Source organism: Nonomuraea sp. NPDC048881 (assembly GCF_040649795.1).
In the GTDB taxonomy this organism is placed as follows: domain Bacteria; phylum Actinomycetota; class Actinomycetes; order Streptosporangiales; family Streptosporangiaceae; genus Nonomuraea.
Genome location: NZ_JBEZGC010000006.1, coordinates 272634 through 328027 on the forward strand (window position 1 = coordinate 272634; position 55394 = coordinate 328027).

51 protein-coding genes, 1 tRNA gene and 1 other RNA gene (1 of these 53 only partly in view) are annotated in these 55394 nt (G+C 71.3%); 29 read left to right on the top strand and 24 right to left on the bottom strand.

Features of this window, described 5'->3' with window-relative positions; genetic code table 11:
* The 3 genes from AB0C33_RS23375 to AB0C33_RS23385 all read left to right on the top strand — a co-directional run.
* A partial coding sequence (locus AB0C33_RS23375; RefSeq protein ID WP_358291291.1) for a hypothetical protein occupies positions 1 to 403 on the top strand: 403 nt, incomplete at its 5' end.
* A 232-nt stretch (positions 404 to 635) separates the two neighbouring features.
* The gene (locus AB0C33_RS23380; protein WP_358291293.1) at positions 636 to 1946 is read left to right on the top strand and encodes a hypothetical protein; all 1311 of its coding nucleotides are present in this window, start codon (positions 636 to 638) and stop codon (positions 1944 to 1946) included.
* A 652-nt stretch (positions 1947 to 2598) separates the two neighbouring features.
* Positions 2599 to 3027, top strand: a complete 429-nt coding sequence (locus tag AB0C33_RS23385) for a tyrosine-type recombinase/integrase (RefSeq protein ID WP_358291295.1) — start codon at positions 2599 to 2601, stop codon at positions 3025 to 3027.
* Between the two features lie 52 nt (positions 3028 to 3079).
* Here the strand turns inward: AB0C33_RS23385 and AB0C33_RS23390 are convergent.
* Positions 3080 to 3167: transfer RNA gene (locus AB0C33_RS23390), tRNA-Ser, on the bottom strand.
* A 106-nt stretch (positions 3168 to 3273) separates the two neighbouring features.
* Between AB0C33_RS23390 and ffs the strand changes: the two genes are divergently transcribed.
* Positions 3274 to 3369: signal recognition particle sRNA small type (ffs, locus tag AB0C33_RS23395), an RNA gene on the top strand.
* Positions 3370 to 3400: 31 nt separating this feature from the next.
* Entirely contained in the window at positions 3401 to 5755 is a 2355-nt protein-coding gene (locus tag AB0C33_RS23400) for a DNA polymerase III subunit gamma and tau (RefSeq protein ID WP_358291297.1), read from the top strand.
* A 43-nt stretch (positions 5756 to 5798) separates the two neighbouring features.
* On the opposite strand, the gene AB0C33_RS23405 is transcribed toward AB0C33_RS23400, so the two are convergent.
* Positions 5799 to 7055 (bottom strand): GAF domain-containing protein, encoded by a 1257-nt coding sequence (locus AB0C33_RS23405; protein WP_358291299.1) that lies wholly within the window; start codon positions 7053 to 7055, stop codon positions 5799 to 5801.
* 494 nt (positions 7056 to 7549) lie between these two features.
* On the opposite strand from AB0C33_RS23405, the gene AB0C33_RS23410 reads away from it, so the two are divergent.
* From AB0C33_RS23410 to AB0C33_RS23430, 5 genes are all read left to right on the top strand, one after another.
* Positions 7550 to 7900 (top strand): YbaB/EbfC family nucleoid-associated protein, encoded by a 351-nt coding sequence (locus tag AB0C33_RS23410; protein ID WP_125640519.1) that lies wholly within the window; start codon positions 7550 to 7552, stop codon positions 7898 to 7900.
* 2 nt (positions 7901 to 7902) lie between these two features.
* The gene (recR, locus tag AB0C33_RS23415; protein WP_125640516.1) at positions 7903 to 8502 is read left to right on the top strand and encodes a recombination mediator RecR; all 600 of its coding nucleotides are present in this window, start codon (positions 7903 to 7905) and stop codon (positions 8500 to 8502) included.
* The gene (locus tag AB0C33_RS23420; protein WP_352362187.1) at positions 8495 to 9025 is read left to right on the top strand and encodes a DUF5063 domain-containing protein; all 531 of its coding nucleotides are present in this window, start codon (positions 8495 to 8497) and stop codon (positions 9023 to 9025) included. Before recR ends, AB0C33_RS23420 begins: the two co-directional genes overlap by 8 nt.
* A gap of 87 nt (positions 9026 to 9112) precedes the next feature.
* On the top strand, positions 9113 to 10387 hold the full coding sequence (locus AB0C33_RS23425) for an aspartate kinase (protein WP_352318411.1): 1275 nt from the start codon (positions 9113 to 9115) through the stop codon (positions 10385 to 10387).
* Positions 10384 to 11442 (top strand): aspartate-semialdehyde dehydrogenase, encoded by a 1059-nt coding sequence (locus AB0C33_RS23430; RefSeq protein ID WP_352362183.1) that lies wholly within the window; start codon positions 10384 to 10386, stop codon positions 11440 to 11442. The genes AB0C33_RS23425 and AB0C33_RS23430 overlap by 4 nt, the downstream gene beginning before the upstream one ends.
* Before the next feature lie 140 nt (positions 11443 to 11582).
* Here the strand turns inward: AB0C33_RS23430 and AB0C33_RS23435 are convergent, their stop codons facing one another.
* Positions 11583 to 12332, bottom strand: coding sequence for a hypothetical protein (locus tag AB0C33_RS23435; protein ID WP_358291302.1), 750 nt, complete (start codon positions 12330 to 12332; stop codon positions 11583 to 11585).
* Between the two features lie 319 nt (positions 12333 to 12651).
* Here AB0C33_RS23435 and AB0C33_RS23440 point away from each other — a divergent pair, with 319 nt between their 5' ends.
* The 4 genes from AB0C33_RS23440 (at position 12652) to AB0C33_RS23455 (ending at position 16186) form a co-directional block, all read left to right on the top strand.
* Positions 12652 to 13320: a TetR family transcriptional regulator gene (locus AB0C33_RS23440; protein ID WP_352318405.1), complete on the top strand. Its 669-nt coding sequence runs from the start codon at positions 12652 to 12654 to the stop codon at positions 13318 to 13320.
* 66 nt (positions 13321 to 13386) lie between these two features.
* Positions 13387 to 14352 carry an LLM class F420-dependent oxidoreductase gene (locus tag AB0C33_RS23445; RefSeq protein ID WP_358291304.1) on the top strand — a complete coding sequence of 322 codons (966 nt, stop codon included), beginning with the start codon at positions 13387 to 13389 and terminating at the stop codon, positions 14350 to 14352.
* Complete coding sequence (locus AB0C33_RS23450; protein WP_358291306.1) at positions 14352 to 15770, top strand: amidase; 1419 nt, start codon at positions 14352 to 14354, stop codon at positions 15768 to 15770. The genes AB0C33_RS23445 and AB0C33_RS23450 overlap by 1 nt, the downstream gene beginning before the upstream one ends.
* Positions 15771 to 15835: 65 nt before the next feature.
* Positions 15836 to 16186 (top strand): YkvA family protein, encoded by a 351-nt coding sequence (locus AB0C33_RS23455; RefSeq protein WP_358291308.1) that lies wholly within the window; start codon positions 15836 to 15838, stop codon positions 16184 to 16186.
* Here the strand turns inward: AB0C33_RS23455 and AB0C33_RS23460 are convergent.
* From AB0C33_RS23460 to AB0C33_RS23475, 4 genes are all read right to left on the bottom strand, one after another.
* The gene (locus tag AB0C33_RS23460) at positions 16183 to 17379 is read right to left on the bottom strand and encodes an amidohydrolase family protein (RefSeq protein WP_352362172.1); all 1197 of its coding nucleotides are present in this window, start codon (positions 17377 to 17379) and stop codon (positions 16183 to 16185) included. The genes AB0C33_RS23455 and AB0C33_RS23460 overlap by 4 nt on opposite strands.
* A 158-nt stretch (positions 17380 to 17537) precedes the next feature.
* Positions 17538 to 18281: a tyrosine-protein phosphatase gene (locus AB0C33_RS23465; protein ID WP_358291310.1), complete on the bottom strand. Its 744-nt coding sequence runs from the start codon at positions 18279 to 18281 to the stop codon at positions 17538 to 17540.
* Between the two features lie 10 nt (positions 18282 to 18291).
* The gene (locus tag AB0C33_RS23470) at positions 18292 to 19113 is read right to left on the bottom strand and encodes an SURF1 family protein (protein ID WP_358291312.1); all 822 of its coding nucleotides are present in this window, start codon (positions 19111 to 19113) and stop codon (positions 18292 to 18294) included.
* Positions 19114 to 19145: 32 nt separating this feature from the next.
* Positions 19146 to 19625, bottom strand: coding sequence for a helix-turn-helix domain-containing protein (locus AB0C33_RS23475; RefSeq protein ID WP_358291314.1), 480 nt, complete (start codon positions 19623 to 19625; stop codon positions 19146 to 19148).
* 58 nt (positions 19626 to 19683) lie between these two features.
* On the opposite strand from AB0C33_RS23475, the gene AB0C33_RS23480 reads away from it, so the two are divergent.
* From AB0C33_RS23480 to AB0C33_RS23490, 3 genes are read left to right on the top strand one after another with little or no spacing between them, the layout of a single operon-like run.
* Positions 19684 to 20196: a GNAT family N-acetyltransferase gene (locus AB0C33_RS23480; protein WP_358291316.1), complete on the top strand. Its 513-nt coding sequence runs from the start codon at positions 19684 to 19686 to the stop codon at positions 20194 to 20196.
* Positions 20193 to 20792 carry a TetR/AcrR family transcriptional regulator gene (locus AB0C33_RS23485; RefSeq protein WP_352318387.1) on the top strand — a complete coding sequence of 200 codons (600 nt, stop codon included), beginning with the start codon at positions 20193 to 20195 and terminating at the stop codon, positions 20790 to 20792. The genes AB0C33_RS23480 and AB0C33_RS23485 overlap by 4 nt, the downstream gene beginning before the upstream one ends.
* Positions 20793 to 20825: 33 nt before the next feature.
* The gene (locus AB0C33_RS23490) at positions 20826 to 21803 is read left to right on the top strand and encodes an NAD(P)-dependent oxidoreductase (RefSeq protein ID WP_358291318.1); all 978 of its coding nucleotides are present in this window, start codon (positions 20826 to 20828) and stop codon (positions 21801 to 21803) included.
* On the opposite strand, the gene AB0C33_RS23495 is transcribed toward AB0C33_RS23490, so the two are convergent.
* The gene (locus tag AB0C33_RS23495; RefSeq protein ID WP_352318383.1) at positions 21775 to 22077 is read right to left on the bottom strand and encodes a hypothetical protein; all 303 of its coding nucleotides are present in this window, start codon (positions 22075 to 22077) and stop codon (positions 21775 to 21777) included. The two genes, AB0C33_RS23490 and AB0C33_RS23495, sit on opposite strands and share 29 nt — an antisense overlap.
* Positions 22078 to 22201: 124 nt before the next feature.
* Here AB0C33_RS23495 and AB0C33_RS23500 point away from each other — a divergent pair, with 124 nt between their 5' ends.
* On the top strand, positions 22202 to 23614 hold the full coding sequence (locus tag AB0C33_RS23500; protein WP_358291320.1) for a methyltransferase: 1413 nt from the start codon (positions 22202 to 22204) through the stop codon (positions 23612 to 23614).
* 255 nt (positions 23615 to 23869) lie between these two features.
* Here AB0C33_RS23500 and AB0C33_RS23505 read toward each other — a convergent pair whose 3' ends face one another.
* The 3 genes from AB0C33_RS23505 to AB0C33_RS23515 all read right to left on the bottom strand — a co-directional run bounded on the left by AB0C33_RS23505 (position 23870) and on the right by AB0C33_RS23515 (position 29218).
* Entirely contained in the window at positions 23870 to 26890 is a 3021-nt protein-coding gene (locus tag AB0C33_RS23505; RefSeq protein WP_358291322.1) for a BTAD domain-containing putative transcriptional regulator, read from the bottom strand.
* Positions 26891 to 27145: 255 nt separating this feature from the next.
* Positions 27146 to 27790 (bottom strand): GNAT family protein, encoded by a 645-nt coding sequence (locus AB0C33_RS23510; protein ID WP_352318377.1) that lies wholly within the window; start codon positions 27788 to 27790, stop codon positions 27146 to 27148.
* A gap of 141 nt (positions 27791 to 27931) precedes the next feature.
* Positions 27932 to 29218, bottom strand: a complete 1287-nt coding sequence (locus tag AB0C33_RS23515) for a pyridoxal phosphate-dependent aminotransferase (protein WP_358291324.1) — start codon at positions 29216 to 29218, stop codon at positions 27932 to 27934.
* A 79-nt stretch (positions 29219 to 29297) separates the two neighbouring features.
* Between AB0C33_RS23515 and AB0C33_RS23520 the strand changes: the two genes are divergently transcribed.
* From AB0C33_RS23520 to AB0C33_RS23530, 3 genes are read left to right on the top strand one after another with little or no spacing between them, the layout of a single operon-like run.
* Complete coding sequence (locus tag AB0C33_RS23520; RefSeq protein WP_352362154.1) at positions 29298 to 30233, top strand: LysR family transcriptional regulator; 936 nt, start codon at positions 29298 to 29300, stop codon at positions 30231 to 30233.
* A 9-nt stretch (positions 30234 to 30242) separates the two neighbouring features.
* Entirely contained in the window at positions 30243 to 30914 is a 672-nt protein-coding gene (locus AB0C33_RS23525) for a ribonuclease HII (RefSeq protein ID WP_358291326.1), read from the top strand.
* A gap of 17 nt (positions 30915 to 30931) precedes the next feature.
* Complete coding sequence (locus AB0C33_RS23530; RefSeq protein ID WP_358291375.1) at positions 30932 to 31912, top strand: LLM class flavin-dependent oxidoreductase; 981 nt, start codon at positions 30932 to 30934, stop codon at positions 31910 to 31912.
* A 35-nt stretch (positions 31913 to 31947) separates the two neighbouring features.
* Here AB0C33_RS23530 and AB0C33_RS23535 read toward each other — a convergent pair whose 3' ends face one another.
* The 3 genes from AB0C33_RS23535 to AB0C33_RS23545 all read right to left on the bottom strand — a co-directional run bounded on the left by AB0C33_RS23535 (position 31948) and on the right by AB0C33_RS23545 (position 34819).
* Positions 31948 to 32334: an SCO5389 family protein gene (locus AB0C33_RS23535; RefSeq protein WP_358291377.1), complete on the bottom strand. Its 387-nt coding sequence runs from the start codon at positions 32332 to 32334 to the stop codon at positions 31948 to 31950.
* Between the two features lie 77 nt (positions 32335 to 32411).
* Entirely contained in the window at positions 32412 to 33341 is a 930-nt protein-coding gene (locus tag AB0C33_RS23540; protein WP_352362146.1) for an ATP-binding protein, read from the bottom strand.
* A gap of 98 nt (positions 33342 to 33439) precedes the next feature.
* The gene (locus tag AB0C33_RS23545; protein WP_358291379.1) at positions 33440 to 34819 is read right to left on the bottom strand and encodes an LCP family protein; all 1380 of its coding nucleotides are present in this window, start codon (positions 34817 to 34819) and stop codon (positions 33440 to 33442) included.
* 127 nt (positions 34820 to 34946) lie between these two features.
* Between AB0C33_RS23545 and AB0C33_RS23550 the strand changes: the two genes are divergently transcribed.
* On the top strand, positions 34947 to 35675 hold the full coding sequence (locus AB0C33_RS23550; protein WP_358291381.1) for a class I SAM-dependent methyltransferase: 729 nt from the start codon (positions 34947 to 34949) through the stop codon (positions 35673 to 35675).
* Between the two features lie 41 nt (positions 35676 to 35716).
* The gene (locus tag AB0C33_RS23555) at positions 35717 to 37147 is read left to right on the top strand and encodes an MFS transporter (protein ID WP_358291383.1); all 1431 of its coding nucleotides are present in this window, start codon (positions 35717 to 35719) and stop codon (positions 37145 to 37147) included.
* On the opposite strand, the gene AB0C33_RS23560 is transcribed toward AB0C33_RS23555, so the two are convergent.
* The 3 genes from AB0C33_RS23560 to AB0C33_RS23570 all read right to left on the bottom strand — a co-directional run bounded on the left by AB0C33_RS23560 (position 37125) and on the right by AB0C33_RS23570 (position 39476).
* On the bottom strand, positions 37125 to 37685 hold the full coding sequence (locus AB0C33_RS23560; protein ID WP_358291385.1) for a hypothetical protein: 561 nt from the start codon (positions 37683 to 37685) through the stop codon (positions 37125 to 37127). The genes AB0C33_RS23555 and AB0C33_RS23560 overlap by 23 nt on opposite strands.
* 48 nt (positions 37686 to 37733) lie before the next feature.
* Positions 37734 to 38408 (bottom strand): hypothetical protein, encoded by a 675-nt coding sequence (locus tag AB0C33_RS23565; protein ID WP_358291387.1) that lies wholly within the window; start codon positions 38406 to 38408, stop codon positions 37734 to 37736.
* 84 nt (positions 38409 to 38492) lie between these two features.
* Positions 38493 to 39476 carry a polyprenyl synthetase family protein gene (locus AB0C33_RS23570; RefSeq protein WP_358291389.1) on the bottom strand — a complete coding sequence of 328 codons (984 nt, stop codon included), beginning with the start codon at positions 39474 to 39476 and terminating at the stop codon, positions 38493 to 38495.
* 124 nt (positions 39477 to 39600) lie between these two features.
* Between AB0C33_RS23570 and AB0C33_RS23575 the strand changes: the two genes are divergently transcribed.
* Complete coding sequence (locus tag AB0C33_RS23575) at positions 39601 to 40551, top strand: serine hydrolase (protein WP_358291391.1); 951 nt, start codon at positions 39601 to 39603, stop codon at positions 40549 to 40551.
* A gap of 5 nt (positions 40552 to 40556) precedes the next feature.
* Here the strand turns inward: AB0C33_RS23575 and AB0C33_RS23580 are convergent, their stop codons facing one another.
* A complete protein-coding gene (locus AB0C33_RS23580) occupies positions 40557 to 41510 on the bottom strand; it encodes a zinc-binding dehydrogenase (protein WP_358291393.1) in 954 nt (317 codons plus the stop codon).
* 86 nt (positions 41511 to 41596) lie between these two features.
* Between AB0C33_RS23580 and AB0C33_RS23585 the strand changes: the two genes are divergently transcribed.
* Complete coding sequence (locus tag AB0C33_RS23585; RefSeq protein ID WP_358291395.1) at positions 41597 to 42184, top strand: helix-turn-helix domain-containing protein; 588 nt, start codon at positions 41597 to 41599, stop codon at positions 42182 to 42184.
* A gap of 31 nt (positions 42185 to 42215) precedes the next feature.
* Here the strand turns inward: AB0C33_RS23585 and AB0C33_RS23590 are convergent, their stop codons facing one another.
* On the bottom strand, positions 42216 to 43085 hold the full coding sequence (locus tag AB0C33_RS23590; RefSeq protein ID WP_358291397.1) for a LysR family transcriptional regulator: 870 nt from the start codon (positions 43083 to 43085) through the stop codon (positions 42216 to 42218).
* 71 nt (positions 43086 to 43156) lie between these two features.
* Here AB0C33_RS23590 and AB0C33_RS23595 point away from each other — a divergent pair, with 71 nt between their 5' ends.
* Positions 43157 to 44035, top strand: coding sequence for a 4-hydroxy-tetrahydrodipicolinate synthase (locus tag AB0C33_RS23595; RefSeq protein WP_358291399.1), 879 nt, complete (start codon positions 43157 to 43159; stop codon positions 44033 to 44035).
* Positions 44036 to 44073: 38 nt separating this feature from the next.
* Here the strand turns inward: AB0C33_RS23595 and AB0C33_RS23600 are convergent, their stop codons facing one another.
* On the bottom strand, positions 44074 to 44196 hold the full coding sequence (locus tag AB0C33_RS23600; protein ID WP_358291401.1) for a hypothetical protein: 123 nt from the start codon (positions 44194 to 44196) through the stop codon (positions 44074 to 44076).
* 84 nt (positions 44197 to 44280) lie between these two features.
* Between AB0C33_RS23600 and AB0C33_RS23605 the strand changes: the two genes are divergently transcribed.
* Together AB0C33_RS23605 and AB0C33_RS23610 are read left to right on the top strand one after the other, a co-directional pair.
* Entirely contained in the window at positions 44281 to 44721 is a 441-nt protein-coding gene (locus tag AB0C33_RS23605) for a MarR family transcriptional regulator (protein ID WP_358291403.1), read from the top strand.
* A gap of 158 nt (positions 44722 to 44879) precedes the next feature.
* Positions 44880 to 46547, top strand: a complete 1668-nt coding sequence (locus AB0C33_RS23610; protein ID WP_358291405.1) for an ABC-F family ATP-binding cassette domain-containing protein — start codon at positions 44880 to 44882, stop codon at positions 46545 to 46547.
* Between the two features lie 44 nt (positions 46548 to 46591).
* Here AB0C33_RS23610 and AB0C33_RS23615 read toward each other — a convergent pair whose 3' ends face one another.
* The 3 genes from AB0C33_RS23615 to AB0C33_RS23625 are packed head-to-tail and all read right to left on the bottom strand — an operon-like array spanning position 46592 to position 54079.
* The gene (locus tag AB0C33_RS23615) at positions 46592 to 51430 is read right to left on the bottom strand and encodes a DNA repair ATPase (protein ID WP_358291407.1); all 4839 of its coding nucleotides are present in this window, start codon (positions 51428 to 51430) and stop codon (positions 46592 to 46594) included.
* A gap of 1 nt (position 51431) precedes the next feature.
* Positions 51432 to 53528 carry a flotillin family protein gene (locus tag AB0C33_RS23620; RefSeq protein WP_358291408.1) on the bottom strand — a complete coding sequence of 699 codons (2097 nt, stop codon included), beginning with the start codon at positions 53526 to 53528 and terminating at the stop codon, positions 51432 to 51434.
* Positions 53528 to 54079, bottom strand: a complete 552-nt coding sequence (locus AB0C33_RS23625; protein WP_358291410.1) for a hypothetical protein — start codon at positions 54077 to 54079, stop codon at positions 53528 to 53530. The genes AB0C33_RS23620 and AB0C33_RS23625 overlap by 1 nt, the downstream gene beginning before the upstream one ends.
* A gap of 155 nt (positions 54080 to 54234) precedes the next feature.
* Here AB0C33_RS23625 and AB0C33_RS23630 point away from each other — a divergent pair, with 155 nt between their 5' ends.
* Positions 54235 to 55149, top strand: a complete 915-nt coding sequence (locus tag AB0C33_RS23630; protein WP_358291820.1) for an NADP-dependent oxidoreductase — start codon at positions 54235 to 54237, stop codon at positions 55147 to 55149.
* Positions 55150 to 55232: 83 nt separating this feature from the next.
* Here AB0C33_RS23630 and AB0C33_RS23635 read toward each other — a convergent pair whose 3' ends face one another.
* Positions 55233 to 55394, bottom strand: partial view of a CGNR zinc finger domain-containing protein gene (locus AB0C33_RS23635; protein ID WP_358291412.1) — the 3' portion only. It continues 360 nt past the right edge of the window; only the last 162 of its 522 coding nucleotides appear in the window; the start codon falls outside the window, past its right edge; it ends in the stop codon at positions 55233 to 55235.

Genomic DNA, 55394 nt, shown 5'->3' on the forward strand with positions numbered 1-55394 from the left:
CTGCGACGAGGTGCCGTGCCACTCGGAGTTCTCGTACGACCATGGGCACCATGAGTTCTGCGACGAGGTGCCGTGCCACTCGGAGTTCTCGTACGACCATGGGCACCATGAGTTCTGCGACGAGGTGCCGTGCCACTCGGAGTTCTCGTACGACGACAGGCACCGCGAGGTCTGCTCCAAGGGCCAGTGCCACTCGGAGTTCTCGTACGACCATGGGCACCACGAGACCTGCTTCAAGGCGCCCTGCCACCCAGAATCCTGTGACAAGGACGACGCCCATGAGCCCTGCTACGAGAAGCCCTGCTTCGGGGAGGCCCAATACCGCATGGCCTCCGGCGCTCTAAGGCTTGCTCTGGCACCTGCTCCTACGGTGGTCAGGAAGAACCTCCGAGTGACCGGCTGACGCTCCATCCCGCCGGTCAGGCTTGCGAATCATGAGGCGGCCGACCATTGGATCCCAGGAATCCAGTGGTCGGCCGCCTCATGGCATGCCGAATCCAAAGGACATGCTCGTGATGATGACGGGCCGTGTCTTTGGCTCTCTCTTGGATGGCAACTCGTCATGGTCTTGAAGGGTGAGCATCAGAGTCGCTGAGCGACCCACCGTCCATGTGCCTCCCGAGGACGACAATCGCGTGACCGCCAGGGTCGAGACGGGCATGATCGTCGCAGGGTTCGCCGGCATGCTTTTTCTCCTGCCCCGCCTGGATTGGGGCGACGGCTCGGTCCGCTATTTCCAGTTGACGGCCCTGCTCACGCAAGGCACGGTCCCGGACGGGAAATACTCGATGGTCGGGCCGCTGCTCTCGGCCCCGCTCTGGCTGATCGGGAAGCTCGTAGGATCGCCGGAGTGGTGGACACTGCGCTACAACACCCTTCTGCTCATGGGCGGACTGGCATTTGTCTGGTTCACCCTGCGGAACCGGCTGCCTCGGCGGCTCCTACGGCGGTTCATCCTGCTGCTGATCTTTGCGTCGATGTTCGCCCACCATCAGCTGGGATACAACGGCGAGACCTTCACCGCCATCCTCGTTCTCACAGGGACTGTCGGGCTGGTCGCAGGCAAGGTCCGGCCAGGATGGCTGGCGATAGCCGTTGGGGTCGCCAGCACGCCCGCTGCCCTGCCCGCCATGGCGCTGATGACCACCAAGTGGATCTGGGACGTCCGGAGACTGCGCTGGGCACTGGCGGTTTGCTCAGCGGTTGCGCTGGTGATGGTGGAGGCGTGGCTCCGGCGTGGCAGTCCATTCGCGACTGGCTACGAGGCGGATGACCGTGGGAATCGCACGATCATGCCCTACTCCGGCCTGCCGGGTTTCAGCTATCCGATCTTCTTCGGGATTCTGTCGCTGGTCTTCTCCTTCGGCAAAGGCCTGCTGTTCTTCGCCCCCGGGTTGTTCCTGCCCGTACGAGAGCGGCTGCGTGACCTAGCCGCCGGACGGCGGCTTTACGACCTGTGGTTGGCATTCGTGATCGGGCTGCTGTTGCTGTACGCGACGTATTGGTCATGGAGCGGCTCGTCGTTCTGGGGGCCGCGGTATTTGCTGTTCGCGGCAGTGCCCGCCGCGTTCGCGCTGGCCGTAAGGTGCCATCGGCCGGGTGACTCGGCTGTGGCCGACTTCATCACAGTCTTGGCACTCGGCCTGTCGGTTTGGGCTGGGCTCAACGGTGCGGTGTTCGGGGACGTCGACGTTCCCAAGGTGTGCTGGCCCGACGGGGGCGGCCAGTACGAGGCGCCGATCTGCTTCTACACGCCGGAGTTCAGCGCGCTGTGGTATCCGTTCGTGGTGGGAGGCAAGCCCCTGAGTGCGGGTCAGTGGATATACCTTGCCTACGGCCTCGCTGTGGGCGCTTATCTGCTGGCGGGGCCGCTGCTGCGGCTGGCCGGACATCTACGCACCTGGGCGGACCCGATGATGGCCCGAATCGCGACCGTTCGATGGTAGGGGTGAACATAGATGATCAACGTTGTCGTGCACGGCGCGGCCGAGTGGCCGGCCAGCCGGGTGCTGGCCGCGCCCGGAATGAGGGAGATGTCCAGCCAGTACGGCCAGGCGTGATCGGCCCATGGGGACAGAACTGATCGCCGCCCTGCCCGGGGGAAACGACTTTCTGTGAACCGGCTTCCGAAGCCTTGATCCGGGAGTGCCGCTCAGCAAGTACCTCTTCAGCTGTCATGAGTGCCAGGTCCGAGCCTTGGCGGTTGGGAAGCGCCGGGATCGCACGCCCGCCGCCGTCTCCGCGAACACCGGCCATCCCTCACCGGAACACGGGACAGCCTGCCGGAAAGTCCATCCGGGTCCCCGCCACCACGTGCGCCGGCATGGCAGCAGGGCAGCGCCGTGACGGCTCCACCGTCATCGGCTACGGCGATGACTCCGGCAACGTGTCGGTCTGGGATCTGGACACCGGAAGGGCGGTAGGAGAGTCCTTCACCACTCATTCCAGCACGATCTTCACTGTGACGCTGGGCAAGCGCAGCGACGGGACCCTGTCCTGGCCACCGGTGGCCGGGACAAGGCGATACGAGGCTGGAAGCCTGGCTACTGTCCCGAGCGCAAGCACGTGAGAACCGAGACCGCTGATACCAAGTCTCGCATGGGCCACCGCACCATCGGACTTCCGGCTCAGCTCATCGCTCTACTGCGCAAGCACCAAGGCGAACAGCAAGCGGAGCGCGCCAAGGCGCGCCAGCACTGGGAAGAGGGGGACTGGGTCTTCGCCACTGCTACCGGTCGTCCCGTCAGCCCTTACAGCGACTACCACGAGTGGAAAGACCTGCTCGCTTCCGCCGGACTCAGGGACAGTCGGCTCCACGACGCCCGGCACACCGCCGCGACCGTCCTACTGATCCTGGGAGTTCCCGAGCGAACGGTCATGGGCGTCATGGGGTGGTCCGGCAGCGGCATGGCGCGCCGGTGCTGGCACGTCACCGACGGCATCCGGAACACGGTCGCCAAGCAGGGCGATGGCATGCTCGGGGAGTCGAGCGAGGAGGGGGAAGAGCCCTCTCAAGAGGCCAACTGAGACTGGAAAGCCAGAAGGGGTGCACCGTGATCACGGTGCACCCCTTCTGAGCTGGCGGAGGATAGGGGATTTGAACCCCTGATAGGTTGCCCTATACACGCTTTCCAAGCGTGCGCCCTCGGCCACTAGGCGAATCCTCCGCCGACGAGCTTACCGGACTTCCGGCACTGCGGTGACCGCGATTTTTCCAGGACATGCTCAACCCGAACCGTGGAGCGAGCACTGCTGAGGCCGGTTAGACTGTCCAGGGACCCCTCGCGCGGCGTCATCCTGTGAACCTCCCCAGGGCCGGAAGGCAGCAAGGATAAGCGGGCTCTGGCGGGTGTGCGGGGGGTCTCTTCGTTGAGAGCCCCCTCGCAGGCGGGATGGTCGCATGAGCCTTGCGCTTTACCGCAAGTACCGACCCGGGACCTTCGCCGAGGTCAAGGGTCAGGAACACGTCACAGATCCACTGCGACAGGCGTTGCGTACGGGCCGCATCAACCACGCGTACCTGTTCAGCGGTCCCCGCGGATGTGGCAAGACCTCCAGCGCGCGCATTCTCGCCCGCTCTCTCAACTGCGAGCAGGGCCCGACGCCCGACCCCTGCGGCGCCTGCGAGTCGTGTGTGGCGCTCGCCCCGACCGGCCCCGGCCACCTCGACGTCATCGAGATCGACGCGGCCTCCCACGGCGGTGTCGACGACGCGCGTGACCTGCGTGAACGCGCCTTCTTCGCGCCCGTGTCGGCGCGCTACAAGATCTACATCATCGACGAGGCGCACATGGTGACCCGCGAGGGTTTCAACGCGCTGCTCAAGCTCGTCGAGGAGCCTCCGCCGCACCTGAAGTTCATCTTCGCGACGACCGAGCCGGAAAAGGTCATCGGCACCATCAAGTCGCGTACGCACCACTACCCGTTCAGGCTGATGCCGCCGGCGACGCTCAAGGCGCTGATGGAGGAGATCCTCACCTCCGAGAGTGTGCCCTTCGAGCCGCCCGCCCTGCCGCTGGTCGTCCGCGCGGGCGCCGGCTCGGCCCGTGACTCGCTCTCCATCCTCGACCAGCTCCTCGCCGGGGCCGAGGACGACGGCATCACCTACGCCAAGGCCGTCTCCCTGCTCGGCTACACCGACGGCGACCTGCTCGACGAGGTCGTCAACGCGTTCGCAGCGCGCGACGGCGGCCAGGTGTTCCAGGCGGTCAACCGGGTGATCGAGGGCGGCCACGACCCGCGCCGCTTCGCCTCCGACCTGCTGGAGCGCTTCCGCGACCTGGTGATCCTGGCCAACGTGCCCGAGGCGGCGTCCAGCGGGCTGCTCGACCGTCCCGCCGACGAGCTGGAGCGGCTGGTGGGGCAGGCGTCCTCGATGGGGCCGGCCGAGCTCACCCGTGCGGCCGAGATCTTCAACGCGGGGCTCACCGAGATGCGCGGCGCCACCTCGCCGCGGCTGCTGCTCGAACTGATGTGCGCGCGCGTGCTGCTGCCGGGCGCCTCGCAGGGCGAGGCGTCCCTGCTCGCCCGGCTCGAACGTCTGGAGCGCGGCGGCACGGTCGCCCAGATGGCCTCCAGGGCGGGCGCGGTGACGATCCCGCGTCCGGCCGCCCCGGGCGGCGGCCACGACGTGCACGTTCCCGTCGCGCCCCCGGCTGTCTCCGTCGGTACGACGGCGCCGGTCGGCGGCGACGCGGCGGTTCCGGAGCCTGCGACGCCCGCGGGGAGCAACGGTTCCGCCGGTGGTCAGGGGCCGGTGGGCGGCGGGGCCGACGACTGGCCCGAGCCCGTGCGTCCCGGTTCGGCGGCGGCTCCGGTCTCCGACGCGCCCGCACCCGTCGCTCAGGCGCCTGTCGCTCAGGCGCCCGCGGCGGCGGGCCCGGTCGCGGGCGGGGCGGGCGGCATGCAGCAGCAGTGGCCCGCCGTGCTGGCCGCGCTCAAGCAGCGCAGCATCGTGGTCTGGGCCAACGTCAGTACGAACGCCCAGGTCGTGGGCGTCGAAGGCAACCTGGTCACACTCGGGTTCAGCCAGGTCGGCGCGATGAAGAACTTCACGGGCGGCGGCAAGGACGCCGTCGTGGCGACCGCGCTCGGCGACGTGCTCGGCGGCACCTGGCGGGTCGAGGCGGTGGTCGGCGGCTCTCCGGCGCCCCAGGCCACCCGCGGCCCCGCACGTCAGCAGCCGCCGTCGGGCGGCCACGGCGCCCCGGCTCCCCAGGCGGCCCCGGCCGCGAGCCAGGCGACGACCAGCCCGCAGGGCGGGACGGGCGTCCAGGCGACCTCCCAGGGGCGGTCCGGCTCGCACGGCGGCTCCCAGGACGATCAGGGCTCCCAGGACCCGGGCCAACCTCCGGCCACCGCGTCAGCGCGCCCGACCACCGAGTCCGCGCGCCCGACCACCGACGAGTCGTGGCCCGACGCGCCCGACGACCTCAGCCCCGGTTCCCCGCCGAGCCCCGACCCCACCCAGACCGTGACCGCCCGGCAGCCCGCCGCCGCGCCGGTCGGAGCGGGGCTGGCCGCCGCGCGGTCGGCCGCCAAGGCGGCCGCTCAGGCGGGTCCGCGCACCCCGGCCTCACGCGCGGGTGGCACGGCGGCGTGGCCGAGCGCGATCCCGGGCCGCGACAAGGCCGCCGACGCCGACGACGTCGACCCGCTGAACGACGCGGACGCCGACGTCGACGCCGTCTCCGGCATGGCCCTGCTGCAACGCGAGCTCGGCGCCCAGGTCATCGGCGAGATCGACCACACCTGACCGAAGTCCCCCTCCACCCGCCCGGGACGAGTCCGAGCTGCGGTCAGGGGAAGAGGCGGGCGCGGGCGGCGGCCGAGCGGGGGTCCGTCGGCGGAAGGGCCGACAGGCGTTCCAGGATCTGGTAGTCGTCGCGGCCGTTGGGCGTCTGGGCGTAGGTCCACAGGTCGTCGGGCGAGCCGTGGCGCAGGAGGCACGCGCGTACCTGGGCTTCGAGCTCCTCGCGTTCGCGCCGGATGTCCGGCGACTCCGAGCGCGGCAGGAGCGGCCCGGGGTAGGCGCGGGCCAGCGCGGCGGTGTCGCCCGAGTCGAGCAGCCGGCGAACGCCGAGGAAGTCCGCCTCGACCGGGCAGACCAGCCGGTACGGCTTCGCCGCCAGCACCTCCCCGAGCTGACCGCGCAGCCGGTGGATCTCGGCCCGGATGGTCACCGGGTTGCCGTCGTCGCCGTAGAGGTGGAACGAGAGCTGGTCGGCCGACAGGCCCTGCGGGTGCAGGGCGAGCAGAGCGAGGATCTCGGCGTGGCGCAGTGAGAGCGGGCGCGGGCGCTCGCCCAGGTCGGCCGTCGGGGTGCCCTCGCCCAGGCAGGTCAGGCGCAGGGTGGGCGGCGTCGCGGACGGCGTGTCGCGCAGCAGGTAGCCGTCGCAGAAGGGTTCGAGGAAGGCGACGCTGCCGTCACGCAGGATCATGCGCTGGCCGGACAGGGGGAGGCGGGCGCCGAGGCGGCCCATGGGATCGCCCGAGATGACCCGGCCAGTGGGCGACAGCAGGATGCCGCCCCGGTTGCGCAGCGACTCGTAGCGGCGGCGCAGGCGTTCGTCGCGCTCGTGCATCCGTACGGCGAGCTGCGACTCGGCGAGCCTGGCCGTCGCGCCGACCAGGGCGACGGTCGCCGGATGCAGGGACCGCGCGATGCCGCTGACGTCGACGCAGCCGATGACGTCGCCCGACTCCGGATCGCTGATCGGCGCCGCGCTGCACGACCAGACGTGCAGCACCCGCATCAGGTGTTCCTCGGAGTAGACGTGCACCGGCCGGCCGGTGGCGAGCGCGGTGCCGATGCCGTTGGTGCCGGCCATGCACTCGCCCCAGTGATGGCCGTCGGCCAGGCCCACCTGGTCCGCGTCGCGCAGGATGCCGCCTTTGCCGTCACGCCAGAGCACTCGCCCGTCACGGTCTGTGACGATCATGACGTGCTCGGCCTCGTCGGCCAGGCCGGAGAGCGTCTGGGCGAGCAGGGGCAGCAGCGGCCGCAGCGGATGAGCCTCGCGGATCTCGACGACGTCGGAGGACTCGCAGACCAATGGGGCGCTCCGGCCATCCGGGTCGATTCCCGCCGCGAGCGATCGCCGCCACGAGGCCGTGATCAGGGTGCGGGGCGAATCGGGCGAGCTCTGCCCGGTAGCCGCCGCTTCGTGTGCTCCGCGTAGAAGGCGGGAGTACGCATCGAGATGGCCGTAACTCATCGGTCACTCCAAGTAGTCAACAACGAGCATCCGTCCTGGCGGCGATATGCGCAAGCCGTTCAGGGGGATTGCGTAGGGTGATTGAATGAACGCAACGTGTGTGCAACGTTGGGCGCACTACCGTTCCGAAACACGCGTCGGCGTGGTGCGGCCGCTCCGTCCGACGTGATGGCCGGGTCTCGGACACTGGAGGGGGGCCGAGATCCGGCCATGACAAAGGTCCGTGACGAATGTCTGGAGGGAAACATGGGGAGCCCTCCCAGTACATGACGCCGCCCAAACACCGTAGGCTCGTGGCAGTCAAGAACCGGAGCCACGAGGAGCGCACGACGGTGAACCCAGGGGATGTCAACCTGCAGCAGCTGCTGGAGCAGGCTCAGCTCATGCAGCAGCAGCTTGTGAGCGCCCAGCAGGAGCTCAACGACGCGCAGATCGAGGGCTCGTCGGGCGGCGGCATGGTCACTGCCGTCGTCAACGGCTCAGGTGAGCTGCTCGAACTCAAGATCGACCCGAGCGTGATCGACGCGGCCGACCCGCAGGACACCGCCGACACGATCGCCGACCTGGTGATCGCGGCCGTCCGCGACGCGGTGCGCGCCGCCGCCGACCTGCAGCAGGAGAAGCTCGGCCCGCTCGCCCAAGGTCTGGGCGGCGGCGGACTCGGACAGCTGCCAGGGTTCTAGGCATGTACGAAGGGGTCGTCCAGAACCTGATCGACGAGCTCGGCATGCTGCCCGGGGTCGGTCCCAAGAGCGCGCAGCGCATCGCGTTCCACCTGCTGGCGGCCGACCCGGCCGACGTCAAGCGGCTGGCGCACGCGCTGCTCGAAGTCAAGGACAAGGTGCGCTTCTGCCGGGTGTGCGGCAACGTGGCCTCCGAGGAGGAGTGCCGCATCTGCCGTGACCCGCGGCGCGACACGCACGTCATCTGCGTGGTCGAGGAGTCGAAGGACGTCGTGGCGATCGAGAAGACGCGCGAGTACCGCGGCACGTACCACGTGCTCGGCGGCGCGATCAGCCCGATCGACGGCATCGGCCCCGACGACCTGCGCATCCGCGAGCTCATGACGCGCCTGGCCGACGGGCGGGTCACCGAGCTCATCCTCGCCACCGACCCCAACCTCGAAGGCGAGGCGACCGCTACCTACCTCGCCCGTCTGGTCAAGCCGATGGGCATCAAAGTGACACGACTCGCCAGCGGCCTGCCGGTGGGCGGTGACCTCGAGTACGCCGACGAGGTGACCCTGGGCCGTGCTTTCGAAGGACGGAGGCTCCTGGATGTCTGATATGTGGGATGTGCTGGCCGAAGAGATCGCCGCGCACGCGCAGAACTACGTCGACGGCCTGACCAGGGTCGCCGGCGGCGAGGGCGGCGACGCGATCTGGTCGCTGCTCCTGGTGGAGGTCGCGCAGGTGAGCCTGGCCGGCGCCAAGCTCGGCGCCAACCGCGACGTGATCCTGTCGGGCAACTACGAGCCGCCGATGAGCGAGGACCCCGACATCGACGGCGTGCGCACGGCGCTGGCCGAGCGGCTGGAGGCGGTCGACGACTACGCCGAGGTGTTCGACCCGTACAAGGACACGTCGGTCACGCCGTACCGGCTGTCGGACGACCTGACCGCGGTGGCCGCCGACCTCATCCACGGGCTGCGTCACTTCCACGCGGGCCGTCCGCACGAGGCGCTGTGGTGGTGGCAGTACTCCTACTTCAACACCTGGGGCAACCACGCGGGCGCGGCGATGCGCGCGCTGCAGGCCCTCGCCGCGCACTCGCGGCTCGACGTGGCGGAGGAAGCCACCACCGTGTGATGATCATCCACATAGTGGTATGAACCATCAGGCCCATGAGAGGCCCCCAGTAGACTGGCAGTTCACAGTCCAGACCGGGAGACTCTCGTGGCGCTCGTTGTGCAAAAGTACGGTGGTTCGTCCGTCGCCGACGCGTCCTGCATCAAGCGGGTCGCGCAGCGGATCGTCGCGACGAAAAAAACCGGCAACGACGTGGTCGTGATCGTCTCCGCGATGGGCGACACGACGGATGAGCTGCTCGACCTGGCCGAGCAGGTGTCGCCGCTGCCTCCGGGCCGCGAGCTCGACATGTTGCTGACCTCCGGAGAGCGCATCTCGATGGCCCTGCTGGCCATGGCGATCGCCAACCTCGGTCACGAGGCGCGCTCGTTCACCGGCTCGCAGGCCGGCGTGATCACCGACTCCACCCACGGCAAGGCGCGCATCATCGACGTGACGCCGGGCCGCATCCGCGAGGCGCTCGACCAGGGGCACATCGCGATCGTGGCCGGGTTCCAGGGCGTCTCGCAGGACACCAAGGACATCACCACGCTGGGCCGCGGCGGCTCCGACACCACCGCGGTCGCGCTCGCGGCGGCCCTGGAGGCCGACGTCTGCGAGATCTACACCGACGTCGACGGCATCTTCACGGCCGACCCCCGCATCGTGCCCGTCGCCCGCAAGATCCCCAAGATCTCGTACGACGAGATGATGGAGATGGCGGCCTGCGGCGCGAAGATCCTGCATCTGCGCTGCGTCGAGTACGCTCGGCGGTTCGACCTGCCGATCCACGTACGCAGCTCGTTCAGCACCACGGAAGGCACGTGGGTCGTCTCCGACCCTTACACCGAAGGAACCGAGATGGAGCAGCCGATCATCTCCGGCGTCGCGCACGACCGGAGCGAGGCCAAGATCACTGTTGTCGGGGTCCCCGACAAGGTCGGCGAGGCTGCCTCGATCTTCAAAACGCTGGCCGACGCCGAGATCAACATCGACATGATCGTCCAGAACGTCTCGGCCGCGGCCACGGGCCGCACGGACATCTCCTTCACGCTGCCCACGGCCGACAGCCAGGTGGCGCTGACCGCGCTGAAGAAGATCCAGGGCCGCATCGGCTACGAGTCGCTGCTCTTCGACGACCAGATCGGGAAGGTGTCGCTGATCGGCGCGGGCATGCGCTCGCACCCCGGCGTCACGGCGACGTTCTTCGCGGCCCTCGCCGACGCGGGGGTCAACATCGAGATGATCTCCACCTCGGAGATCCGCATCTCGGTGATCGTCGAGCAGGATGGTGTCGACGCGGCCGTGGCGGCCGCCCACCGTGCCTTCGATCTCGACGCCGACCAGGTCGAAGCTGTGGTTTACGGAGGTAGCGGACGATGAGCAGGCCCAATCTCGCCCTGATCGGCGCCACCGGCGCCGTGGGCACCGTCATGCGGGACATCGTGTCCAGCCGGGAGGACATCTGGGGCGAGATCCGTCTCGTCGCCTCCCCGCGCTCGGCGGGCAAGGTGCTGAGCGTGCGCGGCGAGGACGTCGTGGTCCAGGCGCTCGCGCCCGAGGTCTTCGACGGCATCGACATCGCCATCTTCGACGTGCCCGACGAGGTGTCGGCCGTGTGGGTGCCGATCGCGGCCGAGCGCGGCGCGATCGCGATCGACAAGTCCGGCACGTTCCGCATGGAGCCCGACGTGCCGCTGGTGGTGCCCGAGGTCAACCCGCTCGACGCGCGGCAGCGGCCCAGGAACATCATCTCGACCCCCAACTGCACCACGCTGTCGATGATGGCGGCCATGGGCGCGCTGCACGCCGAGTACGTGCTCAAGGAGCTCGTCGTCGCCTCCTACCAGGCGGTGTCGGGCGCGGGCGTGGCCGGCTCGGCCCGGCTCTACGACGAGGTCGAGGCCCTGGCCGGCGACCGTTCGCTCGGGCAGACGGCCGGCGACGTGCGCAAGGCGCTGGCCGGCAAGCTGCCCGACGAGTCGCCGTTCCCGGCGCCGATCGCGTTCAACGTGGTGCCGTGGGCGGGCTCGTACAAGGACGGCGGCTGGGCGTCCGAGGAGCTCAAGCTGCGCAACGAGTCGCGCAAGATCCTCGGCATCCCCGACCTGAAGGTCTCGGCGACCTGCGTCCGCGTGCCGGTGATCACCACCCACTCGCTGGCCGTGCACGCCCGCTTCGAGCGTGAGATCACGGTCGAGGACGCCCACCGCGTGCTCTCGGCGGCGCCGACGGTGGTGCTGATGGACGACCCGGCCAACGGCGTCTTCCCGACGCCGCTCGAAGTGGTCGGCAACGACCCGACCTACGTGGGCCGCGTCCGCCAGGCGATCGACTTCCCGAACACGCTCGACCTGTTCGTCTGCGGCGACAACCTGCGCAAGGGCGCCGCGCTCAACGCGGCTGAGATCGCCGAGCTGGTGGCCTCCGAGCTGTAGCCTGGCCCGACTCCGTGGGGACGCCGTGTGGGTGTGCGGCGTCCTTCGCGTTTTCCCAGAGAGTTCTGTCGTCCCGGAAGAGTCGCGTTCCCGGCGATTCGTGCTTCCGAGGGAGTCGTGTTCTCCCGCGGGCGGGCCTGTCACCGGAAGAGGATGTCCCAGTGGCTGCTCTCGTTGGCGAAGACGGTTCCGGTGGCGGAGCGGTAGAGCGCGGCGCCGTCGCCGCGGACCCCCGTCTTGCGGTGGTGCCTGGTGATGTAGCGGTCGATGCACGCGTTGTGCGTGATGTCGAGCTTGTAGCCGTTTCCGTGGCTGTACTGGCCGGGCGCGTGACCCGCCTCGGTGCCGCCGGTCACCATGACCGGGCAGCCGCTGTCATGCTTGAGGTCGATGATCCGGGCGATCGTGCCGGCCCTTACGGAGTCGAGCGAGGTGCAGTGGTGCATGTGGCGGCTCGTACAGTGGCCCGACGACTTCGTGCGCAGGCCCGAGCTCTTGAGCCAGCGGGCGGCCAGGGCGTGGGTCATGTGCATGGCGGCCTGCCTGGGCAGCACACGCGCCAGATCAAGCTGAGATCGCTTCTGCGACCTCTGCGGCCGACTCTGAGGCGCCACCGCCTCCTCGACGCTCGCGGGCCTCGTGACGGCTTCTGAGCGCTCGGCGTGGTCCTGCAGGTCCGACTGCGCGGCGAACGCGTCCTCGGCCTCGGCCCAGGCGTCCTCCGTCTCCTCGGAGTCCTCCTTCGACAGCTGTGACTTGGCGGACGCGGGGTCCGCCTGGTGCTGCTCGACCTGGTATGTCTCCGCCAGGGCCGCCTCGACGGCGGCCTGCCGGATGTTCGTCCACGGTCCGTCGATCCCCTCCGGGAACCACAGGGACAGGTCGAGCATCCCCCCGGTCTCGTCAGGACGGTTGAACGGTGTTGGCGCCTGAACCCGCTCTCCACCTGATGGGTGGGAGGCGGCGGAAGCGGCCGACGCCAGCGCGATTATGGTGATCTGAATGCCGAGGAGCGCCACCACGAAGGTGCGCGCTGTTCCACGTATCCACATGTCGATGCCTTTTCGCGGAAAAGAGCCCTTCCGCCTGAAACGACAATCCCACCATTCCCAGGAGATAACTCATGTCTCATAGTCATCTTTGCCCTGTGGCGGCGATCACCGTGCCACTCCATGACCCACCGCGCTTTCAAGACGTAAAGTGACGAACGTGTCCGAAGCCCGAAACAGAGGATCGGAGAGCACCCGAGAGGTCATCGTCGAGACGGCCTTGCGACTGTTCCGTGAGCGTGGCTTCGACGCGACGACCATGCGCGCCATCGCCGCCGAGGCAGGGGTGTCAGTGGGCAACGCCTACTACTACTTCGAGAGCAAGGAGGCGCTGATCCAGGCCTACTACGACCGTGCGCAGGCCGAGCACGAGCAGGCCTGCCGGGAGTTCCTGGCCACGGAGAGGTCGTTCGCCGCGCGGCTGAGCGGGGTGCTGCGCGAGTGGGTGCGCGTGTCGGAGCCGTACCACGAGTTCGCGGTGAAGTTCTTCAAGCACGCGGCCGAGCCGACGAACCCGCTGAGCCCGTTCAGCGCGCAGTCGTCGCCGGCGCGGGAGGCGTCCATCGGGATCTACCGCGAGGTGGTCGAGGGGTCGAAGGACCGGATGAACGCCGAGCTGCGGGCGGAGCTGCCCGAGCTGCTGTGGTTGTTGTCGATGGGCATGGTGCTGTTCTGGGTGCACGACACCTCGCCGGGGTGCGTGCGGACGTACCGGCTGATCGAGGTCACGGTGCCGCTGGTGGACCGCCTGGTCGGGCTGTCGCATCTGCCCGGGTTGCAGGGGATAACGAAGGACTTCATCGCCGCGGTGCACGAATTGCGCGCCTAGGGGGCTCCTTCTGGCGACATACCGCTTGGTATGGTCGGCTCACCGTCGCCGAACCGGAGGCCATGAATGACGCCGAACTGGGGCATGACCATCCCCTTCTACGACCGTTCCCTGGCCAGGTCGCAGGAGCTGATCGCGGAGCTGCCTGGCCTCGGCTACACCGACGCCTGGTCGGCCGAGGTCAACGGGAACGACGGGTTCGTCCCGCTGGCGATGGCCACGCAGTGGGCTCCGGGGATGAGGCTCGGGAGCGCGATCGTCCCGGTCTCCACGCGGGGGCCGGGGCTGCTGGCGATGTCCGCGGCCACCCTGGCCGACCTGGCCCCGGGCCGGTTCGTGCTCGGCATCGGCTCCTCCTCGCCGGCGATCGTCGAGCGGTGGAACGCCGTGGAGTTCGCCAAGCCGTACGCCCGCACCCGCGACACGCTGCGCTTTCTGCGGAGGGCGCTGGCGGGGGAGAAGGTCTCCGAGCGGTACGAGACGTTCGAGATCAAGGGCTTCAAGCTGGAACGGGCGCCGAAGACCGCTCCCAAGATCGTGCTGGCCGCCCTGCGGCCCCGGATGTTGCGCCTGGCCGCCGAGGAGGCCGACGGCGCGATCACCAACTGGCTCGCCCCCGAGGACGTGCCCAAGGTGCGCGCCGAGATCGGCCCGGACACCGAGCTGATCGCCCGCCTGTTCGTCTGCGTGAGCGAGGACGCCGACAAGGTGCGCGAGATGGCCAGGTGGATGCTGGCGAGCTACCTGACCGTGCCCGCCTACGCCGCCTTCCACGACTGGCTGGGCCGGGGCGAGGTGCTGCGTCCCATGCACGAGGCGTGGGCGGCGGGCGACCGCCAGGCCGCGCTCAAGGCCATCCCCGACGAGGTGGTCGACGCCCTCGTCGTGCACGGCGACGCCGCCACCTGCCGGGCCAGGATCCGCCAGTACGTCGACAACGGGCTCGACACGCCGGTGCTCGCGCCCATCCCCGGCGGCGAGGTGCCGATCGAGCAGGCCGTGCGCGACCTGGCCCCGGTCCAGGAGGGCTGATGGACGACGTGCTGCGGCTCGACGCCGTCGGCCAGGCCCAGGCGGTCAGGGACGGGCAGGTGTCGGCCCGCGAGCTGGCCGAGGCCGCCATCGCCGCCGTCGAGGCGCAGGACGGCGAGCTCAACGCCGTCGTCCACCGGCGGTTCGAGCGGGCGCTGGCCGAGGTCGACGGCCTCCCGGCGGACGCGCCCTTCCGCGGCGTGCCGATCCTGCTGAAGGACCTGGGCTGGCGGCAGGCCGGCGAGCCGTACGCCGCGGGCTCGCGGGTGCGCGACGACCTGGACGCCGCCGAGGACGGCCATGGCGTGGTCCGCCTGCGCCAGGCCGGTTTCGTGCTGCTGGGCCGGACGAACACCCCCGAGTTCGGCAGCACGGTCACGACCGAGCCGGTGGCGTACGGCCCCACCCGCAACCCCTACGACCCGGCGTACTCGGCGGGCGGGTCGAGCGGCGGTTCGGCGGCGGCGGTGGCCGCGGGCATGGTCGCGCTGGCCACGGCGAGCGACGGCGGCGGCTCGATCCGCGTCCCGGCCTCGCTGTGCGGCCTGGTGGGGCTCAAGCCGACGCGCGGGCGGCTGAGCATGGGCCCGTCCATGGGCGAGGGCTGGAGCGGCTTCTCCTGCCCCGGCTTCGTGAGCAGGACCGTGCGCGACACGGCGGCCGCGCTCGACGCGGTCTCCGGCTACGAGCCGGGCGACCCCTACGACGCCCCCGCGCTGCCCGGCCCCCTGACCGCCGAACTGCACGCCGACCCGGGACGGCTGCGCATCGGCTTCCTGACCGCCCACCCGAGGCCGGACGTGCCCGCCGACCCCGACCTGGCCGAGGCCGTCACCCGGGCGGCGGCGCTGCTGGAGAGCCTCGGTCACGACGTGACCCCCGGCGGCCCGCCGGCGCTCGCCGAGCCGGAGTTCGCCCGGCACTTCGGCGCCATCGTCGCCAACAACCTCGCCGCGCACGTCGTGAGCCTGGGCGCGGCCCGCGGCAGGCCGGTGGAGCTGCACGAGCTCGAACCGCGCAACGCGGCCATGGTCACCGCCGCCCGCGCCAACAGCGCGGCCGACCACATCCTGGCCACCCAGTGGGTGGACGGCTTCCGCCGCCGCATGGCCTCCTGGTGGGCCGGGGGCAACGACCTGCTGCTGATGCCGTCGTCGGGGGCGGCGCCGTTCCGGCTCGGCTGGATCCCGCCTGCCGATCTCAGCACCGCCTTCGGCAGGACCGCGCAGGTGGTGGCCTACACCTCGCCGATCAACGCGACCGGCCAGCCCGCCGTCTCGCTGCCGCTGCACAGGGACGCGGTGGGCATGCCGGTCGGCGTGCAGCTCGTGGCGGCGGCCGGACGGGAGGATCTGCTGATCCGGGTGGCCGCGCAGATCGAGCAGGTCAGGCCGTTCGAGCACGCCGCCATGCGCTGATCGTCAGGAACCCCTCACCCGGCTGACGCGTTATGTCGTGAGAAGCCGGGGGTAGGAGGATCCTCATGATGGCGAAGGCAGCACGGGCAGCGGCGGCGTGGCGGACGTACCGCGAGGTGACCAAGCCTGGCACGCCGGGGATGTTGACCAGGGTGCGGGCGATCCCGCGCATGATCGGCGCGGTCACCCGCGGCCGCTACGACGGCATGGGCAAGGGCAGGCTCGCCCTGATGGCGCTCGGCGTGGTCTACATCCTGTCGCCGGTCGACGTCATCCCCGACTTCCTGGTGCTCATCGGGGTGGCCGACGACTTCGGCGTGTTCCTGTGGCTGATCGCCTCGCTGCTCGGCGAGAGCGGTCGCTACGTCGAGCACGAGCGCAGGATCATCCAGGGCAGGCTGGCGGAGGAGGGTTAGATCTCCTCCATCCGCAACCAGGCGCGCGAGGGCAGCGGGTGCCCGAACAGGCGGGCGGCGTTGCCGTAGGCGACCCTGGCGATGTCGGCGGGCGGCAGCGCGCCGAGGTTCGCGGCCACGGCCTTCTGGGTGTCGGGCCAGGTCGAGTCGGAGTGCGGGTAACCGCTCTCCTGGAGCACGTGGTCGAGGCCGACCGCGAGCCGCACGCCGGACAGCGCGTGGTCGTCGAGCGTGCCGAAGAAGAAGTTGCGGCGCAGCACCTCGCTGGGCTTGAGCCCGCCGTCCCAGGCGGCCTCGCCCGCGACCGGGTGGTCGAGCGCGTAGTCGGCGCGCTCGGCCAGCATCGGCAGCCAGCCGACGCCGCCCTCGACGATGAGGATGCGCAGCCCGGGGAAACGCAGCGGCAGGCCCGACCAGAGCCAGTCGGCGCAGGCGAACATGGCGCTGGTGGGCATCAGCGTGGTGATCGCCTCGATGGGCGTGTCGGGCGAGGGCACGGGCGACCAGGAGGAGTCGCCGGTGTGCAGGGCCACGACCGTGCCGGTCTCCTCGCAGGCGGCGAAGAACGGGTCCCAGTGGCCGGTGTGGATCGACGGCAGCCTGAGCCTGGTCGGGAACTCGGGGAAGACCACGGCCTTGAAACCGCGGGCGGCGTTGGCCCTGATCTCCTTGGCGGCGATGTCGGGATCGGGGAGCCAGGGCAGTTGCAGGCCGATGATCCGCTCGGGGTAGGTGCCGGCCCAGACGTCGATGTGCCAGTCGTTCCACGCCTTGACCAGGGCGAGGCCGAGCTCCTGGTCGCGGGTGCGGGCGAACGGCATGCCCGCCTGGCCGGCCAGCATGCCGGGGAAGCACAGCGCAGCCCAGATGCCGGCGACGTCCATGTCCTGGACGCGGGCCTCGATGTCGTGGCAGCCGGGACGCATCTGCTCGAACCTGACCGGATCCAGGGTCCACTGCTCGCGCGGCAGCCCGGCGCCCACGTCGATGCCCGCGCACGGGTACGTGGCCCCGCCGTAGCGCCAGACCTGGTGACCGGCGTCCGTCTCCACGACCTTGGGCGCGACGTCGGCGTATTTCTCCGGGAGCCTGTCCTCGAAGAGGTCAGGAGGCTCGATCAGGTGATCGTCGGCAGAGATGATCACATAGTCGCGCCGCCGGGGGTCAGGGTCGGGGAGCAGCGGCGTAGTCACGCAGGTAACCGTACGACGGCGGCATAACGTCGAACAAGCTGCGACGTATCCGTTGGGTATCCATGCATTCGTACCCGGGACCGCCTGGAGGGGGATGGGGGCGATCCCGGGCTTGCGGGGTCCTTGAGGATGCTGCCCCTTGCGGACCCCGGCGCCTTCTACCCGCGGGAGATCGAATCAGTCAGGAGATTTTCGCGAAGTTCGGCGATGGTGGCCCGGTCGACCTGGAGCACGCCGGTGACGTAGCCCTCGACGGAGCCGTGCCGGTCGATCAGGTCGTCCAGGAACAGGCGCATGGCCTGGGCGGGGGCCCGGCCGAAGCCCGGCCACAGCAGGGCGTCCGGGTGCCTGGTGCGCTGGTCGGCGATGAAGCGCTCGGTCGCCAGGCCGGTCAGGGCGTAGTCGGCGACGATGTCGTCCTCGGCGACGCCGACGAGCGAGAGGATCAGCGCGGTGAGCAGGCCGGTGCGGTCCTTGCCCACCGCGCAGTGGATGACGACCGGCGCGTTGTCCGCGACGGCGACCGTCTCCACGGCGGCGCGCAGGTTCTCCACGCCGTCCTCGGTCACCTCCAGGTACCGGTCGGCGAGGTAGCGCTCGACGCCGATCTCCTCGCTGAACCGGGCGATGTCCCAGGGACGGCCCTCGATCGGCAGGTTGCGGTAGTGCAACCCCTCGGTCTCCGGCACCCGGCCGGCCCGCTCGACCTCGGCGGGATGCCTCAGGTCGATCACGGTGCGCACGCGCAGCGCGTGGAAGGCCCGCAGGTCGTCGCCGGCCAGCCAGCCCAGGGAGTCGGCCCGGTAGAGCCGCTGCCACCGGACGGTGCGCCCGTCCTCGGTGGCATATCCACCTACGTCACGAAAGTTGCGGAGATTGGTGAACTCAATGTGGCGGATCACCCTTCACACCTTAGTTGGCGGCGGTTTCCGCTTCCTGGGTCGCCGCCGTCTCACCGGCGGGTTTCCCGGACTTCCGCTCGGCCACCTCGCGCCGGATCAGCAGGATCCAGCCGCCGATCGCGATGCCGATGAACAGCCACCATTGGACCCCGTAGGCCAGGTTGAGGCCGCCGCCGGAACCGACGTCGGGGGCGGGCACCAGAGCGGGCGCGGCGGCGGCCTGCGGCTGCTGCCCGGTGAGCTCGACATAGCCGCCCACCAGCCGGTACGGCATGCGCTGCCCGATCTTGGCCGCGTCGATCAGCAGCACCTGGCCGTCCGGCAGCCCGGACCGCTCGCGGATGCCGGTGGAGTCTTCGGTCTCGCTTTGACGTAGCCGCCCGGTGACAGTTACCTGTCCGGTGGGCGGGGCGGGGACCTCGGGAGCCGCGTCGGCGCTGGCGGCGGCCGGGATCCAGCCGCGGTTGACGATCACGGCGCTGCCGTCGCCGGTGACGAGCGGGGTCAGGACGTAGAAGCCGTTGCGGCCCTCCTGCGGGCGGCGGCGGACGAGCAGGCCGTGGGAGGTGTCGTACGTGCCGGACGCGACGACCGTGCGGTAACGGTCGCCCTCGCCGACCTGCCGGCCGGGAGCCGCGAGCCGGTCGAGCGGGACGGCGGCGGCCTCGATGTTGGCGGTCACCCTGTCCTTGTTGTCGGACCGCTCCTCGAAACGCCCGAACTGCCACCTGCCCAGGAACACGAAGGCGGGGATGACCAGCAGCACCACGACGTGGAGCGCCAGCCACCGGGGCGTCAGCAGGAACCGGTACACGCCTTCAAGGTTAGGCACCGGGGCGGGTGCTCCCTCACGCGGCTCGCCCGCTAGACGCTCCGCACCCCGGGGCCCGGCCCGGGGACCGGCGTGACCTCGCGCGGCCCGGCCACCTCGTGGCCCTCGGCGCAGCGGAAGTGCAGCTCGATGGGGGCGCCGCAGTCGCGGTGGGTGAGCAGCACCGGCGGGCCCTCCTCGTCGGCCAGGTATTTGTCACCCCAGTGCATGAGCGCGACGAGCAGCGGATAGAGGTCGCGGCCCTTGTCGGTCAGCCGGTATTCGTCGCGCTGGCGCTGGCCGGGCTCGCGGTAGGGCACCTTGCGCAGCAGGCCCTCGTCGACCAGCCGGGCCAGGCGCGCGCTGAGCACCTGGCGGGGTGCGCCGGTGACCGCCTGCATGTCGGCGAACCTGCGCACGCCGCTGAACGCCTCGCGCAGCACCAGGAAGGTCCACTTCTCCCCGACGATGTCCAGGGTGCGCTCGATCGAGCAGTTGTCCACCCGGAAGCCCAATCGGAACGGCACGTTCATCTCGGCATTATATCTGAGTTCAATTGACAGACTCAGCTTCGAGGAGCAGGCTGAGTCTATGCACGGAACTCAGATCCGCCCGGTCCGCCCGGACGACGAGGAACGGATCAGACGCTTCCTGACGGGGTTGTCGCTGCACACCCAGACGCTGCGCTTCTTCACCGGCGTGACCGTCCCGGCCGCCCACCTCGTGCGCACTCTGCTGACCCTGGACGAACGCCGCGACGCGCTCGTCGTCACGGCCGGGGACGAGATCGTCGGGCACGCCATGAGCTACCGGGGCGGCTGCGCCGACGTCGAGGTGGCCGTCGTCGTGGCCGATCGCTGGCAGGGGAACGGGCTCGGCCCGCGACTCGTCGACACCTTGCTGCTCAGGGCCGCCGTGCGGGGGGCGCGTACGGTCGGGATGGACGTGCTGGGCGAGAACCGGCGGGTGCTCAGGCTGGTCCGCAGGCTGTGGCCGGACGCCGAGATGAAGGTCGCGTCCGGTACGGTCGAGGTGACCGCTATGATCGATCTGGCCGGAGTATTTGCGGAACAACGTTCTGGTAGCACACCATTGACAGTGTGAAGAGTGTCAAGAACGGACGCGACGGCCGCACCCGCATCATCGAGGGCGCCCTCCGCCGCTTCAGCCAGGACGGTGTCTCGGCCACCACGCTGGCCAGTCTGCGCGAGGAGAGCGGTGTAAGCGTCGGCAGCTTCTACCACCACTTCGCCAGCAAAGAGCACGTCTACGGCGTCCTGTACGCCGAGATCCTCGACGCCTACCAGCAGGAGTTCCTCGCCGAACTCGTCCGGCACGACGACGCCCGCGCCGGCATCGAGGCCGTCGTCGCCTTCCACATGCGCTGGGCCGGCGAGCACCCCGAGCGGGCCAGGATCCTGGTCAGCGAGCGCCCGCCGCGCAAGCACGAGCCGGGCGGCGCCGAGGTGGCCGAGGCCAGGCGCGCGTTCTTCCGCCAGGTCTCCGACTGGTGGAAGCCGCACATGAAGAACGGGCAGCTCCAGCCCGTCCACGCCACCATGTGCTATGTCCTGTGGCTCGGGCCGGCGCAGGAGATGTGCCGCCTGTGGTTCGCCGGGGCGCACACCCCGACCGAGGAAGAGATCAAGGGCCTGGGCGAGGCGGCCTGGCAGAGTCTCCGCCAGCGCGGGGAGCAATGATCTGAGTACCGTCTGTGGTGTTATTGTCCAAATGTGAGAAGACCTCGGGCGCTCGTGCTGCCCGACCTGCCGGAGAGCGCGCTCGCCCGTCTGGGCGAGGTCGCCGACGTGGCCGAGGCTCCTCCCCGGCCGAGCGTCGGCTTCACCGACGAGCAGCTCGCCGACCTGGTCATCGAGACCGGCGCAAACGTGCTCATCACCGACGGCGACCAGGTTCGCACCTCGGTGCTCGGACTCCACATCGACATCGTGGCCAGCCTCGGCGCCCCCACGGGGGTCGATCTGCGCCTGGCCGCCGAACGCGGGGTCACCGTCCTGCACGCCCCCGACCGCGACCCCGAGGCGGTGGCCGAGCTGACGCTCGCGCTGCTGTTCGCGGTCAGCAGGAACATCGTCACCGCCGACCGTGAGGTGCGCAGAGGCCGCGCCCATCGCGGCAGGGTGCCCCCCGCCCAGCGCCACCGCGGCAGACGGCTCACCGGACGCACGTTCGGCATCGTCGGCCTCGGCCGGGTGGGCCGGGCCATGCGCTGGCGCTGCCAGGGGCTGGGCATGCGGGTGGTCACCTGCGACCCGTACGTCGCCGAGGCCACGCACACCCTGCCCGCGCTGCTGGCGGAGGCCGACGTGGTGTCGCTGCACGTGCCCCTGACCGCGGACACGCGGGGCCTGTTCGGCTACAGCGAATTCGGCGCGATGCGCCAGGGCGCGATCTACCTCAACACCTCGCGCGGCGCCCTGCACGACCTGACCGCCCTGGTGGACGCGCTGCGCCAGGGCCAGGTGGGCGGCGCCGGGCTCGACCACTTCGAGGGCGAATGGCTCGATCCGGCCCACCCGTTGACCAGGCTGCCGAACGTGGTGCTCACGCCCAGGCTCGGCGAGGCCACCGGGGAGAGCCTGGAGGAGCTGGCGGAGGCGCTGGTGGAGGACATCGCGCGGCTGCTGCGCGGCGAGCCGCCCGCGTACGCGTGCGCGCCGGTCAGGCCGGTTGCCGGATCCGCGTCCTGACCTGCCAGCGGGAGCGGTCGAGGGAGATGTCCAGCCGCAGGTCGCCGCGCTGCCTGCGCAGGCCGGGCACGCGCAGCCGGTCATGCACGTCGAACCTGCCGCGCGAGGGGTAGCCGAACCCCAGCTCGCCGGGCAGCACCCGCAGGTCGTCGCGGTTGCCGCAGCGCGGGCAGGTCCACGAGACCAGGTCCAGGCCCCGGTTGTAGTCGGAGCAGGCGTTGAAGTACTCGTCAGGCCCGAATCGCGACTCGCAGGCCAAGCAGGGGATCAGCATGGGGGCGCGCTCCTCGGTACGGCGTCTTGCACCCCTAGAGATACCGCCACCCACTTGTCCATGGCTTGCAGAACGCTTGGGCGCGTAAGTAACAGTATGAGCACTGTCGGTGGCTGGTGAAAGGATGGTGTCCGTGGAACGACTGCGCCATCACCTCCTCGAAACCGGCTACACGATCGACGGCGTCCGCGACCGGCTCGGCGCCATGGCGGCCTCGGCCCTGGCGCGGGAGGAGCTCGTCCCGGCCCTGCGGGCGACCGCCGACGGCGACCCCTTGGGCATCCTGATCAGGCTCTGGTGGCTCGGCGTGCCGGTGCCGGCCAAATCCGTGCCGGCCGCCGTCCTGGAGTCGGGGCTGGTGTCGGCCGACGGCGACCTGATCAGGGCGACCGTGCACCTCCAGCCGTGGGAGACCGGCGGCTACGTGGTCTCCGACCGCAAGGTCCGGCCCGGCGACCCGGCGCTGCGGGCCGACCACGTCGTGGGAGCCGGGGGCGCCTCGGCCAACCTGGCCCAGCTCGTCAGCCGCCGGCCCGTCACGCGCGCGCTCGACCTCGGCACGGGCTGCGGCGTCCAGGTGCTCCACCTCGACGGGCGGGCCGAGCAGGTGGTGGCCACCGACCTCAACCCGCGCGCCGTGGAGCTGGCCCGGCTGAGCTGGGAGCTGTCCGGCGTGACGGGCGTCGACGCGCGGGTGGGGTCGATGTTCGAGCCGGTCGAGGGCGAGCTGTTCGACCTGGTCGTCAGCAACCCGCCGTTCGTCATCGCCCCCGGGGCCGAGCGCACGCTGACCTACCGCGAGTCCGGCGGCGAGGCCGACGACTTCTGCCGCGACCTGGTCCGGCGCACCCCGCGCCACCTCGCGCCCGACGGGCAGGCCCACTTCCTGGCCAACTGGCTGCACGTCGAGGGCGAGGACTGGCACGACCGGGTCGGCGGCTGGCTGCGCGAGACCGGCTGCGACGCCTGGGTCGTCCAGCGTGACGTGCAGGATCCGGCCGAATACGTCGAGCTGTGGCTCAAGGACGCGGCCGAGCAGGGCACCAAGGGCTACACCGACCACTACGACCGGTGGCTGGCCTGGTTCGACGAACGCAAGGTCGAGGGCATCGGCTTCGGCTGGATCACCATGCGCAACTCGGGCACCCTCGACCCGGTCGTGCGCGTGGAGCACCTGCCCCACCAGGTGGCCCTGCCGGTCGGCGACTACGTCGACGACGTGCTCGACTCCATCGCCGCCGCCCACCGCGCCGCCGACCTCGACGCGGCGCTGCTGCGCACGGCCGACGGGGTGCTCGACGAACGCGTCGGCCTGCCCGGCGCCGAGGACCCGATCCGCATCGTGCTGCGCCAGACGCAGGGGCTGCGGCGCAGCAGGGAGGTCGGCACCGTCGAGGCCGCCCTGGCCGGCGTGTGCGACGGCGAGCTGGCGCTCGGCCCGCTGCTCAACGTGATCGCCGAGCTGGTCGGCGACGGCGAGATCCCCAACGCCGACGCGATCCGGCCGCTCATCGCCGAGGGTTATTTCCTGCTTTGATTCACCGTTGATCCGACGTTGACCGCGCCGGTGGAGGCTTCTGACCGAGACGCGGGCCTGGGGGGTTCGAAGGTCCGCGTCGAGTCCGGCCGGTCGTCTGTGTGAGGCGGCTAGCCGTCACGCGAAGCATCCGGATGACCGGGCCCCCTGGCGACGCGTGGCGGTCAGGATGACCGGCCGGGCTGCCATCGGCATTGACTAAGGACAGCCTTGATCAACCATGTGTGGATGACACGTCTGGACGACGAGCTGTACTCAGGACTCGACGACGGACCGTTCGACGGCGAAGCCGTCCAGCAGGAGCTTCAGGTCGCCGGCCTCGGGGGCGCCGAGCCTGGTGAAGACGTCGTAGGCCTGCCTGAGGCAGTCGAGGCTCCGCGCGGCGCTGCCCAGTCCGCGTAGCGCCCGGCCGAGCACGGTGAGCGAGAGCGCCTCGCCGTAGGGGTGGCCGATCTCGCGCGAGACCATGAGCGCCTGCTCGGCGTGGCGTACGGCGTCGGGGTAGCGCCCGGCGGCGATGAACGTCTCGGCCAGCCGGGAGCACACGCGTTGCTCCCAGACCCGCTGCTTGCTGGAGCGGAAGAAGGCCAGGCACTCGGCGTGGTGGTGCACCGCCTCGGTGAGCCGGCCGACCCGGCTGAGCACGATGCCCAGGTGGTAGCGGGCGCGGGCGGTGCCGGCGCCGCTGCCGATCTCGGTGAAGATGGCCAGGCCCTTCTCCGCCGCGGCGATGGCGTCCTCGGCGTGGCCGAGGCCCAGGTGGTCGCGGGCCGAGTAGCTGAGCACCAGGGCCTCGCCGGCGGGGACGCCGTTCTCGCGGTAGTAGCGGGAGGCGGCGTCGAACAGGGTGAGGGCCTCGGTGTGGCGGCGCTGCCGGCCGACGACGACGGCCAGCGCGTTGAGCACCTCGCCGGTGACGATCTTCTCGCCGCGGGTGTCGGAGAGCTCGTACACGCGGCGGAAGTGGGTCTCGGACTCCGAGAGCTGGTTGCCGGCGAACAGCACCCGGCCCAGCACGTACCGGGAACGCAGCTCGCTGGCCTCGTCGCCCAGGTTCAGAGCGGCGGCGAGCACCGCGCGGGTGCCCTGGTCGAACTCGCGGGTGTGGGTGCCGGCCTCCAGCAGCGGTTCCATGGCCACCAGCATGTCGGCGGCGGGCAGGAGCTGCTCCCCGGCTGTCGGAGCAGGGGCGGTGGACGTGGTCGCGGCCTGGTTGATGGCCGCGAACAGCGAGTCGCCCTCGGAGATCAGCCAGGCCACGGCCTCGTCGACGGTGGTGAAGGTGAGACCGCTGCCGACCACGGCCAGGTTGTCGGGGATCATGCTGCCCTCGTAGGCCAGCCGGTGGGCGGACCGGGACGAGGCCAGGTAGAAGCCGAGCAGCCGGCGCAGCGCCAGCGTCTTGTCCTCGGGACGCTCGGTCTTGTCCAGGACGCGCCTGGCGAACAGCCTGAGCAGGTCGTGGAAGCGGTAGCGGCCGGGCGCGGTGGCCTCCAGGAGGCTCATGTCGACCAGCGACTCCAGCAGCTCCTCGGTCTCGTACATGTTCATCGCCAGGACGGCCGCGGCGGCCCCGATCGAGATGTCGGGGCCCTTCGGCAGGGACAGCAGGCGGAAGGCGCGGGCCTGGGCCGGTTCGAGCTGGCCGTAGCCGAGCGCGAAGGTGGCCTCGACGGCCAGGTTGCCCACGCGCAGCTCGTCGAGGCGGCGCTGCTCGTCGGCCAGCCTGGGCACCAGGGAGGCGACCGTCCAGGAGGGGCGGGCGGCCAGCCGGGCGGCCACGATCCGGACGGCCAGCGGCAGGAAACCGCAGGCGGCGACCACGTCCATGGCGGCGCCGTGCTCGGCGGCCACCCGCTCGGGCCCGGCCACGGAGGAGAACAGCGACAGCGCCTCGTCCGGCTCCATGACGTCGAGGTCGATCAGCCGGGCCGCGGGCAGGTCGGCCAGCTTGGCCCGGCTGGTGACGATCGTCGCGCAGCCCGGCGAGCCCGGCAGCAGCGGGCTGACCTGGTCGGCGTCGCGGGCGTTGTCCAGCAGCACGAGGATGCGCCGGTCGGACAGCAGCGAGCGGTAGAGCGCCGAACGTTCGGCCAGGCCGTCGGGGATGACGTCGGGCGGGATGCCGAGCGCGCGCAGGAAGCCGCCGAGCGCCGACTCCGGAGCGGTCACCTCGTCGCTGTGGCCGCGCAGGTCGGCGTAGAGCTGGCCGTCGGGGAACAGGTCGTCGGCCGCGTGCGCCACGTGGACGGCCAGCGTGGTCTTGCCGACGCCGCCGATGCCGCACAACGCCACCACCGGCACGCCCTCGGCCGACGACTGCGCGGACAGCAGGGTGTGGACGCGGACGGCCACCTCCTTGCGCCCGGTGAAGTCGCTGACCGCGGCCGGGAGCTGCGCCGGGCGGGGCAGTTCGAGCGCGGGCGGCTCCTCCTCGGCCGCGGGCTCGCCGGCGGCCTGCTCGGCCGGGGCGGCGGGCGGCGGCACGAGGGTGAGCGCCGGGTCGGCGGCCAGGATGCGCTGGTGGAGGGCGGTCAGCTCGCTGCCGGGCTCGATGCCCAGCTCGTCGATCAGCGCCTCGCGGGTCTCGGTGAACACGTTGAGGGCGTCGCCCTGCCGTCCGCACCGGTAGTAGGCCAGCATGAGCTGGGCGCGCAGCCGTTCGCGCAAGGGGTGCTCGGCGGTGAGCGCGATCAGCTCGGACACGACCGCGGCGTGCCCGCCCAGCTCCAGGTCGAGGTCCATGAGCGTCTCGATGACGCTGACGCGGCGTTCGGCCAGGCGGTCGCGCTGGTGCTCGGCGTACGGGCCGACGGCCCCGGCCAGCGGCTCGCCCTCGAACAGGGTCAGCGCGGCCCGCATGCCCTCGGCGGCGGCGGAGAGCCGGCCGGCCTTGCGGGCGGTCTCGGCCTCGGCGAGGCCGCGTTCGAAGCGGGTCAGGTCGAGCGCGTCGTCGGGCAGGCGGAGGGCGTAGCCGCGGCCGATGGAGGTCAGCAGCTCGGGACGGGAGCGGGCGGGCCTGTCGGGTTCGAGCACCGTGCGCAGGCGGGAGACGTAGGTGCGCAGCGCGCCCAGGGCGCGGGGCGGCGCGTCCTCTCCCCACACGGCGTCGATCATCTCGGCGGGGGTGACCGCGCGGCCCTCCCGCAGGAGCAGCATGCCGAGGATCGAACGTTGCAGCGGGGTGCCCAGGTCGAGTTCCTGCCCCTCGCGCCACGCGCGGACGGGACCGAGCACGGCGAACCGCAGCCCGCCCTCAACGCTCTGACCAGCCATGCCGTCTGTCTCCCGGGCAATGGAACGATTTGTGTCCAAATGATAGATCCAGTACCGCTTACCACCTAGAACTGGGCTGATCGCCGGAACGAACCGTTGATCCGCCTTTGATCAGGTGTTGACCGTGCCTCCGCATGCTGATGGCAGGCCGTACATGGCGCACCGACACGGGGGCGTGTCATGTAGAGCCGATGGGGACGCAGAAAAATACAGGCCCCGCCCGGAAAAGTATGGGCGGGGCCGTTGCCGATGTTCCTACGCTGCCTCTACCAGTCCGAGCCGCATGGCCAGCCGTTCTCGGACGAGCGGCCATTCGGAGTTCAGGATCGAGTAGAAGGCCGTATCTCGGACCGTGTTGTCGGCGCCTCGGCTATCCGCTCGCCGCACCCCGTCGAAGTGTGCGCCGAGGGCCTCGATGGCGGCCCGGGATCGGACGTTCCTGACATCTGCCTTGAGTGTGATGCGGTGGACGTTCCAGGTCTCGAAGGCGAGTGAGAGCATGAGGAACTTGCTCTCCCGGTTGACGCCGGTGCCCTGGGCGCAGGCGCCCAGCCAGGTGTAACCGATGTCCGCCACGGACGGGATGTCGCCCACCGCACCCCGTGTACCCGGAGGCCAGGGCATGGGGCCCTGCCAGTACTCCAGGTGCATGAGACGGGTGGCACCGACCACGCGGTCGGTGTTCAGCCACCGGATGGCGAAGGGCAGCGTGCGGCCCTCCGCCTGCTCAGCCATGGCGGCCTCCACATAGGAGACCATCTCGTCCCGGCCGTCCGGGACGCGAGTGAAGGCGTAAGTGGAGCGGTCTTCACTCGCCGCGGCGACGAGATCGTCGATCACCGCGTGGCTGAGAGGTTCCAGGCGCACGGAGCGCCCGGACAAGGTGACAAGAGCGGGCATGAGCACATGATGAGGCTCGCGCGGCGCGCGCGTAACCAGGCTCTCGAAGCCATCTTTCCCGGGTTTCTGGATGTGCGGTGTTTCCGCAGGTCAGAGGGCTGATTTGGTGGATGGTAAACCAGCTCTTGGGGAAAGATTCGCCTAACCGTGACATGGTGCCGGCACCAGCGCCGGGTGACGTTCACCCACGACGCCGTGACGGACCAGAGCGAGCTCCTTCAGGCCCATGGACAGATGGTTCAGATTCGCTGCGATCCATGGCAGTTGAAGGGGATCTGTGCTGTTCAGCGCGGTCAGTCGTTCTTCGGGCGAGTCGCCGTAGAGCAGGCTCACCGCCACGCGTACCCGGGCGGCCGACGGGTCGTCGCCGAAGGCGTGTCCGGGCAGGACGCCGATGCCGTGCTCGTCCAGCAGGATCCGGGTGATCTCGGCGGAGCCGCCGAGCCTGAGGTGGCTCAGGTCGGGATAAAGGTAGAAGCCTCCCTGGGGTCGCGGTACCGAGGCGCCGATCTCCGTGAACCGCTCGTGGACGGCCCGCGCCACGATGCCGTGCAACCTCCGGCTGCCGGCGACCCGGTCGGTCAGCTCACGCGGCTCGTCGAAGGCGTAGGACGCGGCCTCCTGGACGGGCGCGGCCGGCGCCGACCAGATCTCGCTGGCCACCGCCAGCAGCCGGGCACGCAGCCCGTGCGCGCCCTCGGGCAGCCGGGCCACGCCGATCCGCCACCCGCCGAGCGCCAGGCTCTTGCTCAGCCCGGTGGTGATGATCGTGCGCTCGGGCGCGAGGTCGGCCGGCGAGGTGTAGCCGGCCGACTCGTCGTGGACCAGGTCGCGGTAGATCTCGTCGGAGATCACGATCAGGTCCAGCTCGCGGGCCACGGCCGCCAGGCGGGCGACGGTCTCCGGCGTGGCCAGCCGGCCGGTCGGGTTGTCGGGCAGCGTGACCAGCAGGGAGCTGACCGTCCTGCCCGCCGACCGGGCCTTGCGGACCGCCGCGACGACCAGGTCGGGGTCGGGCACCCCGCCCTCTCCTGGCGGTGCGGGCACCAGGATGGGGCGGGAGCCCACCAGATCGGCCTGCGCGGCGTAGCTGACCCAGCTGGGCATGGGCAGGACGATGTCGCCGCCGATCGCCAGGAGCAGGCCGTACAGCAGCGACTTGCTGCCAGGTCCGCAGACGACCAGCTCGGGGTCGGTCAGGAGCCCCCGTCGTGTCCAGTAGCCCGCTGCCGCGGCCCGGAGCCCGGACGCGCCCGCGACCGGCCCGTAGCCGTTGCGCTCGGAAGCGGCGGCCAGCTTGTCGCGCAGCGCCGGGTGGACGGGCAGACCGGCCTCGCCGAAGGCCAGGTGCAGCACGCGTTCCCCAGCGCGCCGTCTTCGTTCGATGTCTTCGTTCGCTGCCAAGGTGGCGGACAAGGTCACGGTCATGTTTGTCACGTTCCCAGGGTGGTTGTATGAAGGCATCAGTACAAGCGAGGCTTTTTGTGGGTAGGCGTAAGGAAGTCTGATGCTCGAATTCCGGCGTTTGGCGCTGATCTGTGAGTTCGCTCGCCGGGGCAGCATCGCGGCCGCCGCCGAGTCATTGGGCTACAGCCCCTCGGCCGTCTCCCAGCAGCTCGCGGCGCTGGAACGGGAGACCGGCACCGCGCTGATCGACAGAACCGCGCGCAGCGCGGAGCTGACCGACGCCGGACGCCGGCTCGTCCAGCACGCCGAACGCATCCTGTCAATGGTCGAGGAGGCCGAGTCCGACCTCTCCGCCCATGCGGGCACCCCCTCGGGGCGCGTCGTCGTCACCGCCTTCCCCACAGCGGCCGTGGCATTCGCGCCGGCGCTCGCGCGTTCGCTGCGCCGCCACACCGAGCTGACGCTCCGCCTGGGCCAAAGCAGGTCGGGGCGCGGCATGCGGGAGGTCCAGTCGGGGGAGGTGGACATCGCCCTCGTCGACGACTGGTACGGGTCGGTCCGCGAGAGCGAGAGCCTGCGGGTCTTCCCCCTGCTGCGCGACCCCATCGTGCTCGTCGTGCCGCGCAGGCACCGGCTGGCCGACCCCGGAGTGCCGCTCGACCTGCGCGAGCTGCGCGACGAGCCGTGGATGGCCACCCCCGACGGCGAGCCCTCGCGCCTGGCCGTGGACCGGCTGTTCGTGGACGTCGGCGGCACCCGGCCGACGCCCTGGGAGTTCGAGGGGCTCGGGACGATCCTGTCCCTCGTCGCCAAGGGCATCGGCATCGCCGCGGTGCCCGCGCTCGCGCTGGCCGCCGGGGTGCGCGGGCTGGCGGTCAGGGAGTTCCCCGGCAACCCGGTCGGCCGCGACGTGCACGCGGTCGCCCGCAGGTCCAGCGTGCACCGGCCGTCGGTGTCGGTGACGTTGCGGGCGATCCACGTGGCCGCCCGGTACATCGCCGGCGATCTGGAACCGGTGACCCCGGCCGAGCGGTAGCGTCTGCCCATGGCGCCGACGTACGAGATCGAGCAGCTCCTGCTGTCCATGCCGAGCACCCGCACGGTCGCGGGCGTCGACGAGGTAGGCAGGGGCGCGTGGGCGGGGCCGGTGACGGTCTGCGCCGTCGTGACCGATCTGTCCGAGCCGCCGCCCGGCCTGACCGACTCCAAGCAGGTCTCGGCCGCCAAGCGCGGCCCGCTCGCCGGCGAGCTGGCCGCATGGGCGGCCGGCATCGGGTTCGGCGAGGCGAGCCACGCCGAGATCGACGCGCTCGGCATGACCGAGGCGCTGCGCAGGGCCGCCCGCCGGGCGCTGGAAGCCCTGCCGGTGCGCCCCGACGCCGTGATCCTCGACGGCAAGCACGACTACATCGGCGCACCCTGGCCGGTCCGCCTGGAGATCAAGGGCGACGCGGCCAGCGTCTCGGTCGCGGCGGCCTCGGTCCTGGCCAAGGTGCGGCGGGACGCCTACATGGGCACGATCGGGCATGAGGAGTACGGCTTCGCGGAGAACGCCGGATACCCCTCGCCCGCGCACCAGGACGCCCTGGCCCGGCTCGGCCCCACACCGCACCACCGGCTCTCCTGGTCCTACCTGGACGACCTGCCGCAGTGGCGGCATCTGAAGCAGGTCAGGGATCCGCTCGTGGGTGAAGGGCAGGCCGCGCTGTTCGGCTGAGCCGTAGGATCGGGGGAGTGCGGATCGGGATCTTCGTCATCGCGGCCTGCTTTCCCGGCCAGGACCCAGGGCAGGTCCTGCGGAACTCGGTGGAGCTGATCGAGGCCGCCGAGGCGGCCGGGTTCCACGACGCCTGGATCGCCGAGCACCATTTCATGTCCTACGGCGTGTGCCCGTCGGCGGTCACGCTGGCCGCCGTGGCGGCGGGGCGTACCAGCCGGATCGGGCTCGGCACGGCGGTCAGCGTGCTGTCGTCCCAGCATCCTGTGGCGCTGGCCGAGCAGGCGGCCATGCTCCACCACCTGTCGGGCGGGCGGTTCACGCCCGGCGTCGGCAGGGGCGGCCCGTGGGTCGACCTGGAGGTGTTCGGCACCGGGCTCGACCGGTTCGAGCGGGGCTTCGCCGAGTCGCTCGACCTGCTGGTCGAGGCCCTGTCCGCGGGGTCGGTGGCGGCCGAGGGGGAGTTCTTCCGGTTCAGGCAGGTCGCCGTGGTGCCGCGGGCCCGGCTGCGGCCCGTGGTGGCGTGCACGTCGGGCTCGACGGTGGCGCTGGCGGCCGAGCGCGGGCTGCCGATGCTGCTCGGCATGCACATCGGCGACCACGACAAGGCCCTGCTGGTCGCCGAGCACGTCGCGCGGGGCGGGAGCCCCGTGGGGCACCTGGCGGCCGGGGTGGCGCACGTGGCCGACTCGACCGAGGCGGCCGTCCGGGAGCTGAAGGAGTCGATGCCCGCGTGGCTGGGCCCAGGGCTGGCCGGCTACCTGCCGGTGGACGGCCGGCCGCGCCCCTCGCGGGACGTCACCGCCTACGTCGACCTGCTGACGCGCATCCATCCGGTCGGCACGCCCGCCCACTGCGCCGAGGTGCTGCGGCGCACGGCCGAGAGCACCGGGATCGAGCACGTGATCCTGACCGTGGAGGGCATCGGAGACCACCGGCGGGCCCTGGAGGACGTGCGCCGCATCGGCGCCGAGGTCATCCCCCTGTTGGCGGACTGACGGGCGAGCCGGGACGGGCCCGGCTCGCCCATGGTTCAGCAGTCGACCAGCTCCGGTTTCTGGTTGAGGATCTGGGCCCGCGGGGTGACGAACTCGTCGAGGGCCTTGGTGGCCGACGGGTCGAAGACGGCGACCCGGTGGCAGTTCTGGAAGGCCAGCCGTACGCCGAAGTGGCGTTCGAGCGCGCCGCGCATCGCGTCGCTCGCCAGACACCGCAGGAGCTGGCCGCGTGCCTCCTCGGACGGCGGTGGCACCTGGTTGTCGGCGAACTCGGCTCCGCTCTGCGCGCGCTCGGCGACCAGCTCGCTGATCAGCGACCACGCGTAGGGGAGTGAGTCGCGGACGCAGGCGACGAACGCGGCGTCGTCCACGTCTCCGGCTCGGGCCTGGTCCAGCAGATCGTTCGGGACGGTCAGCGACATGCTGTCTCCTCTCGAAGGGGATCGAATCTGACGTTATGTGGGAGAAGTGGGTAGCTCCAGAGGCCTGGAGGTGCGTTTTAGGGGCCGTAGACGAAGTCAGGATCGATCTGCTCGGCCAGGTCGGCTCCCGTGCGGGCGTTGGCCCACGCGCGGGCGTTGCGCAGGTGGAACTCCGCGGTCTGGCGGCCGAAGCGCGGCCAGTCCTTCTCCTGCGCGTCGAGGGTCTTGCGCAGGACGGCCAGCGCCTCGGTGTTGGCCGGCTCCAGGTCGTCGAGCGTGAAGTGGCGGCCCTGCTCCATCGCGCGCACCGCCGAGGAGTGCTCCATCCAGGTCAGCAGGTCGTCGCCCACGTGCGCGCGGAGGAACTCCACGTCGGACGGGCCGTGGACCTTGTTGCCGACCACGGCGAGCGCGACGTCGTACTTGGCGGCGTGGTCGCGGTACTGCTGGTAGACGCTCACGCCCTGCCTGGTGGGCTCGGCGACGAGGAAGGTCAGGTCGAACCGGGTGAACAGCCCGGAGGCGAAGGAGTCGGAGCCGGCGGTCATGTCGACCACGACGTATTCGCCCTGGCCGTCGACCAGGTGGTTGAGCAGCAGCTCCACCGCGCCGACCTTCGAGTGGTAGCAGGCCACGCCGAGGTCGTCGTCGTCGAACGGGCCCGTGGCCAGCAGGCGCAGGCCATGGGGGGTGGTCACGGCGTAGTCGAGCGCGGCCAGGTCGTCGAAGCCCAGCAGGCGCGAGCCGCGGCCCGGCGGGGTGGTCTTGACCATGGTCTCGGCCGAGGCGATGCGCGGGTTGTCGCCGCGCAGCAGGTCTTTGATCTCGGTGAGGTGGGCCCCGAGCGGCTCGGGCTGGGCGTCGAGGCCGAGCACCAGGGCCAGGTGCTGGTTGATGTCGGCGTCCATGACGACCACTGGGTCGCCCTGGGCCGCCACGTGCCGCGCGAACAGCGCCGAGATCGTCGTCTTCCCGCTGCCGCCCTTGCCGACGAATGCCACTCTCACGTGCGCTCCTGAAATGACGATGAAAATCGTTTCCGTTGGGCCCGTGCATCATCATGCCACACTCCGTGCTGGGGTGATGGCTGTCGGAAAGGTGAGGTTCAGTCGCAGGCGGCGTCCAGGCTGACCGGGTTCTCCGGGTCCTGGGTAGGGGCGGCGGAGTGGTGCGCGCTCGCCGACCGGTTGGCCGGGCGCTCGTCCAGGGCCTCGGAGACCTTGCGCCTGATCAGGTACCAGTCGGGCGTGACGGTGCTGATCAGCGGCGGGACGAAGCTGAGGCTCCGGATCCTGGTGTCCTTCACCTTGTCCGACAGCTCGATCAGGGCGGGCAGCAGGTCCTGGGGCACGTCGCTGGAGATGGCCCGCTTGGTGGCCGCGGCCAGCTTCTCGAAGCTCTTGAGCACGGTCATCGGATCGGCCTGCTTGGCGACCGCGTTGAGCAGGCACTTCTGGCGGCCCATGCGGACGTAGTCGTCGCTGTCGGTGCGGGACCGGCCGTACCAGAGGGCCTCCTCGCCGGACAGTTTGCGGGTGCCGGCGGGCAACAGGCCCTCGCGGTACTTGCCGTACACGATGGGGTCCTTGACGGTGACCCGGACGCCGCCCATCGCGTCGACGATCTCGGCGAAGCCCTTCATGTCGACCATGGCGTAGTAGTTGACCGGGATGCCGAGGATGTCGCTGACGGTGCGCTTGAGCAGCGACGGGCCGCGCTTGCCCTTGCCCACGCCGGGGACCGTCTCCGGGTGGTCCTCGGCGTACTGGAAGATCTCGTTGAGCAGGCCGGGGGTGCTGGGGCCGTCGCCGGTGAAGCCGAAGGGGAAGCGGCTCCTGGCCGGGCCGTGCGGGAGCTGGACCTTCTGCAGGTTGCGCGGCAGGCCGAACAGGGTGGTGGCGCCGGTCTCGGTGTCCACGCTGGCCACCGTCATGCTGTCGGTGCGCACGCCGGGGCGGCCGGGGGCGGCGTCCGCGCCGATCAGCAGGAAGTTGACGCGCTTCGCGCCGTTCCACGGGTCCTGGGCGACGACGGGGGCGCTGCTGGTGGTGGTGGCGAAGACGTGGCTGACGACGTCGCGGGACAGGTAGGCCATGCGGGTGGCGTACGCGGTGGGGGCCAGGACGAGCGCGCAGAGGGCGGCCGCGAGCGTGGTGGTCAGGAAACGTCCGGCGGTGTCGGAGGAGTCGGGACGGACGAGCAGGAACGACCGGATGATCACCGCGGTCCACGCCAGCGCGATCCCGACCAGCGCCACGGTGAGCACCGTGAGCCAGCCGGGCTGGACCGCCAGCGACAGCAGCCGGGTGCTGAACGCGGTGAACACCGTCAGGACGCCGGCGAGCATCAGCACATAGGCCGCCATGAGGGCGATGCCCATCCGGTGACGGTGGGTGGCCAGGTGCGCCACCCCCCAGAGCGCGGCCGACGCCACCGTCAGCGCGATGCTCGCTCCTAGGCCGAATTCGCGTTGTTTCCCTGTCATGCCTGGTCAAACCCCCAATGCCAGCCCATCCAAGTCACCATAGTTATTGCGTTGCGGGCCAATTGAGGGTGAAGGGGAAGTGTTTGCTCAATTCCCGGTCAAGACCCTCTTGAGATATAACGTGAGAGTGAGCACTCGACACGGTAGCTACGGATTCGACGCACCGTGGGCCCTCGGCGGACTGCTCTTCGGGGCGATCGTCCTGCTGGCTCTCGCGGCGCTCTCCTTCGTGCTGGACATCCCCGCCGCCGGGATCGCCTTCGCCTTCGGCGGGCTCTACACGCTGGCCAGCGCGGCCAGCTACCTCTACACCACGCGCCGGGGCAAGTTCGCCGTCTGGGCCGAGCTGCTGGAGCCGCTCGAAGGCGGTGAGCGGGTGCTCGACCTCGGCTGCGGACGCGGCGCTGTGCTGCTGGCCGCCGCCGCCCGGCTCACCTCCGGACGGGCGGCCGGCGTCGACCTGTGGAGCTCGAAGGACCAGTCGGGCAACGCCGCGGCCGTCACCCTGGCCAACGCCGCGGCCGAAGGCGTCGCCGACCGGGTCGAGCTGGTCACGGGCGACATGCGTGACCTGCCGTTCGAGGACGGCGCGTTCGACGTCATCGTGTCGAGCCTGGCGATCCACAACATCCCCTCCGCCGAAGGCCGCCGGCGGGCGATCGGCGAGGCCCATCGGGTGCTGCGGCCCGGCGGGCTCATGCTGATCGCGGACTTCCGGCACGCGTCCGACCACGAGGACGCCCTGCGCGACCTGGGGGTGATCGACATCCGCCGGCGCGACCTGGGCGCCCGCCTGTGGTACGGCGGCCCCTGGTTCGGCACCACCCTGGTCGAGGCCAGAAAACCTGCCTTGTAGGGAACGTTTGCCATCCGTTTACCGGGTACCCAAGTGCCCTTATGAGCGACGTGGATACCGGCACGGTAACTACCAAGGTGCCCGCACGGCTGGACCGGCTGCCGTGGTCCCGCTGGCACTGGATGATCGTCATCGGTCTCGGCACGGTATGGGTGCTCGACGGGTTGGAGGTCACCATCGTCGGCAACCTGTCCGGGCAGCTCGCCAAGCCCGGCAGCGGCCTGGACATCACCCAGGCGCAGGTCGCCGGCCTCGCCGCGGCCCTCTACGTGGCCGGGGCCTGCGTGGGGGCGCTGTTCTTCGGCTGGCTGACCGACAGGTTCGGCAGGAAGAAGCTGTTCCTGCTGACGCTCGTGGTCTACCTCGCGGCGACGCTGATGACCGCCCTGTCCTTCGACGCCTGGTGGTTCTTCCTGTTCCGCTTCATGACCGGTTTCGGCATCGGCGGCGAGTACGCGGCCATCAACTCGGCCATCGACGAGCTGATCCCGAGCCACCACCGGGGACGCATCGACATCATCATCAACGGCAGCTACTGGCTCGGCGCGGCGGGCGGCGCCCTGCTGACCGTGCCGCTGCTGAACGACCTGCCGGTCAACATCGGCTGGCGGGTGGCGTTCGGGCTGGGCGTGGTGCTCGGCCTGGCCATCCTCCTGGTGCGCAGGAACGTCCCGGAGAGCCCGCGCTGGCTGTTCATCCACGGCCGCGACCGCGAGGCCGAGCAGATCGTGGACGACATCGAACGCCAGATCGGCCGGGACCTGCCCGAGCCGCAGGAGTCGATGACCATCCACCAGCGCAGGTCGATCGGCTTCCTGAGGATCGCGCACACGATGGTCGCGCTCTACCCCAAGCGCACGGTCCTCGGACTGTCGCTCTTCATCGGCCAGGCGTTCCTCTACAACGCGATCACCTTCGGGTACGCCCAGATCCTCACCACGTTCTTCAAGATCGACTCGCACACGGGCTACTACTTCGCGATCATCGCGGTCGGCAACTTCCTCGGCCCGCTGCTGCTCGGCAGGCTCTTCGACACCGTCGGCCGGGTCCCCATGATCTCGGCGACCTACATCGGCTCCGGGGTGCTGCTGCTCGGCACCGCCTGGCTGTTCAACCAGGGCGCGCTGACCGCGATGACGCTGACCCTCTGCTGGTCCGTGGTGCTCTTCGTGGCCTCGGCGGGGGCCAGCGCGGCGTACCTGACGGTGAGCGAGATCTTCCCCATGGAGACCCGGGCGATGGCCATCGCGTTCTTCTTCGCCATCGGCACGGCCGCCGGCGGCATCGCCGGCCCGCTCGTGTTCGCCTCGCTGGTCGAGAGCGGCGCGCCGGGCGACACGGCGCTGGCGTTCTCGATCGGCGCGATCGTGATGATCGTCGCGGGGCTGGTCGAGCTGGCCTTCGGGGTCAAGGCCGAGCGCAAGGGGCTGGAGGAGATCGCCGCGCCGCTCACCGCCGCGCGGGCCGCATGACCCGCAGCACCTGGGTGCTGTCGGCCAGGTACAGGTGCGGCACGTCCACGAACACCCGCATCGGCCCGCGGTCCAGTTCCAGGTCGCGGGCCATGGTCGCGTGCACCTCGGCGAGCGGCAGGTAGTTGAGGTAGCTGGTGAAGGCGTTCTGGGAGCGGAAGGTCGCGGTCATGGCGAGCGCGCCGTCCCGGATCCGGAACGCCACGCCGATCAGGCAGGGCACCGCGTCGTACGGCTCGCCGGGGATGGTCAGCGAGATCCACGCGCTCTTGCTGTACGGCTTGACCCGCAGCAGGTCGGCTGCCCAGGCGAGCTGCCCCCTGATCCGGGCGCCGTAGCTGTACTTGAACGGCGGCACGACCACGTCCTCGCTGAACTTCCTGCTGTACAGGGCCAGCCGCTCCGCGTCGCCGTACCGCGCGATGATCGGGTCGTCGCCCCGCACCTCGGCGATCTCGAACAGCACGGACGGCGCCTCGATCACGGGGCCGCGGTCGTCGTCGGCGAGTGTGCCCGCCGTCCAGACATGTCGCATCATCCACATCCACGCCTCCCCACATGACGCCCATGACGCAGGGCCGGGCATTCAGGTCTCCTGATCCGGGAACTCGTAGGGGTCGCGCGGGAGCCGGCGCCGCCTGGTCACGTTGCAGCGCACGTAGTAGACGGCGTAGTGGACCAGCGTGACGAGGAGGATGCCGAAGGTGAGCAGGAGCAGGCTGGGCGCCTGCCCGCACAGGCCGGTGAGGCCCACCGTCAGGTAGGCCGAGTTCGCCAGCGCCAGCGTCGTCACGTTGATCCCGGGCCAGGCCAGCGGCGCGTACGTCTCCGGGAAGCGGGGGTCGATCGGCAGGTTCGGGCTCCAGCCGAGCCGGTCCTTGAGCCTGGTGGCGTACAGCAGGCGGAAGTTGTTGATCGCGCGGGCCGTCCTGGCGTGCGCGCGGACCGCCTCGATCAGCCGCAGGAACGGCAGCACGCTGAGCACCCCGAACGCCGTGACCAGGGCGAACAGGTACCACGGCACGCGCTGCCACTCCGTGAGGCTCTGCGGGTCCACCACCTTGGCGCTGGTCAGGGCGATGGCCGCGAGGAACGGCCCCGACAACAGGCTCATGGCGAGCCTGGTCATCTTCAGTCGTTCTTCCTTCGCGGCCAGGTGGACCGCGTAGATGCCGGTGAAGTCCACGGCGGCGAGCTGGAGGAAGTGACTGGACTCAAGCCCGTCGTCCCGGATCATCATGCGAGGGGGGATCTTTCGCATGTGCGCTCCTGTAGTGCGTGACTCCAGTATTAGCGCGATTCGCCGGGTTGTGGAGGAGATTCCTACCAATTGTTCCAACAAATCTCAACTGACGCCCGTCAACTGCGACGACACCTCCGCGACGTGGTCGATGTAGGCCGTCGGGAGGCCGTACAGCAGGGCCGCGATCTCCCTGTCGTGGATCACCGGGAGGGCGGCCAGCGCGTCCGAGGCCAGCCCGCGGCAGAACTCCAGCGTGTTGGGCACCAGGTCGCCCGCGCGCAGCCGGCGCAGCGCCTCGTCCACCTGCTCGTCGCTCATGTCGCGGCCGAGCAGGTCGCCGAGATCGGTGCCGGAAAGGAGCAGCGGCAGGCTGTAGACGCCCTGCCGCAGGTCGTTGCCGGCCGGCTTGCCGAGCTGGGCGCTGGAGGCGGTCAGGTCGAGCAGGTCGTCCAGCACCTGGAAGATCAGCCCGAACTTCTCGCCGTACGCCGCCACGCGCGCCCGGTCCTCGGTCGAAGCCCGCGCGCAGACGGCCGCCACCAGGCAGCCGGCCCGGAACAGCGCGGCGGTCTTGCCGGTGATCGAACGCAGCGCGCTCTCCCTGGTCCTGGCCGGGTTGAACAGGTCGCTCGTCTCCAGGTACTGGCCCTCGGCCAGCTCCACCACGGTGGCCGCGAGCACCTCGGCGACCGGCCTGGACACCGCGGTGATGGCCGCCAGACCCGCCCTGGCCAGCATGAAGTCGCCGATCACCAGGGCTTTGCCCTCGCCCAGCTCGGCGTTGAGCGTACGGGTGCCGCGCCGCTCGGTCGCCCGGTCCATGAGGTCGTCGTGCACGAGCGAGCCGGCGTGGATCAGCTCCACGCACGCGGCGGCCGTGATCACCCGGCGGTCGGGGGCCTTGCCGAGGGCGAGCGAGGTCGCCAGCGTCAGGGCCGGACGCAACCGCTTGCCTCCGGCGCTGACGATCCGCCCGGCGCCCGCGTTGATCCCCGGCAGCGCGGACGAGCCGCTGAGCCGCCTGATCCTGGCCTCGACCTTGCGCAGACCCGGGCTGACGGCGGGGCTGTTCACGAGTTGCTCCATGGGACCAAGCCTGCTCCCGCGCCGCTGTGCCCCTCCTGAGAGACGCTGAGGACGCTCTCAGCCCTTGACCCTGACATCGTGGGAGCGGGTACGACAGGATGTCCCCCGGGCTTAGGAGGACATCATGGGAATGGCGGAGCGGGTCGAGGCGGTCCTGAAGGCCGGCACGGCGCCCAATCTGCACGGGGTCGTGGTCATGCGGGGCGGCGAGGTCGTCGTCGAGCACTACGGCGCGGGCGTCGACGAGCGGATCGGCGAGGACCCCCGGCACGCCGTCTTCGACCGCGACACGCTGCACGACGTGCGGTCGGTCACCAAGAGCGTGGTCGCGCTGCTGTACGGCGTGGCCCTGCGCGACGGGCTGGTGCCGCCGCCGGACGCCAGGCTGGTGGAGCAGTTCCCCGAATATCCGGACCTGGTGGCTGATCCGGGCCGGGCGCACCTCACCGTCGCGCACGCGCTCACCATGACGCTCGGGATCGACTGGAACGAGGACCTGCCGTACACGAGCCCGGCCAACAGCGAGATCGCGATGGAGCTCGCTCCTGACCGGTACCGGTTCGTCCTGGAACGTCCGGTGGTCGAGGAGGCCGGGAAGCGGTGGCTGTACTGCGGTGGCACCGCGGCCCTGCTCGGCGGGCTCATCGCGCGGGGGGCGGGCGAGCCGCTTGAGGAGTACGCCGCCAAGGCGCTGTTCGAGCCGCTCGGGATCACCAGGACCGAGTGGGTCAAGGGGATGGACGGCGTGGCGATGGCCGCGGCCGGGCTGCGGCTGCGGCCCCTCGACCTGGCCGCGCTCGGCCGGCTGGTGCTCGGCGGCGGGCTGGGCATCGTCCCCGAGCAGTGGGTGCGCGAGATGACGCGGCCCCGCGTCGTCATCGACGGCGACTTCCGCTACGGCTACCAGTGGTACGTGAGCACCGGCGACCGGCCGTGGACCGAGGCCATCGGGAACGGCGGCCAGCGGCTGCTCGTGCTGCCCGGCGAGGAGCTGGTCGTCGCGGTGACGGCCGGCGACTACAACGCCGAGCAGGTCAGCGCCACGGCCGTGCTGGACGCCGTCCTCGACCGCTGAGCCGGTCACGGCACCAGCAGGACGCGGCCCGTGACCGCGTGCGACTCCAGCAGGCGGTGGGCCTGCGCCGCCTCGGCCAGCGGCAGGGTCTCGTGGACGACGGCGCGGCTGCGTCCTGAGCCGAGCCGGGCCAGCATCTCGGGATAGTGCGTGCCGAACACCTGGCCGGCCCAGCCGGGGCCGCCGCAGCCGACGACGGTCACGCCGCGTTCCATCAGGTCGGCGGCCGTGACGGCGGCGGGCTCGCCGCTCAGCATGCCGTAGAACAACATCCGCCCGGCGCCGGGCACGAGCCGTTCGAGCACCCGCCGGGCCGACGCGCCGCCGATCGACTCGAAGGCCACGTCGACGTCCGGCAGCGCGTCCGGCCAGGTCGGGTCGCCGTGGTCCAGGGCCTGGTCGGCGCCCAGGTCGAGGGCCCGCTGCCGCTTGGCCGGCGAGCCCGCGGTGGCGATCACCCGGGCCGCCCCGAACTCCTTGGCGTGCGCGACCAGGTAGCCGCCGATCGTGCCGGCGCCCGCCTCGACCAGCACGGTCTCCCCGCCGCCGAGCCGCGCCCGGTGCAGCAGGGCGAGGGCGATCGCGCCGGGCGCGGCCCCGGCCAGGGCCTCCAGGGGCGTCACGTCCTCGGGGACGGGGCAGGTCAGGGCCGCGGGCATGGCCACGTACTCGGCGTAGGCGCCCAGGCCGCCGGTCACCCCCACGCGTACGGTGCCGAGCAGGCCGTCGTCCACTCCCTCGCCGGTCTCGACGACCTCGCCGACCGCTTCCGCCCCGGGCACGACGGGCAGCGGCAGCGGGAACGGCAGCGCGCCCGAGCGGATCCGCGTCTCGGCGTAGCTGACGCCGATCGCCTGTGCGCGGAGGAGGACCTGGCCCGCCTCGGGGCGCGGGCGGGGCAGGTCCACCGGCCGCAGGGTCTCGGGGCCGCCGAGGGTGTCGAGCTGGATGGCGCGCATGGTTGTTCCCGTCTCTCTATCTGAACCGTTGGTCCAGTTAATATATGGACCGCTGGTCAAGTTTGTCCATGGGCAACAATGACCGGATGGAACGTCAAGAGCGGGCCGACGCCGCGCGCAACAGGCGGGCGATCCTGCGGGCGGCGGAGGAGCTGCTCCGCCGCCACCCGCCCGAGCAGGTCTCCGTCGAGCGGGTGGCGGTGGCCGCCGGCGTGGGCAAGGGGACGGTGTTCCACCGGTTCGGCAGCCGTACCGGGCTGATGCGGGAGCTGATGAGCGAGCGGGCCCGCGAGCTGGACAAGGCGGTGGCCGAGGGCCCGCCGCCGCTCGGCCCCGGAGCGCCGCCCGTCGAGCGGCTGGTCGCCTTCCTGGGCGCGGTGGCCGAGCTGGCGGCGCGCAACGGCAACCTGGTGGCCGCGCACGAGCACGCGGTCGCGACCAGCAGATCCGAGCCCCGGGAGACCAACCCGATCTACACCGGCTGGCACCGGCACGTCACCGCTCTGATCACCGAGGGCCGCCCCGACGTGGACGCGGACGAGATCGCGCACCTGCTGCTCGGGTCACTGCACATGGAGCCGATCGCGAGCCGGTTGCGGGCGGGGGACAGCGCGCGGCTCGCCCGCAGCTTCGCCGCCCTCGCCGAGGGCCTGCTCGGCCGGCCCGCCCCGTAGACCTCAAGACCGGCGGGCGCCGGAGGGGCCGTCAGAGGGGGAGGGTGGTGGCGGCGGTGTGGAAGGCGGCGACGGCCGCGCGGACCGCCGGGTGGTCGCCGTAGCCGCGGCGGAAGGCCGCCCGCGTGCGGCGGCTCAGGGGCAGGCGGGTCAGCGAGACGCCGTCCGGCGGGGTGAGCGCCGCCAGCCTGGGCACGAGCGCGACGCCCTGACCGGCGGCGGCGAAGGCGAGCACGGTGTCGAAGTCGTCGATGTGGTGCCGGACCCTGGGCTCGAACCCGGCCGCCTGGCAGGCCCTGATCGCCATGGTGTGGCAGAGCGTGCCCGGCTTGCCCATGATCCACGGGTCGTCGCGGGCGTCGAGGACGCGGGCCCGGTCGGTCAGGTACATCGGCTCGGTGAACAGCGGCTCGGTCTCGATGGAGGCGTCGGTGACCGGGGGCACGAAGTCGTACTCGTGCACGAGGGCGACGTCGAGCTCGCCCGCCCGCAGCGCCGCCGAGACGTCGGCGGGGTCGATCTCGGCCACCATCGGCTCCAGCCCCGGACAGTCCGCGGCGAGGCGGGCGAGCGCGGGCGGCAGCAGCACGCGGGTGGCCGTCGGGAACGCGCCGATCCGCAGGGGCCCCGACGGCCCGCCCCGGGCCGCGGCGAGCGCGGCCGAGGCGCGTTCGAGCTGTTCCAGGACGGCCTGCGCGTGCTCGACCAGCAGCAGCCCGGCCGGGGTGAGCGTGACTGTGCGCCCGGTGCGTTCCAACAGCGGCACGCCCGCCTCCCGTTCCAGGGCGCTGAGCTGCTGCGAGACCGCCGAGGGGGTGAACGTGACCGCCTCGGCCACGGCGGTGATCGTGCCGCGCCTGGCCAGCTCGCGGAGCAGGTGGAGCTTGCGTGGATCGAGCATAAGTCCATCTTAAGCTCGAACGAAGAAATCCGAACTGGACCTAACAGGTCTGCGGGCGGCAGGCTCGGAGCATGCTGAGAGGAATCCACGTACCGCTGGTCACGCCGTTCACGTCGTCGGGGGAGGTGGCCGCCGACGCGGTCGAGAAGCTCGCCCGGCAGATGCTCGACGAGGGCGCGGCCGGTCTGGTGGCGCTGGGGACGACGGCCGAGGTGGCCGCCCTCGACCCCGGCGAGCGGGCCCTGGTGGTCGAGACCTGCGTACGCGTGTGCGCCGAGCGCCGGGCGCTGCTGACCGTCGGCGTGACCGGGAACGACACCCGCACGACCGCCGCGGCGCTGCGCGACCTGCCCGCCGGGGTGGACGCGGCCCTGGTGACCGTGCCGTACTTCCTGCGGCCCGGCGAGCGCGGCGTGATCGCGCACTTCGAGGCGTTGGCCGAGGCGTCACCCGTGCCGCTGGTGATCTACCACATCCCCTACCGGACCGGGCAGGCCGTGGGCGCCGCGACGCTGCGGGCCGTCGGGGAGCACCCGAACATCGCGGGCGTCAAGTACGCCGCCGGCGGCATCGACCAGGACACGGTGGACCTGCTCGCGGACCTGCCCGACGGCTTCGAGGTGCTGGGCGGCGACGACGCGTTCGTCTCGCCGCTGCTCGCGCTCGGCGCCACCGGCGGCATCCTGGCCTCGGCGCACGTGCTGACCAGGAGCTTCGTCGAGCTGGTCGACGCCTGGCTGGCCGGCGACGTGGCCACCGCGCGTCCGCTCGGGCACCGGCTGGCCCACGTCTCCCGCGCGCTCTTCGCCGAGCCCAACCCGACCGTGATCAAGGGCGTCCTGCACGCCAGGGGCCTCATCCCGACGCCGGACGTGCGGCTGCCGCTGCTGCCCGCCTCCGCCGCCGCGGTGTCACAGGCCGACCTGGTGGCGGTACATCCAGGCCAGTGACTCCTGGCTCGCGCCGCGCTTCAGGAACATCGGCAGCATCAGCCGACGTTCTCGGCGCCCCGCGGGTACGCCTCGTGGATCTCGGCGTCGATGCCGGCCGCCTGAAGGGCCATCGCCGTGACGGGCCCGCCGATCCCGCAGCCTATGATCAGAGCCTTCATGCTGGTATCCTTTCGTTCGATCGAACGAAATATATGAGCGCGGGTGGCGGGATGTCCAGGGATATTTCGGAGCATCGAAAGAAATTGTTGGACGAACTGGTCGAGGCGGGCCGGGAGAGCAGCAACGCCGCGGTCATGTACCACAGCGCCATGGGCGAGCGGCTGGGCCTGGGGATGACCGAGGAGAAGACGCTCGACCTGCTCCAGCGCCTCGGGCCGCTGACCGCCGGGGAGCTGTCCCAGCACACGGGCCTCGCCCCGGCCTCCGTCAGCGGGCTGATCGACCGGCTGGAGGCCAAATGGCTGGTCCGCAGGGTGCGCGACACCAAAGACCGCCGCCGGGTCATCGTCGAGATCAACTGGGAGCGGCTGGCCGGCTTCGGCGAGCTGTTCGAGCCGTTCGTGGCCGCCATGTCCGGCCTGTACGACCGCTACACCGACGACGAGCTGGCCCTGATCGTCGACTTCCTCCGGCGGTCCACGGCCCTGCAACGGGAGGCCACCACGTCGCTGCGCACCGAATAAAGGGCTGTACACAATCCCGCTTATGGGCTACGGTGTCCGCCGATATGGGTTACTGCTTCCTGTGATTCTCACGCCCGAGGCGCATACGCGTTGAGCCGACCGCTCCGCCGCGCCTCGTACCGGTCATGTCCGCGTTGAGACAAGGAGGTGGAGCCTCTATGCGTACCGCTGCCCAATTGGCACTGAACGAGATCACCAAGCGTTACGACACCCGAATCGTCCTGGACCGGGTGTCGCTCACCGTCCGGCCCGGCGAGAAGGCCGGGGTGATCGGCGACAACGGCTCGGGCAAGTCCACGCTGCTCAGGCTCATGGCGGGCGTCGAGCGTCCGGACAACGGCGAGCTGACCGTGGTCGCGCCCGGCGGCGTGGGGCACCTGCCGCAGTCGCTGGAGCTGCCGCCGCACGCCACCGTGGCCGACGTCGTCGATCTGGCCCTGGCCGAGCTGCGCGAGATCGAGGCGCGCATGCGCGCGCTCGCCGGCACCGACCTGGACGCCTACGCCGCCGCCGTCGCCGAGTTCGAGGCGCGCGGCGGCTACGAGGCCGACACCCGGGTGGACGTCGCGCTGCACGGCCTGGGCCTGCCCGGCCTGGACCGGGACCGTCCGGTCGCGACGATGTCGGGCGGCGAGCGGTCCAGGCTCGCCCTGGCCGCGACGCTGGCCGCCGCGCCTGAGCTGCTGCTGCTCGACGAGCCGACCAACGACCTGGACGACCAGGCCGTCGCCTGGCTCGAACAGCACCTGCGCGAGCACCGCGGCACGGTCGTCGCGATCAGCCACGACCGGACGTTCCTCGACCGGGTCACCACGGTGATCCTGGAGGTCTCCGGCGGGCGGGTGCGCCGCTACGGCGACGGCTACTCGGGCTACCTCGCGGCCAAGGCCGCCGAACGGGCCGCGCACGTGCGGGCCCACGAGGAGTGGCGGTCCGAGCTGGCCCGGCACGCCGGGCTGGTGGCGGCCAACGCGGGGCGGATGGCGGCCATCCCGCGCGGGATGGCCAAGGCCGGGATGGGCACCGGCGCGTGGCGGGCGCGGTCGCGTACGCACGGCGCCGCCGGACGCGTCCGGCAGTCGCACGCGCGGCTGCGATGGCTCGAAGAGCACGCGGTGCCGCCGCCTCCCGTGCCGCTCCGCTTCACCGCCGCCATCACCACCCCGCCCCCCGCCGACGCGCTCCCGCCGGATCACCCGGAGGGCGCGGGCGTCCCGGCCGACGTGTTCGGGGCGGGGCGGTCCATGGTGGTCGTGCTCGACGGGGTGCGGGTGGCGGGGCGGCTGCGGATCGACGGGCTCGCCGTACGGCGGGGGGAGCGGCTGCTCGTCACCGGGCCGAACGGCGCGGGCAAGACCACGCTCATGCGGGTGCTGGCCGGCGAGCTGCGTCCCGACGAGGGGACCGTGCGCCGGACCGGACGGGCCGGTCTGCTGCGTCAGGAGGACCGGGCGGCCCGGCTGGACCGTACCGTCCTCGCGGCCTTCGCCGAGGGACGGACGGGCAGCCCCGACGAGCAGGCCGACCGGCTGCTCGGCCTGGGCCTGTTCCGGCCGAACGACCTGCGGCGGCGACTGGCCGACCTCTCGTACGGGCAGCGCCGCCGGGTCGAGCTGGCCCGCCTGGTCACAGAACCGGTGGACCTGCTGCTGCTCGACGAGCCGACCAACCACCTGTCGCCGATGCTGGTGGAGCAGCTTGAGGAGGCGCTGGCCCACTACGAGGGCGCGCTGGTGGTCGTCACCCACGACCGCCGCCTGCGCGCCGCCTTCACCGGCACCCACCTGGAGCTCGCACCCGCCCCGCCCAGCGAGCGGGCCCGCTGAGGGCCGGGCCCGCTCCCCTCAGGGATCGGGCCTGACGGGCGCGGTCAGCGGTCCGACTCCCTGATGGCCGTGCCCACCTCGCTCACCCGGTCGGCGAGGAGGCCGAGGGCGCCCACGGCCCTGGTCATCGGGTCGTCGCCGGAGCCGCCGAGCGCCCTGGCCCGGAGGAAGGCCGCCTTGATCTCCGCCCAGCGCGCCGCCTGGGCGGCGGTGAGGCGGCCGCGCAGCTCGGCCAGCTTGAGCAGGTTGGCCTCGGCGTCCTGGGTGAGGGTCTGCGCCTCGCCCAGGTAGTGGTCGTCGATCACCGCCTCCAGCTCCTCGTCGTTCATGGCGGGCACGATGCGCTCGGCCAGCTTGTTCATGTTCCGGTACGACCCCTGCAACCGGTACGGCGGCTCGGTCCTGGACGCCTCCGCCTGGGACGCCGACGCGATGTAGGCCGCGTTGTTGGCCAGCACCACCTCCTGCGCCCGCACCAGCTTGCCCAGCACGCCGAGCACCTGCTCCAGCTCGGCCTTGCCGTACGGGTGCCGGAGCTGGTCAGGCCGGACGGCCGGGTCGCCCTTGGCCAGGCGCACCAGGAGCTCGACGTCGGCCCGGTCGCGGCCCGAGAGGGGGGCGAGCACCGGGTTGGAGGTCAGCGCGTTGTCCACGTAGCTCAGCGCGAACAGCTCGTCCTTGCCGGAGAGCACGTCGCCCAGGTTCCACACGTCGGCGCGGTTGGCCAGCATGTCCGGGATGCGGAAGCGCTGCCCGGACTCGGTGTACGGGTTGCCCGCCATGCACACCGCGAAGCGCTTCCCGCGCAGGTCGTACGTGCGGGTCCGGCCGTTCCAGACGCCCTCGATGCGGCGCTGGGCGTCGCACAGCGAGATGAACTTCTGCAGCAGCTCCGGCGAGGTGTGCTGGATGTCGTCCAGGTAGAGCAGGGTGTTGTTGCCGCTCTCCAGCGCGAAGGAGATCTTCTCGACCTCCTGCCTGGCCGTGGCGTCGGGCGCGTCGGCCGGGTCGAGCGAGGTGACGCCGTGGCCGAGCGCCGGGCCGTTCACCTTGACGAAGACCAGGCCGAGGCGGCTGGCGACGTACTCCATCAGCGTGGTCTTGCCGTAGCCGGGCGGTGAGATGAGCAGCAGCAGGCCCATCTGGTCGGTGCGCTTGCCCGCGCCCGCCGCGCCGAGCTGCTTGGCCAGGTTGTCGCCGATCAGCGGCAGGTAGACCTCGTCCAGCAGCCGGTTGCGGACGAACGCGCTCATGACCTTGGGCCGGTACTCCTCCAGGCGCAACCGGCGGCGTTCCTGCTCGATCAGCTCGTTGCGGCGGCGCTGGTAGGCCCGGTAGGCCGGGACCCGGTCCTGCCTGAAGGCGCGCGCCCTGGTCAGCAGCTCGTCGAGCCTGACCCGCAGCCTGCGGTCCTGCACGCGCGGATGCGCGCCGAGCAGCCCCTCGACGGTCTCCTCGACGGCGGCGCCGGAGTCGTGCCGCGGCAGGTCGCACAGGAGCACGGCGACGGCCTCGGCCACCTCGGGGCCCTGCCGGTAGGCGCCGATCCAGGCGTGGGCGAGCTGCAGCCGCTCGGGCAGGGGGAGCGCGGCCAGCTCCTCCTCGAACTCGCGGGTCCTGGCCGGGCCGAGCGCCTGCCTGAAGCCGTCGAGGAGGTCGCGCGCCGCCTTGCCGGTCACGAAGCCCGACGGCGTCGCGCCCAGCTCCTCGACCAGGTACTCGCCGGCCAGCGCGGCCGTGCTCCGCGCGGTGTCCTGGCCGGTGTCGTGGGCGGTGTCGTGGGCGGTGTCCTGGCCGGGGGAGAAGGCGGCGATCCGGCCGCCGAGCTCGGCGGCCAGCGCCTCCAGGGCGGGCGTCCGGCCGAAGACCGCGCGGGCGCGGACCAGGGAGGCGGCCCTGGTGGCCAATGTTTTACGTGAAACCTCGTCCGTGCCGAAGGCCCAGAAGAGCTGCGCCGCCGCGCGGGCCTCGGGCGGGTAGCGCAGCAGGCCGGCGCCCTCGCGCAGGCGGACCAGGCTCTCCAGGACGAGGATCGCGTCGTGGTCGTGCACGCCGCGCTCGTAGCCCTCGTCGTAGCGCTGCTCGGCGGCCTGGCGTACCAGGTCGGCCAGGGGAGCGCCGGGCTCCGCGGAGTCCAGGAGCGAGGCGGCCAGGTGCTCGGCCCGGTACATCTCCGGCGTCTCCGACACCAGCAGCTGCTCCCAGAACGGCCGCGTGTCGGCGAACGACGCCGGCACGGGCGCGCGGTAGTCGGTGCCCGTGATCGCGAAGTGCATCTCGCCGTCGTGCGGGACCAGCGTCAGGTCGATCGGCTGGGTGTTGACGGCGAACAGGTGACGGCCGAGGCGCAGCGTCTCGCCGCCGTCGGTGAACAGGTCCAGCCGGTCCCGCAGGGCGCGGCCGGCCTCCTGCTGGGCCGCCTTGACCCGGCCGTCCAGCTCCTCGGCCCGGACGGCGTCGCCCAGGGAGCGCAGCTCGGCCGCCGCCGTACGGACCCTGCCGACCATCGGATCAGTGGCGAAGTACGTGTTGACCTCGTCCATCGACCCCAGCGACGCCAGCCGCCTGGTCACGCTGCCCAGGATGCGCTCGGCCGAGGCGAAGACCCGGTCGGCCCGCCGGGCCAGGCCGTCGAGCTGGGTCTGCTTCCTGGCCGAGAACGCCTCGTAGACCTCGTCCCGCTTGCCCGCGAGCTGGGCGGCGAAGTCGTCGAACTCGCCGAACCGCGCCTCCAGGTTCTCCACCTGGAGCATCAGGCGGCCGAGCTGCTCGTCGCACTTGTCCGGCGTGTCGGCCATCGCCAGCGCCCCCGAGACGGCCTGCCCGAACAGGGCGAACTCGGCGGCGAAGGCCGCGCGCCCCTCCGAGCCGAGCAGCTCGCGCCGCCGCCCGTCGAGCACGGCCCGCGCCCGGTTCACCCCGGCCAGCACCTCGGCGATCCGGCCCAGGATCGACGTGCGGACCGTGGCGTCGGCGATCTCCAGCGAGCCGACGACCTCCGTCACCACCTCCAGGCCCTCCGCCTGCTCGGCCAGCCGGTCGGCGACGGGCGCGGCCTCGGCCACGGTCGCGATCGCGGCAGCGTCGGCGGCCAGCCGTTCGACCGCCACGTGGTAGGCGGTGAACGCCTCCGCGCCCTCCAGGAAGGCGACCGCGCGCCGGCCGGTCGCGGCCAGCTCCGCGGTCACGGCGGCGGACAGCGCGTCCAGGCGGGCGAGGTCCAGGTAGCGGACGTCGCGCAGGGTCACCAGGCGGCCCTGCTGCCTGCGCAGTCCGGCCAGCGTGGTGACCCAGGCGTCGGCGGTGGCGGGGGTGTCGGCGGCGGCCGCGCGTACCAGGTGGGCGGTCTCCTCGGCGGCCGCGGCCAGGGCGTCGGCGGCCTGGCGGGTGAGCTGCTCGACGTTCTCGTACTCGTCGAGCACCTGCTCGGCGGTGGCGCGCATGTCGGCGAGCGGCTCGGCGAGCCCGTGCTCGCCGAGCCAGTGGTAGGAGTCGGCGGCGCGGGTGCAGGCGGCGATCAGCGCCTCGAACGTGGCCTCCGACGCCGCCATCTCCTCGACCATGCGGGCCACGGACAGGCAGTCGGAGATGCCGCGCACCAGCTCGGCGTTGCCGATGCGCTCCAGGGGACCGGTCCCGGCGGGCTGGGCGGCGGCGTAGGTGTCGGACACGTACGGCGTCTGCCACACCTGCATCGGATGGACCCGGGTCGGCTCCTCGGAGAGGGCGCGGAAGACCACCATCGTGCCGTCGTCGAACAGGGAGTACCCGTGGCAGACGATGGGGTTGGCCACCTCCTTCCTGATCACGTTGTACGGCAGCAGCAACGAGCGGCCGTCGCCGCGGGCGTGGAAGACGTACAGGACGTCCTCGCCGTTGGGCGAGCGCACGACCCGCTCGAACTCCAGGTCCGCCACGTCCGTGTCGAAGGTCTTGCTGATCCCGGTGGCCAGGTAGTAGCCGCCCGGGAAGATCAGCCCCTGGTCCTCGGGCAGCCGCTGGCAGGACTGGCCGATGCCGTCGAGCCTGGTCACCGCCTTGGTACGGGTGTTGAACACCAGATGCCGCCAGTCCGGCTCCTTGTACGGCCTGATCCGCATGAGGACGAGCGGCCCGACCCTGGCGTACTCGACGTCGGCGTCGGCCAGCGACTGGAGGCGTTCGGTGACCGGCTCGGAGTAGACGCCCGCGCCGGTCTCGGTGTTGTTCTCGACCTTGATGGTGAGGTCGCCGCCGATCGTCTCGACGAAGACCTCGCCCTCGATGGAGATGTGCGGATGGCGGCCGAGGACGTGGTCGTCGCGGGTGGTCGGCGTCCACTCGAAGTCGTGGGACGGGGGGAAGACGTGGTCCCGCTCCCCCCTGTTATCCAGATATTTCGGGACACCGCCGTTGCTGACCGTCCACCTGAGCACCCGCGTGTCCGCCGGGCCCGTCCGGAACACCGCCAGCAGCTTGCCCTCGACCCGGCGCAGCTGCTGGAGCCTGGTCTCCTTGTAGTACCGGTACAGCTCGGCGAAGTCCTTCCTGAACGCCGGCTCCTCCAGCGTCTCCAGCTTCCCCGTCTCGAACGTGAACGCGTCCCCGTCCCTGGTGAAGCGGTGCACGGCGAACACGTCGGCCACGGTCGTCTCCGGCTTGAGCCCGATGAAGACGTTGTAGCCGAACAACATCACCTCGCCCAGCGAGACGATGTCCCTCGGGACGCAGTTGTTCTCGGTCCTGATCCGCTCGGTGCCGAGCAGGCGCAGCTCCGCGCCGCCGAAGACGCGCAGCCGCTGCCCGTTGACCTCCTCCGCCGCCACCGCGAGGGCCTTGGCCTGCGCCTGGAGACGGTTCCGCAGAACCTCGTAGGTCCCGGCTTCCAGCTCGGTGGTGCTCACGTCAGCCCTTCGCCGCCGCCAGCGCGGCCACGGGGGAGTCGGCCACGCCCAGCCGGCGCGCGGTCTCCAGCAGCTCGCCGAGCGCCGTCGACTGCGGGCCGCCGTCCTGGATGAGCCGCATGAGCAGGGCCGAGACGGTCAGGTTCTTGATGTCCTCGGTGCGCACCCCGCCGACCACGCTCGCGATGTCCGCCGCCAGGCTGGCCGTCCCGTTGAGGTACGGCGCGGCGAGCGCCCCGGCCACGGTCGAGTGGCCGACGAAGCCGTCCACCGCCTTGCCCGTGGTGATCGAGCCGACCACCTTGTCGAAGAACATCGTGTCGCCGCCGACGATGTCGATGTTGGCCTTGGCCAGCCCCGCCGCCAGCACGCTGGCCTGCGACTCGGCCACCTGGCGGGTGACGTCGATGTGCTTGAGCCTGATCTCCTTGTCGGCCTCCAGGCGCAGGCGGTACTCCTCGTGGCCCCGGCTGGCCTCGTCCAGGGCGGCCATCGCGGCGGCCTTCTGGGTCAGGCCCTCGGCCTCGGCCTTCAGCTTCTCGCCGATCGCGGTCGCGCCGGCCAGCGCCATGGCCTGCTCGCCCTCGGCCTGCGCCTTGAGCCGGTCGCCCTCGATCAGCGCCATGGCCCGCGCGCCCTCGGCCTCGGCCCGCAGCCTCTCGCCCAGGGACAGGGCCTCGGCGCGGCCGACCTTCTCGATGGCGTCCGCGTCGCGCTCCTTGACCTGCACCTGCGCCAGCCCGGCCGCGGCGGACTCGGCCTGCACGCCCTCCGCGAGCCGGATCTTGGCCCGCGCCTCCAGCTCGGCGGCCTGCTGCCGGGCCTCGGCCAGCACCAGCTCCTCGCGGGCCTTGAACTTCGAGGCCGCCTCGGCGGCCTCGGCCGCCTTGATGTCCTTGACCAGGTTCTCCTGCGCCTCGGCCTCGGCCGCGATGATCACCTGCTGACGGGTGCGCTCGGCCTCCTCGACCACCCGCAGCCGCTTGATGCTCTCCTCCTGCTCGGCCACCGTCTTGTCGACCGCGATGCGCTCCCGGATGACCTCGGCGATCGACCGCTTCTCGGTCTCGACCTCCTTGTCCTTGGCGATGCGCGACAGCTCGGTCTCCCGCTCGCGGGCGATGACCTCCAGCAGGCGGTCCTTCTCGATGCGCTCGCTCTCGATCGCGATCACCCGCTCGCGGTTCTTCTCGGCGACCGCCACCTCGCGGGCCTGGTTCTCCCGCTGCACACCGATCTGCTCGTCGGTCTTGATGCCGGCCGTCTGCGCGCGCAGCCGCTCCTCGGCCTGCACGCGGGCGATCTCCGCCTCCTCGCGGGCCTTGACGGTCTCGATTTCGCGGCGCTGCTTGAGCTCGGCGTCGGCCTGGCGGCGCTGGAGCTCCAGGATGGCCTCGCGGGCGTCCACGTTCTGGCGGGTGATCTCCTTCTCCTCGGCCCGCTGGAACTCGTTGGTCCGTACGTGCTCCAGCGCGGTCAGCTCGGTGATCTTCCTGATGCCCTGGGCGTCCAGGATGTTGCTGGAGTCGAGCTGGGTGAGCGCGGTCTGCTCCAGGTAGTCGATGGCGGCGTCTTCGAGGCTGTAGCCGTTCAGGTCGGTGCCGATGAGCCGGATGATCTCGTCGCGGAACTCGTCCCGCTTGGTGTAGAGGTCGACGAAGTCGAGGTGCTTGCCGGCCGTCTTCAGCGCCTCGGAGAACTTGGCGCTGAACAGCTCCTGGAGGGTGTTCTCGTCGCTGGCCCGCGCGGTGCCGATGGCCTGGGCGACCTTGATGACGTCCTCGGCGGTCTTGTTCACCCGGACGAAGAACGTGATCTTGATGTCGGCCCTGATGTTGTCCCGGCAGATCAGCCCCTCACGGCCGGTACGCGTGATCTCGATGGTCTTCACCGAGATGTCCATGGTCTCGGCCTTGTGGACGACCGGCAGCACGATGGCGCCGGTGAACGTCACGTCCACCTTGTTGACCTTCGACACGATCAGCGCCTTGCCCTGTTCCACCTTGCGGAAAAGGCGGCCGATGATGACCAGCAGGCCAATCACGATGACCAGGACGACGGCGAGAAATACGCCGAAGCCCGTGGAGATGACGTCCATCAGATCTCGCTTTCGTAGGGCATGACCCAGAAGAATTCGCCGTCTTTGTCGTATTCGAAGATGAGTGCTTTGTCGCCGCGGCCCAGGCGGTCCCGTCCGGTCGTCCGGACCTGGACGACCGCGGTCGAGCCGTCCTCGGCGGTGACCTCGGCCTGGCCGAAGTCGGGGGTGGCGGCACCGGTGCGGATGACGCACGGGCGGCCCACGAGGTCGCCGCGCGAGTGCTGCCCGCCGTCCTGGAAAGCCCTGCGCAGCGGCCCGATCAGGGCGCGCGTGGCGAGCCAGCCGCCCGCCGCCGCGGCGAAGGGCACGGCGGCCAGCGCGGCGTCCGGCAGCACCTGGCCGCCGACCAGACTCAGCAGCCACGCGACCGCGACCAGCAGGGAGATGACGATCCCGGCGGGGACGCCCCCGAATCCCAGCCATGGCGCGTCGTGGTCGAGGTCCAGCAGGCCCGCGATGACGGCCAGCCAATAAGCCAGGACCGCCGCGAGGAGGAAAGTGAAAATGACGGTCGGAAAGCCCAGAGCGGCGTGGAAGAACTCGGTCATCAGCCCTCGGTTTGCCCCATCCCCCGGTGTGTCCTGACGGACTATATACATATAAAGCGCGACTAAAGCGGAAAGTTCCCGACTTCATATCGAAAGTTAGCCGACTTGACCTCAAGGGCGGTTGAGGTAGCACGCTCGACGGCATGACTGACGTGATGAGGGCGGCGGCGTTCGCCGAGCCGGGCGGCCCCGAGGTGCTGAAGGTGATGGAGGTGCCCGCGCCGCAGGCGGGCCCGGGACAGGTGCGCGTCCGCGTGCGGGCGGCCGGCGTGCAGCCGTTCGACGCGGCCGTACGGGCGGGGTGGCTGCCGCCGTACATGGGGGACGTGCCGTGGCCGCGCATCCCGGGCAACGAGTTCGCCGGCGTGGTCGACCAGGTGGGCGACGGGGTCGCCGGGGTGTCGGCCGGGGACGAGGTGCTGGGCTTCTCGCGCCTGTTCGCCTACGCCGAGTACATCGTGGTCCCGGCGGCCGATGTGGCTCCCAAGCCCGCCGGGACGCCCTGGGAGGTGGCCGGCGGGCTGACCTCCGGCGTGCAGACGGCCGAGCTGGCCCTCGACGCCCTGGCGGTCGGCGCCGGCGAGACGCTGCTCGTGCACGGCGCGGCCGGGTCCGTGGGCACGGCGGCCGTGCAGATCGCCCGCATGCGCGGCGCCACGGTGATCGGCACCGCCCGCCAGGCCAACCACGACCACCTGCGCGACCTCGGCGCGATCCCGGTCGCCTACGGTGACGGGCTCGCCGACCGGGTCCGCGCGCTCGCCCCCGGCGGCGTGCACGCGGCCCTCGACGGCGCCGGCGGCCACGCCCTGGAGGTCTCGCTCGTCCTGGTCGCCGACCGCGGGCGCATCGTCACGCTGGTCGAGCACGGCCGGGCGGCCGAGCTGGGCGTCAAGGTCGTCCAGGGCGAGCGCACGGCCGAACGGCTCGGCCGGTACGCCGCCCTGTACGCCGAGGGCCGCTTCGCCTTCCCGGTGCGGCGGACGTACCGGCTGGAGGAGGCCGCCGACGCCCACCGCGAGATCGAGACCGGCCACGGCCGGGGGAAGGTCGTCCTGGTGACGGACTGAGGTCCGCCGCTCCCTCGCATTCCGGGCGGGCCGGTTCGGACGGCGTTCCTGCGGCGTCGGCCGAGCCGGCCCGCCTTCGCGGTTCAGACGGTGTTCTTGTGGCGCTGGTTGAACCGGCCCGCCTTCGCGCGGTTGCCGCACACCTCCATCGAGCACCACCTGCGGCTGCCGTTCTTGCTCACGTCGAGGAACCACAGGACACAGGCCGGGTTCGCGCACTTGCGCAGCCGTTCGGGACGTTCGCG

Excerpts from the sequence above, each read along its gene's own strand:
- AB0C33_RS23385 (WP_358291295.1), top strand. The coding sequence starts at position 2,599 with ATGGGCCACCGCACCATCGGACTTCCGGCTCAGCTCATCGCTCTACTG.
- AB0C33_RS23400 (WP_358291297.1), top strand. The coding sequence starts at position 3,401 with ATGAGCCTTGCGCTTTACCGCAAGTACCGACCCGGGACCTTCGCCGAG.
- recR (WP_125640516.1), top strand. The coding sequence starts at position 7,903 with ATGTACGAAGGGGTCGTCCAGAACCTGATCGACGAGCTCGGCATGCTG.
- AB0C33_RS23420 (WP_352362187.1), top strand. The coding sequence starts at position 8,495 with ATGTCTGATATGTGGGATGTGCTGGCCGAAGAGATCGCCGCGCACGCG.
- AB0C33_RS23430 (WP_352362183.1), top strand. The coding sequence starts at position 10,384 with ATGAGCAGGCCCAATCTCGCCCTGATCGGCGCCACCGGCGCCGTGGGC.
- AB0C33_RS23435 (WP_358291302.1), bottom strand. The coding sequence starts at position 12,332 with ATGCTCGACCTGTCCCTGTGGTTCCCGGAGGGGATCGACGGACCGTGG.
- AB0C33_RS23445 (WP_358291304.1), top strand. The coding sequence starts at position 13,387 with ATGACGCCGAACTGGGGCATGACCATCCCCTTCTACGACCGTTCCCTG.
- AB0C33_RS23450 (WP_358291306.1), top strand. The coding sequence starts at position 14,352 with ATGGACGACGTGCTGCGGCTCGACGCCGTCGGCCAGGCCCAGGCGGTC.
- AB0C33_RS23455 (WP_358291308.1), top strand. The coding sequence starts at position 15,836 with ATGATGGCGAAGGCAGCACGGGCAGCGGCGGCGTGGCGGACGTACCGC.
- AB0C33_RS23475 (WP_358291314.1), bottom strand. The coding sequence starts at position 19,625 with ATGAACGTGCCGTTCCGATTGGGCTTCCGGGTGGACAACTGCTCGATC.
- AB0C33_RS23480 (WP_358291316.1), top strand. The coding sequence starts at position 19,684 with ATGCACGGAACTCAGATCCGCCCGGTCCGCCCGGACGACGAGGAACGG.
- AB0C33_RS23495 (WP_352318383.1), bottom strand. The coding sequence starts at position 22,077 with ATGCTGATCCCCTGCTTGGCCTGCGAGTCGCGATTCGGGCCTGACGAG.
- AB0C33_RS23500 (WP_358291320.1), top strand. The coding sequence starts at position 22,202 with ATGGTGTCCGTGGAACGACTGCGCCATCACCTCCTCGAAACCGGCTAC.
- AB0C33_RS23505 (WP_358291322.1), bottom strand. The coding sequence starts at position 26,890 with ATGGCTGGTCAGAGCGTTGAGGGCGGGCTGCGGTTCGCCGTGCTCGGT.
- AB0C33_RS23510 (WP_352318377.1), bottom strand. The coding sequence starts at position 27,790 with ATGCCCGCTCTTGTCACCTTGTCCGGGCGCTCCGTGCGCCTGGAACCT.
- AB0C33_RS23515 (WP_358291324.1), bottom strand. The coding sequence starts at position 29,218 with ATGACCGTGACCTTGTCCGCCACCTTGGCAGCGAACGAAGACATCGAA.
- AB0C33_RS23520 (WP_352362154.1), top strand. The coding sequence starts at position 29,298 with ATGCTCGAATTCCGGCGTTTGGCGCTGATCTGTGAGTTCGCTCGCCGG.
- AB0C33_RS23525 (WP_358291326.1), top strand. The coding sequence starts at position 30,243 with ATGGCGCCGACGTACGAGATCGAGCAGCTCCTGCTGTCCATGCCGAGC.
- AB0C33_RS23535 (WP_358291377.1), bottom strand. The coding sequence starts at position 32,334 with ATGTCGCTGACCGTCCCGAACGATCTGCTGGACCAGGCCCGAGCCGGA.
- AB0C33_RS23545 (WP_358291379.1), bottom strand. The coding sequence starts at position 34,819 with ATGACAGGGAAACAACGCGAATTCGGCCTAGGAGCGAGCATCGCGCTG.
- AB0C33_RS23555 (WP_358291383.1), top strand. The coding sequence starts at position 35,717 with ATGAGCGACGTGGATACCGGCACGGTAACTACCAAGGTGCCCGCACGG.
- AB0C33_RS23560 (WP_358291385.1), bottom strand. The coding sequence starts at position 37,685 with ATGATGCGACATGTCTGGACGGCGGGCACACTCGCCGACGACGACCGC.
- AB0C33_RS23565 (WP_358291387.1), bottom strand. The coding sequence starts at position 38,408 with ATGCGAAAGATCCCCCCTCGCATGATGATCCGGGACGACGGGCTTGAG.
- AB0C33_RS23570 (WP_358291389.1), bottom strand. The coding sequence starts at position 39,476 with ATGGAGCAACTCGTGAACAGCCCCGCCGTCAGCCCGGGTCTGCGCAAG.
- AB0C33_RS23575 (WP_358291391.1), top strand. The coding sequence starts at position 39,601 with ATGGGAATGGCGGAGCGGGTCGAGGCGGTCCTGAAGGCCGGCACGGCG.
- AB0C33_RS23580 (WP_358291393.1), bottom strand. The coding sequence starts at position 41,510 with ATGCGCGCCATCCAGCTCGACACCCTCGGCGGCCCCGAGACCCTGCGG.
- AB0C33_RS23585 (WP_358291395.1), top strand. The coding sequence starts at position 41,597 with ATGGAACGTCAAGAGCGGGCCGACGCCGCGCGCAACAGGCGGGCGATC.
- AB0C33_RS23590 (WP_358291397.1), bottom strand. The coding sequence starts at position 43,085 with ATGCTCGATCCACGCAAGCTCCACCTGCTCCGCGAGCTGGCCAGGCGC.
- AB0C33_RS23595 (WP_358291399.1), top strand. The coding sequence starts at position 43,157 with ATGCTGAGAGGAATCCACGTACCGCTGGTCACGCCGTTCACGTCGTCG.
- AB0C33_RS23600 (WP_358291401.1), bottom strand. The coding sequence starts at position 44,196 with ATGAAGGCTCTGATCATAGGCTGCGGGATCGGCGGGCCCGTCACGGCG.
- AB0C33_RS23610 (WP_358291405.1), top strand. The coding sequence starts at position 44,880 with ATGCGTACCGCTGCCCAATTGGCACTGAACGAGATCACCAAGCGTTAC.
- AB0C33_RS23620 (WP_358291408.1), bottom strand. The coding sequence starts at position 53,528 with ATGGACGTCATCTCCACGGGCTTCGGCGTATTTCTCGCCGTCGTCCTG.
- AB0C33_RS23625 (WP_358291410.1), bottom strand. The coding sequence starts at position 54,079 with ATGACCGAGTTCTTCCACGCCGCTCTGGGCTTTCCGACCGTCATTTTC.
- AB0C33_RS23630 (WP_358291820.1), top strand. The coding sequence starts at position 54,235 with ATGAGGGCGGCGGCGTTCGCCGAGCCGGGCGGCCCCGAGGTGCTGAAG.